The 57,671-nt window shown below is 59.5% G+C and carries 45 protein-coding genes and 1 pseudogene; 25 read left to right on the top strand and 21 right to left on the bottom strand.

What is annotated here, in order from left to right:
- Positions 1 to 243: 243 nt before the first annotated feature.
- Positions 244 to 516, top strand: coding sequence for a DUF1652 domain-containing protein (locus CAG25_RS07860; protein WP_085610669.1), 273 nt, complete (start codon positions 244 to 246; stop codon positions 514 to 516).
- Positions 517 to 573: 57 nt separating this feature from the next.
- On the opposite strand, the gene CAG25_RS07855 is transcribed toward CAG25_RS07860, so the two are convergent.
- Positions 574 to 3,048 (bottom strand): UvrD-helicase domain-containing protein, encoded by a 2,475-nt coding sequence (locus CAG25_RS07855; RefSeq protein WP_085610261.1) that lies wholly within the window; start codon positions 3,046 to 3,048, stop codon positions 574 to 576.
- Positions 3,049 to 3,326: 278 nt separating this feature from the next.
- Here CAG25_RS07855 and CAG25_RS07850 point away from each other — a divergent pair, with 278 nt between their 5' ends.
- A complete protein-coding gene (locus CAG25_RS07850; RefSeq protein WP_085610260.1) occupies positions 3,327 to 4,022 on the top strand; it encodes a pirin family protein in 696 nt (231 codons plus the stop codon).
- Between the two features lie 61 nt (positions 4,023 to 4,083).
- Here the strand turns inward: CAG25_RS07850 and pgm are convergent, their stop codons facing one another.
- From pgm to CAG25_RS07830, 4 genes are all read right to left on the bottom strand, one after another.
- Entirely contained in the window at positions 4,084 to 5,730 is a 1,647-nt protein-coding gene (gene pgm, locus CAG25_RS07845) for a phosphoglucomutase (alpha-D-glucose-1,6-bisphosphate-dependent) (RefSeq protein ID WP_085610259.1), read from the bottom strand.
- A 76-nt stretch (positions 5,731 to 5,806) separates the two neighbouring features.
- A complete protein-coding gene (locus CAG25_RS07840) occupies positions 5,807 to 7,237 on the bottom strand; it encodes a PLP-dependent aminotransferase family protein (RefSeq protein ID WP_085610258.1) in 1,431 nt (476 codons plus the stop codon).
- Between the two features lie 49 nt (positions 7,238 to 7,286).
- On the bottom strand, positions 7,287 to 8,741 hold the full coding sequence (locus tag CAG25_RS07835) for a hypothetical protein (RefSeq protein ID WP_085610668.1): 1,455 nt from the start codon (positions 8,739 to 8,741) through the stop codon (positions 7,287 to 7,289).
- 544 nt (positions 8,742 to 9,285) lie between these two features.
- The gene (locus CAG25_RS07830; RefSeq protein WP_085610257.1) at positions 9,286 to 10,308 is read right to left on the bottom strand and encodes a zinc-dependent alcohol dehydrogenase family protein; all 1,023 of its coding nucleotides are present in this window, start codon (positions 10,306 to 10,308) and stop codon (positions 9,286 to 9,288) included.
- Positions 10,309 to 10,578: 270 nt separating this feature from the next.
- On the opposite strand from CAG25_RS07830, the gene CAG25_RS07825 reads away from it, so the two are divergent.
- Positions 10,579 to 11,493 carry a LysR family transcriptional regulator gene (locus CAG25_RS07825; protein ID WP_039768298.1) on the top strand — a complete coding sequence of 305 codons (915 nt, stop codon included), beginning with the start codon at positions 10,579 to 10,581 and terminating at the stop codon, positions 11,491 to 11,493.
- Between the two features lie 134 nt (positions 11,494 to 11,627).
- On the opposite strand, the gene CAG25_RS07820 is transcribed toward CAG25_RS07825, so the two are convergent.
- A complete protein-coding gene (locus CAG25_RS07820) occupies positions 11,628 to 12,878 on the bottom strand; it encodes an MFS transporter (RefSeq protein WP_085610256.1) in 1,251 nt (416 codons plus the stop codon).
- A 102-nt stretch (positions 12,879 to 12,980) separates the two neighbouring features.
- On the opposite strand from CAG25_RS07820, the gene CAG25_RS07815 reads away from it, so the two are divergent.
- The gene (locus CAG25_RS07815) at positions 12,981 to 13,949 is read left to right on the top strand and encodes an AraC family transcriptional regulator (protein WP_085610255.1); all 969 of its coding nucleotides are present in this window, start codon (positions 12,981 to 12,983) and stop codon (positions 13,947 to 13,949) included.
- A gap of 37 nt (positions 13,950 to 13,986) precedes the next feature.
- Here CAG25_RS07815 and CAG25_RS07810 read toward each other — a convergent pair whose 3' ends face one another.
- From CAG25_RS07810 to CAG25_RS07785, 6 genes are all read right to left on the bottom strand, one after another.
- Positions 13,987 to 14,748 (bottom strand): SDR family oxidoreductase, encoded by a 762-nt coding sequence (locus tag CAG25_RS07810; RefSeq protein WP_085610254.1) that lies wholly within the window; start codon positions 14,746 to 14,748, stop codon positions 13,987 to 13,989.
- A gap of 29 nt (positions 14,749 to 14,777) precedes the next feature.
- Positions 14,778 to 15,605 carry an EamA family transporter gene (locus tag CAG25_RS07805; RefSeq protein ID WP_085610253.1) on the bottom strand — a complete coding sequence of 276 codons (828 nt, stop codon included), beginning with the start codon at positions 15,603 to 15,605 and terminating at the stop codon, positions 14,778 to 14,780.
- 75 nt (positions 15,606 to 15,680) lie between these two features.
- Positions 15,681 to 16,586, bottom strand: a complete 906-nt coding sequence (gcvA, locus tag CAG25_RS07800; RefSeq protein ID WP_085610252.1) for a transcriptional regulator GcvA — start codon at positions 16,584 to 16,586, stop codon at positions 15,681 to 15,683.
- A gap of 42 nt (positions 16,587 to 16,628) precedes the next feature.
- Positions 16,629 to 18,632, bottom strand: coding sequence for an FUSC family protein (locus CAG25_RS07795; RefSeq protein ID WP_085610251.1), 2,004 nt, complete (start codon positions 18,630 to 18,632; stop codon positions 16,629 to 16,631).
- Positions 18,632 to 19,540 (bottom strand): HlyD family secretion protein, encoded by a 909-nt coding sequence (locus CAG25_RS07790; protein ID WP_085610250.1) that lies wholly within the window; start codon positions 19,538 to 19,540, stop codon positions 18,632 to 18,634. The genes CAG25_RS07795 and CAG25_RS07790 overlap by 1 nt, the downstream gene beginning before the upstream one ends.
- 12 nt (positions 19,541 to 19,552) lie before the next feature.
- The gene (locus CAG25_RS07785; RefSeq protein WP_085610249.1) at positions 19,553 to 19,741 is read right to left on the bottom strand and encodes a DUF1656 domain-containing protein; all 189 of its coding nucleotides are present in this window, start codon (positions 19,739 to 19,741) and stop codon (positions 19,553 to 19,555) included.
- 139 nt (positions 19,742 to 19,880) lie between these two features.
- On the opposite strand from CAG25_RS07785, the gene CAG25_RS07780 reads away from it, so the two are divergent.
- The 4 genes from CAG25_RS07780 (at position 19,881) to CAG25_RS07765 (ending at position 26,841) form a co-directional block, all read left to right on the top strand.
- The gene (locus CAG25_RS07780) at positions 19,881 to 20,696 is read left to right on the top strand and encodes a helix-turn-helix domain-containing protein (protein ID WP_085610248.1); all 816 of its coding nucleotides are present in this window, start codon (positions 19,881 to 19,883) and stop codon (positions 20,694 to 20,696) included.
- A gap of 266 nt (positions 20,697 to 20,962) precedes the next feature.
- On the top strand, positions 20,963 to 22,216 hold the full coding sequence (gene mexE / locus CAG25_RS07775; protein WP_085610247.1) for a multidrug efflux RND transporter periplasmic adaptor subunit MexE: 1,254 nt from the start codon (positions 20,963 to 20,965) through the stop codon (positions 22,214 to 22,216).
- Between the two features lie 15 nt (positions 22,217 to 22,231).
- Positions 22,232 to 25,423 carry an efflux RND transporter permease subunit gene (locus tag CAG25_RS07770; RefSeq protein WP_064596472.1) on the top strand — a complete coding sequence of 1,064 codons (3,192 nt, stop codon included), beginning with the start codon at positions 22,232 to 22,234 and terminating at the stop codon, positions 25,421 to 25,423.
- A complete protein-coding gene (locus tag CAG25_RS07765) occupies positions 25,420 to 26,841 on the top strand; it encodes an efflux transporter outer membrane subunit (protein ID WP_039768284.1) in 1,422 nt (473 codons plus the stop codon). Before CAG25_RS07770 ends, CAG25_RS07765 begins: the two co-directional genes overlap by 4 nt.
- Before the next feature lie 60 nt (positions 26,842 to 26,901).
- On the opposite strand, the gene CAG25_RS07760 is transcribed toward CAG25_RS07765, so the two are convergent.
- From CAG25_RS07760 to CAG25_RS07750, 3 genes are read right to left on the bottom strand one after another with little or no spacing between them, the layout of a single operon-like run.
- Positions 26,902 to 27,882: an HlyD family secretion protein gene (locus CAG25_RS07760; protein ID WP_085610246.1), complete on the bottom strand. Its 981-nt coding sequence runs from the start codon at positions 27,880 to 27,882 to the stop codon at positions 26,902 to 26,904.
- A 4-nt stretch (positions 27,883 to 27,886) separates the two neighbouring features.
- Entirely contained in the window at positions 27,887 to 28,087 is a 201-nt protein-coding gene (locus CAG25_RS07755; RefSeq protein ID WP_039768281.1) for a DUF1656 domain-containing protein, read from the bottom strand.
- On the bottom strand, positions 28,077 to 30,212 hold the full coding sequence (locus tag CAG25_RS07750; protein WP_085610245.1) for an FUSC family protein: 2,136 nt from the start codon (positions 30,210 to 30,212) through the stop codon (positions 28,077 to 28,079). Before CAG25_RS07750 ends, CAG25_RS07755 begins: the two co-directional genes overlap by 11 nt.
- Before the next feature lie 192 nt (positions 30,213 to 30,404).
- Between CAG25_RS07750 and CAG25_RS07745 the strand changes: the two genes are divergently transcribed.
- From CAG25_RS07745 to CAG25_RS28795, 4 genes are all read left to right on the top strand, one after another.
- On the top strand, positions 30,405 to 31,460 hold the full coding sequence (locus CAG25_RS07745; RefSeq protein WP_085610244.1) for a tetratricopeptide repeat protein: 1,056 nt from the start codon (positions 30,405 to 30,407) through the stop codon (positions 31,458 to 31,460).
- Positions 31,461 to 31,588: 128 nt separating this feature from the next.
- Positions 31,589 to 33,091: an ATPase domain-containing protein gene (locus CAG25_RS07740; protein WP_085610243.1), complete on the top strand. Its 1,503-nt coding sequence runs from the start codon at positions 31,589 to 31,591 to the stop codon at positions 33,089 to 33,091.
- Entirely contained in the window at positions 33,088 to 34,758 is a 1,671-nt protein-coding gene (locus CAG25_RS07735) for an ATP-binding protein (protein WP_085610242.1), read from the top strand. The genes CAG25_RS07740 and CAG25_RS07735 overlap by 4 nt, the downstream gene beginning before the upstream one ends.
- A 553-nt stretch (positions 34,759 to 35,311) precedes the next feature.
- Positions 35,312 to 35,893: a hypothetical protein gene (locus CAG25_RS28795; RefSeq protein WP_256575321.1), complete on the top strand. Its 582-nt coding sequence runs from the start codon at positions 35,312 to 35,314 to the stop codon at positions 35,891 to 35,893.
- 38 nt (positions 35,894 to 35,931) lie between these two features.
- Here the strand turns inward: CAG25_RS28795 and CAG25_RS07725 are convergent, their stop codons facing one another.
- From CAG25_RS07725 to CAG25_RS07705, 5 genes are read right to left on the bottom strand one after another with little or no spacing between them, the layout of a single operon-like run.
- Positions 35,932 to 36,309, bottom strand: a complete 378-nt coding sequence (locus CAG25_RS07725) for a response regulator (RefSeq protein ID WP_007954537.1) — start codon at positions 36,307 to 36,309, stop codon at positions 35,932 to 35,934.
- 44 nt (positions 36,310 to 36,353) lie between these two features.
- On the bottom strand, positions 36,354 to 37,568 hold the full coding sequence (locus CAG25_RS07720) for a hybrid sensor histidine kinase/response regulator (RefSeq protein ID WP_085610240.1): 1,215 nt from the start codon (positions 37,566 to 37,568) through the stop codon (positions 36,354 to 36,356).
- The gene (locus CAG25_RS07715) at positions 37,562 to 38,155 is read right to left on the bottom strand and encodes a chemotaxis protein CheB (protein WP_064596456.1); all 594 of its coding nucleotides are present in this window, start codon (positions 38,153 to 38,155) and stop codon (positions 37,562 to 37,564) included. Before CAG25_RS07715 ends, CAG25_RS07720 begins: the two co-directional genes overlap by 7 nt.
- A complete protein-coding gene (locus CAG25_RS07710; protein WP_064596454.1) occupies positions 38,152 to 38,985 on the bottom strand; it encodes a protein-glutamate O-methyltransferase CheR in 834 nt (277 codons plus the stop codon). The genes CAG25_RS07715 and CAG25_RS07710 overlap by 4 nt, the downstream gene beginning before the upstream one ends.
- The gene (locus CAG25_RS07705) at positions 38,985 to 42,476 is read right to left on the bottom strand and encodes a response regulator (protein WP_085610239.1); all 3,492 of its coding nucleotides are present in this window, start codon (positions 42,474 to 42,476) and stop codon (positions 38,985 to 38,987) included. The genes CAG25_RS07710 and CAG25_RS07705 overlap by 1 nt, the downstream gene beginning before the upstream one ends.
- A gap of 264 nt (positions 42,477 to 42,740) precedes the next feature.
- Here CAG25_RS07705 and CAG25_RS07700 point away from each other — a divergent pair, with 264 nt between their 5' ends.
- From CAG25_RS07700 to CAG25_RS07645, 12 genes are all read left to right on the top strand, one after another.
- Positions 42,741 to 43,106, top strand: coding sequence for a response regulator (locus CAG25_RS07700; RefSeq protein WP_085610238.1), 366 nt, complete (start codon positions 42,741 to 42,743; stop codon positions 43,104 to 43,106).
- Positions 43,107 to 43,271: 165 nt separating this feature from the next.
- Positions 43,272 to 44,561 (top strand): glycosyltransferase, encoded by a 1,290-nt coding sequence (locus CAG25_RS07695; RefSeq protein ID WP_085610237.1) that lies wholly within the window; start codon positions 43,272 to 43,274, stop codon positions 44,559 to 44,561.
- A gap of 153 nt (positions 44,562 to 44,714) precedes the next feature.
- Positions 44,715 to 45,560: a phosphatidylinositol-specific phospholipase C domain-containing protein gene (locus tag CAG25_RS07690; protein ID WP_085610236.1), complete on the top strand. Its 846-nt coding sequence runs from the start codon at positions 44,715 to 44,717 to the stop codon at positions 45,558 to 45,560.
- Positions 45,561 to 45,635: 75 nt separating this feature from the next.
- Entirely contained in the window at positions 45,636 to 46,541 is a 906-nt protein-coding gene (locus tag CAG25_RS07685; RefSeq protein WP_085610235.1) for an AraC family transcriptional regulator, read from the top strand.
- Between the two features lie 226 nt (positions 46,542 to 46,767).
- Positions 46,768 to 48,078, top strand: a complete 1,311-nt coding sequence (locus tag CAG25_RS07680) for a sugar ABC transporter substrate-binding protein (protein WP_085610234.1) — start codon at positions 46,768 to 46,770, stop codon at positions 48,076 to 48,078.
- 169 nt (positions 48,079 to 48,247) lie between these two features.
- Positions 48,248 to 49,174: a carbohydrate ABC transporter permease gene (locus CAG25_RS07675; RefSeq protein ID WP_039768250.1), complete on the top strand. Its 927-nt coding sequence runs from the start codon at positions 48,248 to 48,250 to the stop codon at positions 49,172 to 49,174.
- 8 nt (positions 49,175 to 49,182) lie between these two features.
- Entirely contained in the window at positions 49,183 to 50,013 is an 831-nt protein-coding gene (locus CAG25_RS07670; protein ID WP_085610233.1) for a carbohydrate ABC transporter permease, read from the top strand.
- Positions 50,014 to 50,036: 23 nt separating this feature from the next.
- Positions 50,037 to 51,140, top strand: coding sequence for an ABC transporter ATP-binding protein (locus CAG25_RS07665; RefSeq protein WP_085610232.1), 1,104 nt, complete (start codon positions 50,037 to 50,039; stop codon positions 51,138 to 51,140).
- Between the two features lie 16 nt (positions 51,141 to 51,156).
- On the top strand, positions 51,157 to 52,629 hold the full coding sequence (locus CAG25_RS07660) for a mannitol dehydrogenase family protein (protein WP_085610231.1): 1,473 nt from the start codon (positions 51,157 to 51,159) through the stop codon (positions 52,627 to 52,629).
- Between the two features lie 69 nt (positions 52,630 to 52,698).
- On the top strand, positions 52,699 to 54,195 hold the full coding sequence (gene xylB / locus CAG25_RS07655) for a xylulokinase (RefSeq protein WP_085610230.1): 1,497 nt from the start codon (positions 52,699 to 52,701) through the stop codon (positions 54,193 to 54,195).
- 13 nt (positions 54,196 to 54,208) lie between these two features.
- Entirely contained in the window at positions 54,209 to 55,147 is a 939-nt protein-coding gene (locus CAG25_RS07650; protein WP_085610229.1) for a carbohydrate kinase, read from the top strand.
- 44 nt (positions 55,148 to 55,191) lie between these two features.
- Positions 55,192 to 55,812, top strand: coding sequence for a hypothetical protein (locus CAG25_RS07645; protein ID WP_085610228.1), 621 nt, complete (start codon positions 55,192 to 55,194; stop codon positions 55,810 to 55,812).
- 155 nt (positions 55,813 to 55,967) lie between these two features.
- Here the strand turns inward: CAG25_RS07645 and CAG25_RS07640 are convergent, their stop codons facing one another.
- Positions 55,968 to 57,269: an OprD family porin gene (locus tag CAG25_RS07640; protein ID WP_085610227.1), complete on the bottom strand. Its 1,302-nt coding sequence runs from the start codon at positions 57,267 to 57,269 to the stop codon at positions 55,968 to 55,970.
- A gap of 264 nt (positions 57,270 to 57,533) precedes the next feature.
- Here CAG25_RS07640 and CAG25_RS28790 point away from each other — a divergent pair.
- A pseudogene (locus CAG25_RS28790) lies at positions 57,534 to 57,671 on the top strand (type VI secretion system tip protein VgrG); the annotation flags it as partial.

Raw genomic sequence — 57,671 nt, 5'->3', positions numbered from 1 at the left:
ACCGAGCTTGCCCAACTTCCGGCGCTGCTTCAACAACCGGTGGTGATGGCATTTTGGCGACGATTGGGGTGGATCGTGACTTACATCAAAAGAATCCTCGCAATCGCTAAATGAACTGAAAATTCTCACAGGAATTTCACATTCAGATGCTACTTTTAAAGGCAGTCACCGGTTGAGCCAATGAAGGCTCTTCCCACCTACCATGAGCAAACGGAAGCGCTCGATGAAGAAGGCGGGCAACACATGATCAAAGGGTCAAGCAAAGTCACGTTCCCCAATGCCTGCCAGCTGATGCGCTGGCATTTTCATCCCATGGGTTTCGAGGCGACCATGGATGCGCCTGGCAGTCTGGTCGCTCGCCTGTTCGATCGGGCCAGCGGCGAAACCTTGATTGCCATCGCCGGCATCCCCTGTGCCACGGTGATGAACGCGGCGGATGTGGAGCGAATAATCGAAGCGGTCGAGGATGAGCTGGAGGCTTTCATTCCTCCGGAATCTCTCAAGAGTTATGCGTAACTGGCTGATTTAGAATAAAAAGCCCGCCTTGTGCGGGCTTTTTCATGGGCATTGGATTCAGGCCATTTTCTTTTCCGGACGATGATCGACGAAGAACGGTTTGCCTTTGGCGACCCGGTCCGAGGCCCGAGGCATGTTGACCGCCTGAGTGTCCTGCGGCTCGACATACCAGTAGCAATGGCTGACTGCACGGGTGATACCGACGTAGGCCAGACGCAGAATTTCGTCTTTCTGCGCGCTGTCGTACGGTTCGCTGTCGCCGGCCTTGCCCAGTCCGGCCATGCGGTACACCTGATTCTTGTACGGTGAGCTGGTCAGATGCTGGCAGTCACCCAGCAGGAAAACCGCGTCGGCCTGCAGACCTTTTGCGCTGTGATACGTCAGTTGTTTCAGGCGACGGGACTCGTACGGCAAGCTCGAATCAACATTAACTACTGACTGAATATGCTGTTCTATCAGTAACTTATCGCTGCTTTTTCGATAGAGCATCAGGATTGAATCGCCCTTTCGGTAGTGTTCCGCCAGGCGCTGGCCGAGTGCCTGATCGTCGCGTTCCAGCACGTTGACTGGCTGCAACGGCCTCTCCTCGCCGCTGGCCTTGGCCTTCTTGCCCGGGATCGCCGGCGCTGCCCGGACGATGTGTTCTGCCGCGTCGATGATGTGCTGATGGCTGCGATAGTTGTCGCTGAGCATCACCCGCGTCGTGCTCGGCGACGGGAATTCCTTGTTGAACTCCATGAAATAGCTCGGCGAACTGCCGCGCCAGCCATAGATCGATTGCCAGTCATCGCCCACGCAAAGCAGCGACGATCGCTGCGCACCTCGTCCGACGTGCATGGCCGGGCCACGACTGCGGATTTCCGAGAGGCTGGCACGAATCCACGAGACGATTTGCGGTGAGACATCCTGAAACTCATCGATCATCAGGTGCGACATTGGCCGCAGCAGTTCATCGCTGAGCAATTTGAAGTTTTCCGGTGAGTGCTCGCTGAACAGGGCAAACATCCGGTTGTAGGTCATGACCGGCGGCTTCTGATCCAGCAAGTGATCTTCCAGCGCTCGCCAGAACAGGCTTAAAGCTTCGAAGAAAAACCGGTCCGGATCGTCCTTGGCGAAATTCATGCGGCCAACGGCGTCCGGAACATCCAGGCCCAGGTTCTCGATGAAGCCTGCGGCAGCGACAAAACAATCGAGCAACGGCGCGGATGCCAGCTCGCCTTTGACCTTGTAATCGAAGCCCGGGCCGGCGCTGGCATCGCCCGCCAGCGTGGCCAATACACGTCTGGATGATTCGTAACTATCAAGCCATATCAACGGCTTACGGCAGAAAGCTTGAAACAGGGTGCGCTTGACTGCCCACTCTGCACGAACCGTCAGCTTGGCGTTGGGACGGCAAACCTGCGAGTTTTCCCGAGGATCGAAACCCAACACGACCCAGGCATCCAGGCTCGGAATGTAACCATGGCAATGGAACGATGCGCCGTTGATTTCGAATGTCTGGCGGCTCGGTTCGATGCCCTTGATCGGCCAGGCGCCCGCGCGCAGCCACATGTCTTCGATCATGTCGCACAGCTCTTCATCGCGACGGGCCGCCAGTTCTGTCACAGCGACGCGTTTTTGCACGTCCGGGTGATCGCGTTCCAGCTCTTTAAGCTGCAAGGCGTGCCGGGACAGCGGCTGGATCAGTTGCGCAAAGCGCGGATCTTCTTTGTAGAGACGGTGGTAACAGGCGTTGAGCTGCTGACGCTGCGCGTCGTTGATGCGCAGATCGAACGGATTGCTGTCGACGTCTTCATCTGCACCCGGCGCGCGGTGGCTGAGGTTTTCGAATGCCTGCAAGCGCTCGAATCCGGGCAGACTGCGAACCATCGGCAAGATCCGCGAGTGGAAAGTGCGCACCAGATCCTTCGCAGCTTTCTGACTGAGTGCCCGGTCCCATAACGCAAACAGTTCGATCAGTTTGCTGATGAAATCCTTGCGCGACTCGCGGGTGAAGGTCACCACGGTCATCGAATCGAGCTCGAAGCCCAGGTAGTGAGTCAGCAGCAGGATCCGCAACACCAGCGTGGTCGACTTGCCGGCTCCGGCCCCGGCAATCACTGATGTTGACGGCGTATCGCTGAAAATCATCTTCCATTGCGCAGCGCTCGGTTGCGCGTGGGCTGGCAATAGACGCGCGACGTCGGCTTTCATGCGCTTCTTCAGTTCTGCGCTGAGCGGCAGGCGCCAGTCGTCGAACAAGTGATTGTCGATGCCCGGCGGGCGATGCTCGGTATTGCGGCTGTCGCGGATCAACAAGACCTGGCGCCCCTCTTCCAGCCCGTCAGCCTTGCCTTCCTTGTACCCGTAATCCACGCCGGCGGTATGTCCGCTGCGAAAGCCGTCAGCCTGGCCGTGCAGCCACGAGGCACGGTGTTGGGCGCGTAGTTGCGTCAGACCGTGGCCAAGGAAACGCGCCGCCAGGCGTTTGAACCAGGGCATCTCGGCCAAGGGACGAAGTTCGGGAGGAAGATCGGGGGTGTGTTGCGCCACGCTGACGGACTCCGGATGTGAGGCTGTTGAGGGCTATGGTGTCTGCATTTGCTTTTTTGTTCTAGTGAAATGCTTACAGGTCATTGGTTTAGGCGATGAATTGAAGGTGAGATGAGACGGTTTCGAGCTTTTTAAATATCAATTGATTCGATTGGAATGCCGCAGTTTTTACGCTTTTTCTCGATGGTTGACTGATAGATGATGGCTGCCATCAATCACCGGTCTCGCTTCGTGGCTCAGGCATCACGCCCCATGACGAACCTTTTGAGGAGACGATCATGCTTGAACTCAGACCTTTCAGCTCGCTGGGCGGCGCCCATCACGGCTGGTTGGATGCCCATCACCATTTTTCGTTCGCCGAGTACTACGATCCGCAACGCATGAGCTGGGGCAACCTGCGTGTATGGAATGACGACATCATTGCCGCCGGCACGGGCTTCCCTACCCACCCGCACCGCGACATGGAAATCATCACTTATGTGCGTGAAGGTGCGATCAGCCACCAGGACAACCTGGGCAACAAGGGCCGCACCGAGGCTGGCGACGTGCAAGTGATGAGCGCCGGCACCGGGATCGCCCACAGCGAATACAACCTGGAAGCCACGGACACCAAGATTTTCCAGATCTGGATTCTGCCGACCGAAACCGGCGCACCACCGTCATGGGGCGCCAAACCGTTCCCGAAAGGCGACCGCGAAGGTTTCGTAACCCTCGCCAGCGGCAAGACTGGCGACGATCAGAGCCTGCGCATCCGCGCCGACGCACGCCTGGTGGCGGCCAATATCAAGGCCGGGGAAACTGCTGAATATCGCCTCGATGCAGGACGTCGCGCGTATCTGGTTCCGGCGACGGGCGTCATTGAAGTCAACGGCTTGCGCGCACAAGCTCGAGACGGTGTGGCGGTGGCTGATGAACAAGTGCTGACCGTCACGGCGCTGGAAGACAGCGAGATCGTGTTGGTGGATCTGGCCTGATAGGCGAATCGCGGGGCAAAAAAAGGGCGACCTCAGGGTCGCCCTTTTCCGTTGTCTGGATTTACTGGGTGCTGATCGCACCGTCTACCAGGGTTTGCGCTTCGGCCACCAGTTGCTTGAGGTGGTCGTCGCCGATGAAGCTTTCGGCGTAGATCTTGTAGATGTCTTCAGTACCCGACGGACGCGCAGCGAACCAGCCGTTTTCGGTCATCACTTTCAGACCGCCAATGGCCTGATCGTTACCCGGAGCCTTGCTGAGAATGCTCTGGATCTTCTCACCCGCCAGTTCGGTCGAGGTGACCTGCTCCGGCGACAGCTTGCTCAGCAGGGCCTTCTGCTCCGGGTTGGCCTTGGCATCGACTCGCACCGAGAACGGCTCGCCCAGCTCCTCGGTCAGTGCACGGTAGGCCTGGCTTGGGTCGCGGCCGGTGCGGGCAGTCATTTCAGCGGCCAGCAGGGCTGGAATCAGGCCGTCTTTGTCGGTGCTCCAGACACCGCCGTCCTTGCGCAGGAACGAGGCGCCAGCGCTTTCTTCGCCGCCAAACCCCAGCGAACCGTCGAACAGACCGTCAGCGAACCATTTGAAACCGACCGGCACTTCGTAGAGACGACGGCCCAGTCGCTTGGCCACGCGATCGATCAGACCGCTGCTGACCACGGTTTTACCCACGGCTGCATCGGCGCGCCATTGTGGACGGTTCTGGAACAGGTAGTCGATCGACACGGCCAGGTAGTTGTTCGGTGCCAGCAAACCGCCGGACGGTGTGACGATGCCATGGCGGTCATGATCCGGATCACAGGCGAAGGCCACGTCAAAGCGCTCTTTCAGACCGATCAGACCTTGCATGGCATGGCTGGACGATGGGTCCATGCGAATCTGCCCGTCCCAGTCGACGGTCATGAAACGGAACGTCGAATCGACTTCCTTGTTCACCACGTCCAGGTCCAGACGATAGTGCTCGGCAATCGCCGACCAGTAGCGCACCCCTGCTCCGCCCAGCGGATCGACGCCCAAGCGCAGTTTGGCGCCGCGAATGGCATCAAAGTCGATGACGTTGATCAGATCGGCCACGTAGGTGTTCACGTAGTCGTGGCGATGGGTGGTGCTGGCTTTGAGCGCCTGCTCGTAGCTGATGCGTTTGACGCCGGCCAGTTTATTGGCCAGCAGTTCGTTGGCCTTGGCTTCGATCCACTTGGTGATGTGGGTGTCGGCCGGGCCACCGTTGGTTGGGTTGTACTTGTAGCCACCGCTTTGAGGCGGGTTGTGCGACGGGGTGATGACGATGCCGTCGGCAAGACCCGTGGTGCGACCACGGTTGTAGCAAAGAATGGCGTGAGAAACCGCCGGGGTCGGCGTGTATTCATCACCTTCGGCGATCATCACGGTCACACCGTTGGCGGCCAGTACTTCCAGGGCGCTGGCCCCTGCCGGAGTCGACAGCGCGTGGGTATCGATGCCGACGAACAGCGGCCCGGTGATGCCCTGGGCTTCGCGATACAGGCAGATCGCCTGGCTGATGGCCAGAACGTGCCACTCGTTGAAACTCAAATCAAAGGAACTGCCCCGGTGCCCGGAGGTGCCGAACGCCACGCGCTGGGTGGAAACCGAGGCGTCGGGTTGACCGGTGTAATACGCCGTAACCAGTCGCGGGATGTCGACCAACAGTTCTGCCGGTGCCGGTTTGCCCGCAAAAGGACTGAGTGTCATGCAAAACCTCTGAAATAGAGTGGTTCAAGAAATTACAAGGGAGTTTACTGGCAGTTTGTCCGGAGTGCGATGGGGTCTATTGCACACAGGCCGGGTGTTTTCGAACATCCGCCCGCGGAGCCAGTCGTAATGCATCCCCAAGCAATCCGACAAGTCTTAACAACTCGAGTTCGGCGCTGCCGGTCACACTCAGACGCAGGTTCTGCGCGTGCAGCCCCTGGAGGCTGAACAGCTCTCCGGGTGCAATCAGCACGTGTTGTTTAAGTAACCGCTGAAACACGGCATCCATGGTGATCGGGCGCGCAGAATGCAGCCAGATCGTTGCACCGCCCCGGGGTTCGATGATCTGCACAACGTCGCCGAGACGTTCATGTATCAGCTCGATCCATCGCGTCCGACGCTCCCTGAGTATGCGCTTGAGCACCGGCAAGTGCTGGTCGACCCGCCCGCTTCCATAGAGTCGGGCGATGGCCTTTTGCCGGATCGGTGAAAGGCGAAACGAACGCAACAGGAAGTGACGTTGCAAATCGGCGCGCCATTGTCGCGACAGGACAAACCCATAGGGGGCTTCAACCCCGATGATTTTTTCGAACATGGAAAAGATCAACAGCCGGTCGGGATCCACCAGCTCGCGCAGTGGCTCACCGTCATCGTCGTCCAGCAACTCGCCATGACAATCGTTCTCCAAAACCCAGGTGCCATGATTCGCGAGAAGTTGTGCGACGGCCTGGCGACTGTCCGGAGGGTGACGGCTGCCGTGGGGCATGTTCAGTTTCGAGGACAACAGGATCAGCCGCACCCGCTCGGTTTCGAGCAGCCTCTGCAGTGTCTGCAGATCGAGCGCCCCGTCTGGCTGAATCGGGAGTTCAATGACCCGGACTTCGGCAGACTCAAGCAAGCGCAGGATCATCCAGTCACACGGCGACTCGACGACTACGGTTGAATGGCGCAGCCCGAGAACTGCGATCAGGATTTCCAGCACCCCTCTCAGATCGGCACCGATATAGACATCTTCGGCGTGCCAGCAATGTGTCGCCGACGAGGTGTAGCGGGCCGCCAGCAACGTGCGCAGCTCCAATTCACCGCAAGGCTGGGCGGGCGTCTGCAAGTGCTGGGGATACTGACGCAGCAGCTCTCGCTCGAGCGTCAGCAAGGGACGATCCAGGGGCTGAACCAACGCCGGCTCATCGGCACTCAGTACCTGCATGCCAGCGCATCTGGCATTGACGTAGACCGTTTCCAGCAAATCACTGCCGCGTCCTGGCGGCATGACCGTCGATGTCGCCTGTGCAAAGTATCCGGACTTGGCCACGGAGTAGACCCGGCCTTCTCTCTCCAGCAGCGCGTAGGCGTACTGAACGGTCGAGATCGATACGTTCAACCGTTCGGCCAATTGCCTCAACGATGGCAATCGAATGGCTCCCTGATTGCCCGGTTCGCTGATCAGTTGGGTCAGGTAGCGGTAGACCGCCTGATAGGCAAAATCGGAGGTTTGCGACTCATTCATGAGCCGGTGCCCGCAGATACTTCCCCGTGGCCGGGCAGCAAGATCACATTCAACCTTCCGCCGAACGATCACTCGCTGTGACCTCGTGCTCGGGCAATTCCTGCGTTTTGGCGAAAGGCTCACCCATACGGATTGCATCCATTGCATACAACCGACAGATCAGTAGCAGGGGTAAACCGCTGACATCGGTCATCCATTGCAAAACCTGCTCTGGCGCGTGCAGGCCCTGCATGGCACGGTGCAGATCGGGCATGGCGACCAGCATGCCCGGATGGCAAGTGCGCAAGAATCGTTCAAGGCCGGCGCCGGCATCGATAAAGGGCGCGAACAACAGACAAACCACCTGTGCCTCGTTGAGGCCGAAATTCTTTTGCAGCGCCGCCGCAGCCAGCGACCGCTGCCCGTCCAGATCGGACAGATTGCCGAACCGGGATATGAAGCGTTCGCAAACCTGTTCAGGCGTGTTCCGGCGGCGCATCATCGCCAGGCATTGCTGCAGATAGTCCGATACACCGGCCTCGTAACTGCGGCCTTCCGTGTAACTGGCTTGCAGCCCCTTCAGGTAGGCACCGAGCAAGGGGTCGTTACATTCACCGGCACGCGCTTCAAACATCAGTTCATCGGCTTGGAACCCAAGAAAATCGCTGAGCAAAGGCCAGCGCTCCTCCATCTTGCCGACCACCATATCGTCGATGCCGATATAGCTGGTGCGGCGACAGGCCTCGAACTCACCCAGCGGCCGCCATGGCACCCGGTCTTCCTCGGAATAGAGCTCGCGATAACAATCGCCACCGATGCTGTCGAGCAATCCGAACAGTTCATCGAACCCCACTCCCCTTCGCACCAGCTCGCCAATGCCGGCCTTGCGCACCGCCCGGTCGAGACCGTCGATAAACTGCTCCTGACGGCGCGCGTTGTCGCTGCTGATCAAGGCGTCGACACCGTTGTTCCAGCGGGCAACCTGGCCGTAGAACTCGGCAGTGGTCAGATACAGGTCGTCCCACAGTGTCAGCTCCTCATCCCGTCCACGACGATGACCCACCATCAGCAGATTGAGTCTGCCGGCCTCTCGCCCCTCATCGCTGACAGGCGCCAGATGGTTGAAAGGCAGGATCTCGCGATGATCCACCATCAGAAGCTCGACCCTTGGGTCGTCATGCAGGAACAGAGCACTGAAGCTGCGATGCATGTTGTGCAGTGCGGAATCCGGTACGCCATTGCAACGCAGGGTGGCGACCCGCAACTGAAATGTGGCGGGCGCACGGCCGGCGATGCTCAACTGGGCGGCGCGTAACAGGGCCAGGCTGTAACAGCAATCACGGGTACCGGATTGAGTCACCAATACCTTGAATTCACCGATGCGCTCCATCCCCCCCGCAGCAACCGCCAGGCGCTGGATCAACAGCTGCAATGCCGTGCGTTCGGCACGTGAAAAGAAACTCAGCAGGCGTTGCAATACTTGCTGGTAGACATAATTCATTGCCTGATCATGGATCGTGCTCATCAGTACTTCACCCGGTATCAAAGGTTTATATCGCGCGGCCACGAATGGCGAACGCACAATCATTCTTCATTAATTAATAGACGCTGAAATGCTAACACTTAAGTTTTCGTAGTTATTTGAAACAGTTGAGCGCGCGGCGTCTCGGATTTGCGAGCAGCATGACCGAAAGCCCCGTCGTAGCTGGGCTCTTCGAGAAAGTGAGTTTTCCTAGGAAACTTCTTACAAGCCCCTGCGCACGATGAGCACAAGAAAAAAAGAAGGGATTACATAGCGCCCCTACAAACATTAAACAAAAGTTTGAGGCGCGATGATAAACAGCTGATTGATATTGCACGGAGCAAATAGAATGCACAGACATAGCTCATTCCTTGAGATGAAAGTAGTCATTCAATTATCAGGGTCTTAAGGGCAATTAGAAGATACAGATCGAGAGCAAAAACCAGTTCAGTTGCTGAACAGCCCCAGGCGTCTGGCCCAGGGTTTCTCGATGTCTGAAGGAAAAAACGCACAAGAGTCCGTGGGGCCACGGACTCTAATTGGAAGGTCAGGCAGTTTCGATTTGCAGGGCAACCCGCTCGCGGCATGGGCACTCGTCCATGTAGCGGTGAGCTTCGACAAACTCGTTGAACGGAAACACCCGGGTCTTGAGCGGAAGCAGCACACGGTCGGCGGTGAGCTGGTTGATATCACGCAAGGCACGTTGCAAGGCGACGTGGTCCTGGATGATGCCCAGCTCTGGCTTGCCGGTGAAGTTGCCGATGCAGTGCACGAAGAACTGAATGTTCTTCTGGAACGCTGCGCAGGCCGGAAATGGCGTCTGGTTGCCGCCCTGCAAGCCGTACAGCACCAGGCTGCCACGGGGCGCCAGCACATCACCGAGCAGCGACATCTGTGGCCCGCCGAGCCCGTCGAACACCACGTCGACACCCCGGTTGTCGGTGATCTTGTTGATTCGCATCAACAGATCTTCTTCTTCCGTGACGATCACTTTCTCGGCACCGAGCGACAGCAGGTACTCGCGCTCTTCCGCCGTTTTGGTAGCGGCAATCACCCGCACACCCAGCGCCTTGCCCAACTGGACGAAGGACGGACCGGCACAGTGACTGGCGTCGGTCACCAGGGCGAACTGCCCGGGTTTGCCCCGTGCCAGATCGACGTAACCGAAATAGGCGATCAACAGCGGCGTGTAATGCACGCTGGCTTCAATCGGGCTGAGCACATCGGGGTAACGGGTCAGCGCGGTGCGCGGCAGAACGATCAGTTCGCCGTAGACCGGATAATCATTGGGGCTCTCGGCCGGGAAGCTGGCCACCTTGTCGCCCACGGCCAGATCTTCGACGCCGTCGCCGATGGCCGTGACCACGCCAGCCATTTCATGACCCAGGCCTGAAGGCAGACGCGCCTGGGACGACGCCAGATTCTGGCGCCACAGCGTGTCATACCAGCTGATGCCGATTGCCTCGACACGCACCTGCACTTCGCCAGGACCTGGCTGAGCAGCCGCATGCTCTTCGCATTTGAGCACCTCGGCCGGACCAAACTTGTGAAAACGGATCGTGCGGGACATCGCAAACCTCGTCAAAGTAACCTCTAATGCCCTGAACTCTATCTGGGCTTTCCAGCCAAGACTATCAGTGGCTATTAATAGTCGACATGCCTGTCATTGATTCCGCAGCATGGCCAGCATTGAAAAAATCCATGAAAAATCTGCTGCCGCCTTCTCAGTAAAGCTGAATTACCCGGTGCAGAGTACCAGCCTTTCCCCGTAAGATTCATGCCGGCCATTGTTCTCATATGGTCGCTCTCGTCAAGCTTGATGACTCTGCCAGGACTCCAGATGAATCGTAATGACCTGCGTCGTGTCGACCTCAACCTGTTGATCGTGTTCGAAACGCTGATGCATGAGCGCAGCGTGACCCGTGCGGCGGAAAAGCTGTTCCTCGGACAGCCGGCGATCAGCGCGGCGCTATCGCGCCTGCGCGGCCTGTTCGACGATCCTTTGTTCGTGCGCACCGGACGCAGCATGGAACCTTCCGCCCGTGCGGTGGAAATCTTCGCCCTGCTCTCCCCGGCCCTGGACTCGATTTCCACCGCCGTCAGCCGTGCAGCGGAATTCGACCCGGCTACCAGCACTTCGGTATTTCGCATAGGCCTGTCGGACGATGTCGAATTCGCGCTGCTGCCGATGCTGCTCAAGCGCCTGCGCGCCGAGGCGCCCGGCATCGTGCTGGTGGTGCGTCGCGTCAACTACATCCTGATGCCCGGCCTGCTCGCCTCCGGCGAAATCTCCATCGGCGTCAGCTACACCACCGACCTGCCAGCCAACGCCAAACGCAAGGTTCTGCGCCGCAGCGCTCCCAAGTTGCTGCGCGCCGATACCGTGCCGGGGCCGCTGAGCCTGGACGATTACTGCGCCCGCCCGCATGCGCTGGTGTCGTTTGCCGGCGACCTCAGTGGTTTCGTCGATGAAGAGCTGGAAAAACTCGGGCGTAAACGGCATGTGGTCCTGGCGGTGCCGCAGTTCAATGGACTGGGTACGCTGCTGGCGGGCACCGACATCGTCGCGACCGTCCCCGATTACACAGCGGAAGCACTGACGGCGGCTGGTGGTCTTCGCGCGGAAGATCCACCGTTGCCGACGCGCACGTTTGAACTGCACATGGCCTGGCGTGGGTCGCAGGACAACGATCCGGGTGAGCGTTGGTTACGGTCGCGGATTCAGATGTTTTTTGGCGACCCTGACAGTCTCTAGGTTTCGCCGGGCGGGCTGTTCATCTGATCATTTCTGGCTTTTTCATGGACCCTGGAAATCCAGTCATTTCCAGTGCACCTCGCGATTACAGCCCACCCGCTACCAGTACCCAAGGCTGTAGCGCGCAAACCGGATCAAAGGTGCAACGCGGGTTTGGCCTGGCGAACGTCATGGCCAGAAGGGACGCGGACCCGCAGCGCAATCAGCAACGCGGCCAGTAGCATCAGCGCGGCCGCTGCGACGAATACGCCTGCGCTGCCACCGAGGCTGAATACCGCACCGCCAGCGGCCGCGCCTGTTGCGATAGCGGACTGCACAGAGGCCACCACCATGCCTCCGGCGCTTTCCGCCTGATCAGGTACCGCATTGGCGACCCAGTTCGACCACGCCACCGGCACACCACCAAAGGCCAGCCCCCAGATCGCCAGCAATACCGCCTGCCCCGGCACCGACGTCGGCAACAGCACCAACGCCAGTGCTGCGACGCCGACCAGCGCGGGCATCAACACCAGAGTGGCCAGCGGGTGGCGCTCCAGCAGCCTCCCGGCTAACAATGTGCCGACGAAGTTCGCCACACCGAAGCCCAGCAGCATCAGCGACAACCCTTGCGGGCCGATGCCGGTAGTCCCTTCAAGGAATGGCCGAACATAAGTGAACATCGCAAAATGCCCGCTGTGCACCAGTACACAACCGAACATGCCCATGGCGATGCCCGGACGCTGCAATACCTCCAGAACGGTGCGCAGTCTTGCCGGCCGGCGCGGCGCGAGGCGCGGCAGAGTGAGCGACTGGAAAGCCAGGGTCACCATGCCTACCGCCGCCGCTGCCAGGAACGCGCTGCGCCAACCATATAACCCACCCAGATAACTGCCCAGCGGCACTGCCACGACCGTCCCTATGGCTATGCCGCTGAAAATGATCGACAACGCCCGAGGCAACAGAGCATTCGGCACCAGGCGCATCGCTACCGCTGCCGCCATGCTCCAGAACCCGCCAAGGGCAATACCCAGCAAGATGCGCATCAACAACAGCACCACGAAGCTGGAAGAAACGGCGACCAACAGATTCGAGGCGACCATCAACGTGGAAAAGCCCAGCAACACCCAACGTCGGTCGATGCTGCGGGTCAGACCTGGCACCAACAAGCCAGCGAACAGCGCCACCACGGCTGTTACCGTCACCGCCTGGCCAGCCAGCGCTTCGGACACTCCCAGTTCGGTAGCCATCAGCGTCAACAAACTCGCGGGAAGGTACTCAGCGGTGAGTAACCCGAACACACCCATTGCCAATGAGAAGACGGCCATCCACGCGGGCGTCGCAGGCTCTACATCCGCACCGGCGCCGCAATGGCGGTCGGATACGGCGTTACATACACAGTCATTCATTGCACGGATCTCCCAATGTTCATTGCGAGCCGAGTCTAGGCGCTGAAAACTGGATGATCTATGATCCAAAGTCTCTACTTTTTGATCAAAACCCCCTGAACGATGTCTGCAGACCAGTTTGCTCTTTCCTCGGACCTCATCAACGAGCTGTTGCGTGGCATGCGCCTGCGAGGCGTTGAATACCGGCGTATCCAGGCGGGTCCAACGTTCGGATTGAGCTTCGCGGAAAAACCTGGGCACGCCTGGTTCCACTTTATGGCCGTCGGCAATGCGGAATTGCGAATGGAGGACGGCAACAGGTACGCGCTGTCTGCCGGCAACGCCGTGTTCATCTCCCATGGCGCGGCTCATCAACTGTTTTCCCATCCGGACGCGCCTGTTCAAGACATCGACGGTCTAGACGGCGAAACCTTGGGTGACACCGTCAGCACGGTGGATACCGGAGCCGATGCCAGCCCAACGCCGAGCACTCTTTTGTTCAGTGGTTGCATGGAGTTCGAACTGGGCAGTATCCATGGCCTTGGCCGGCTGATGCCTGGCCTGATGCTGATTGATGCCGGTGGCCAGCGTTACCCCGGGCTGGTGCCGATCCTGACCACTATGGAACGGGAGGTCAGCGCCGCCCGTGTCGGCTTCGCCGGTATCCTCGCGCGGTTGGCCGACGTGGTGGCCGCCATGGTCGTTCGCGGCTGGGTGGAGTGCGCCTGCGGCAATGCTTCCGGGCTGATCGCCGCCTTACGCGATCCACGCTTGGCCGGTGCATTGCTTGCGCTCCACCAACAACCGGGCCGCGAATGGACCGTTGCGCAGTTGGCAGAGCATTGCAATACCTCGCGCTCTGTATTTGCGGAGCGCTTCCAGGTCACGATTGGCATGACTCCACTGCGCTACGTGACCGAACTGCGGATGCGGCTTGCAAGCCAGTGGCTGACGCTCGAAAGGCTGCCGATCGAAGAGGTGGCGCAGCGTTTGGGTTATACCTCCCAGGCTGCGTTCAGTCGTGCATTCAAGCGCATTACGGGCAGGACACCGGGCTTGAGTCGCAAGGCGAGGCAGCCCGCGATTACTTGAAGTCGAGCGCAAGGAGTCGACGATCCGTGCCTCTGACTCATTTACCACCCGTTACGTCGAGGAATGTACCGGTAACAAATGATGCCTCTGCACCAGCCAGCCACAAAATGGCCCGCGCCACTTCTTCCGGCTGCCCGCCACGCCCCATCGGGATCGAGTCCTTGACCCGATCGACCCGCCCCGGCTCGCCGCCGCTGGCGTGCATGTCGGTATAGATGTGCCCCGGTCGGATACAGTTGACGCGAATGCCCTCACGGGCCACCTCTTTGGCGAACCCGATGGTGAACGTTTCCAGCGCACCCTTAGATGCTGCGTAGTCGACATATTCATTCGGACTGCCCAGACGCGCCGAAGCCGACGATACATTGATCACCACGCCGCCCGCACCGCCGTGCCGCAGGGACATGCGCTTCACGGCCTGTTGGGCGCACAGTATCGGCCCGAGAGCATTGACCGCAAAGATGCGTTGCATGCGCGCGAAGCCCAGGTCTTCCAGGAGTGACTGTTGCGCCAGCACGCCAGCGTTATTGACCAGGACATCGATGCGCCCGAACGTGTGGTCGATCGCTGTGAAAAGCCCCGCGACCTGCTCGGGGTCGGCACTGTCGGCGCGAATCGCCAACGCCTTGCGCCCCATCGCTTCGATATCCGCCGCCACCGCCAGCGCGGCGGACTCATTGGCAACGTAACTGATCGCAACATCGTAGCCTTGGGCAGCAGCGAGTCGGGCGGTGGCGGCGCCTACTCCACGACTGCCACCGGTAATCAGAATCAGCGGAGCCTGCGAGACGTTAACCATGAAACTACTCCTTAGCAGATGATGCCGAGTCAGCCGATGATGATCGCGCCGCTGGCGATCACCACACAGGCCAGCATCCGGCGGACGGTAAGTGTTTCACCGAGGAACAGGTAGCCAAGCAACGCCGCGAACAGCACGCTGGTTTCACGCAGGGCTGACACCGCGCCCAGCGGGGCTTCGTTCATCGCGTAGATAACGATTGCGTAGGCAAGCAGAGAAACCAGCCCGCCCATTGCCGCAGCGAACATACCGGGCCGAATCGAAAACAGGCTGCGGGCATCGCGCAGAACGACGTAGACCACCGGCATCAGCACGCCCCACAAGGCACTCATACACACCGTGTAGGCCAGCGGCGCACCGGACAGCCGCGCGCCAATGCCGTCGACCACGCTATAAGCCGCGATAAAGCAACCGGTTCCCAATGCGTAAGGCAGGCTGGGCACTGACAGGCTGCGTCCCCGGAAAGCCAGCGAAATGATGCCGCCTGACACCAGCGCAATGCCGAGCATTTCGCCCGGGGTGATGGTTTCGCCGGCAAACAACGCGGCGCCGAGCGTAATCAACGCGGGTGATGAACCGCGCGAGATCGGATAAATCTGTCCCAGATCGCCGACCCGGTAACTGCGCACCAGAAACAGGTTGTAGCCAACGTGCAGCAATGCCGACAGCAGCGCATACCCCCAGCTCTGCGGCGCAGGCGCCACCATGAACATCGCGGCAACTGCACAGACTATGGCAATTGCAACGCACATCACCGTCATCGACCAGAGCCGATCGGCACCGCCGCGCAGCAATGCATTCCAGCCGGCGTGCAGCAGCGCGGCGAACAGGACAAGGAGGACGAGATGAGTAGGCATTGGCCATTTTAGGCAGCCCGAACGGACGGATTACAGAGAAGACTCCTCATTGCACCATGAGCGATTTTTCATGCCTCAACCCTGCCCGCCTTGCACTTTGAGCGCCTCACCGAGCAACCACTCGCGAAAACTCTCAATGTGCGGCTGCGTCTCAACGCCCTTGGGGCAAACGAAGTAATAGGCGAGCGGTGACTGAAACGGCACATCGAATAGCCGCACCAGCCGGCCATCGCCGATTTCCTTCTCGACATGCCCGCTGCGTACCAGGGCAATGCCATGGCCGAGCAAAGCCGCCTCCACCGTCATATTGGTATCGCCAAACCTGACGCTTTCCCGCAGCGGCAAAAACGCCAGCCCGACGGACTGGAACCACGCTTCCCATTTCGGTGCCAGTTCAGCGCCGTCACGTGCCAGCAGCGGCAACTGCAACAAATCGGCGGGACTGCTCGGCATTCCGACGCGTTGCAGCAGTTCGGGACTGGCCACCGGGAAAACCTGCTCACCGAACAAAAACTGTGAATACAGACCGGGATAGTTGCCCTTGCCCAAGCGGATCGCGACATCGGCCTCGTTGCTGGCGAAATGGATGACCTTGTCCGTGGTATCCAGCGACACCAACAGTTCCGGGTGCTGACGGGCCAGGCTCGGCAAGCGTGGCAGCAACCATTTCAACGCAAAGGAATAGGTCGTGCTGACGCTCAGCCGCACCCTGCCCTTTTGCTCACGCAGATCAGCCAGCGTTGCCTCAAGGCTCATGAAGAACTCGCGCACAATCGGCGCCAAGGTAGCGCCCGCAGGCGTAAGGCGTAACGTCTTGCCCCGTTCAAAAAGCTGCAGGCCCCAAAGTTCTTCCAGATGCCGCAGCTGATGGCTGACCGCGCTCTGGGTTACATGCAGTTCCTGCGCGGCGGCGGTGAACGTCGGGTGCCGGGTGGATACTTCGAAAGCGCGCAAGGTCGCGGTCGGGGGCAGATCTCTCATAAACAAAGGGTCCGGGATTGGCAAAACATCGAGGCATGAGTATCAGGTCATGTTAGAGCGAAAGTCCGCAGGTTGCCTCCTGCGTGTAACGGGACTCGCGATGATTGCGTATTGCTCCAGCAGCCAGGCGAGCTCTTTGTAAACAATCGCCAGATGTTCCGCACCGAGCCGGTTCATCGCTTTTGCTGTGCGCCTTGCCTGTACCGCATTGATCTCCGGTTCACCCGCGCATCGAGCCATCCGCCGAATGCCGGCCCGCGCACATTGAGCGACGGCAGAATCAGGGGCAATGTCGTTCGTGCTCTGTTGAATCCGGTTCAATTGCTTGCTCAATTGCAGCGACAGCCATCCAGCTCGGTCATCAAGCGTGGTGTCGGTGCCAAGCAGATTTTTCAATGTAACGACTCGATGCTGCTGTTTCGCTTGCCATTGCGGGTGATTGATAGTGCCTGCACGACGCAGCAGTGACCGGATGCCCCTGTGAATCGAGCGCTTGAGGGCTTGAATATCCCGTGCTCTGTCTCTCGGCATCAACTGAAACGCCAACAGGCAGACGGCCATGGCCACAAACCAGGCGAGCGACTGATTGGCAAAATCAGCGAAATCATAGACCGCCGTACCGCCAGTACTCACCAAGGTGTTGAAGCCGATCAGGTAAGCAACCCCTTGCAGCCCGTGGCGAGGCTGGCTCGTCGCATGAATCCCGAACGACCAGAATGCCGCCAGCATCAGCAGCAACAGAGGGAAATCGTTGATCTGCGGCAGCAGCAGAAACTTGCACAGCGCAGCTGCGACCACGGCGTAGAACGTACCCCGGATAAAACCGGCCATGCCTTGCTCAGGCGCGGGAGCGGTCGCCAGCAGTGTGCAGCATGGTCCAACGACCGCCAGCAGCGTGGGTCCCTGATCCCAACCGCTGAGATACCAGATGGCGCCGGCGGCCAGTAAGGCGAGCAATGCCCTGCAGCCGTTGCGCGCGGCATCGGCGTAGTTGCGGTGGAAACTCACGACCCTTACCGGTTGCCGGCGAGGGTGATCGAGGCTGGAAAAGTGCTGCAAGGCTTCGCTCAGGTCGGCCAATTGTTCGTCCAGTTGTTCGCAGAATGGTCGTACGCCGGGGGTTGCCTCCGCGCAAGCCTCCACCTGAACACGCAGCTGGCTCACGGTCTGGGCACAGGCGTGATAGTCGTCATCGTCGGTGCTTATCCGGTTACTCAGCGCGAGCAACGCTGCGCTTGTTTGGACGAGCAACGGCGGCTCGGTTTCCATACGGTAACGGTCGTAATGCATGTCGAGCACCACGGCGTGTAAATGCGCCAGCCCTGCCTGAATCGCCGATTGCCGCGCGCGAAGCAGCGCTGACTCACCGCGTCCGAGCCCCAACAGATCGTCCACTTTGCCGATATCGATGGCGAGCTCATGAGCCTGGGTAAACCGCTCGGCGCGCTGTTCGCCCGAGAGGCGCATCGCGAGCAGCCTGGCGCTGCGGGCACAGACCTCGGCGAGCGTGCGTCTGATTTTGTTCTCCATGGTCCTCGAGCTGAACAGCGTGACCACCAGACTCAGGCAAAGCACGCCGAGTGCCACCGCTGTGCCACGGGTCACGATGTGCTCGAAGGCCTTTTGCGGCGCGACGATGGCCGGACCCAACGCGAGGCAGACGGTATATCCGGCCACCACGGCGGCGGTGGCCTGGTAATGTCGCAACACGGTCATCGCCGCCACACACAAGCCCAGCCACAGGCCGATGCCGAGCAAGAACAGCAACATCTGTTGGGCGAACAGCCCGGTCAGGACGCAAGCCGCGAACAAACCTGCCAAAGTCCCCAGCATCCGGTAGAAGCCCTTGCCGCGAACCGCGCCTTGTACCGGCTGCACCAGCAACAACACCGTGGAAGCGCCCGAGAACGGCGAGTCCAGATGCAGCTCAAAGCCGAGCCACAGCGCCAATCCTGCCGCCAGGACGCTGCGCGATACGTAGGCGAAAGTGGCAGACGTCCAGGGTCGGGGGATTGCCGCGAACAGCCGTATTACCAGACTGGTCATCACATAAATGCCTGCAACCAATGGATGAGGCGCCAGCGCGGCACCTCGTCGGGCTGCGTGACTTCGACGCTGGCGGTCATGCCCGCTGCCAACTCCACGCCCTCCGGTACGTTGTCCAGTTCAATGCGCACCGGCACACGCTGGGCCAGGCGAATCCAGCTGAAGGTCGGGCTCACCTCGGGCAAACCGCTGTCGTTGCGCACCTCATTGGAGTCCGCAATTCCCCTGCCCATGCTTGCGACATGGCCTTCGAGCAACGGCGCGAAGCCCATCAGTTTGATCGACACCGGCGCACCGATACGCACACCCGGCAACTTGGTCTCCTCGAAATAACCGGTGATCCAGAAACTGTGACCGTCGACCACAAACAGGTTGGTATGCCCAGCCTCTGCGTAATCGCCCGGGTGCAGTCGCAGTTGCGTGACGTAGCCATCGACCGGCGAACGGATCGTCGTGCGCGCAAGGTCGAGTTGCGCCTGGGCAAGATGGCTGCGTGCCGCGTCCAGCCGCGATTGGGCCACCGCCAGGTCACGCGCGGCGTTATCGACCTCTTCACGAGCGATGGCCCCGGCCAGTTGTGCACGACGCTTGAATTGAGCGTTGCGTTGGTCGAACACACTGCGTGATTCGGCCAACTCCGCCATGCGCTGCTGCAGTGCCAGTCGATAAGAGCGCGCATCAATGCGATACAGCAAATCGCCCTTGGCCACCCATTGGTTATCGCTGACCACCAATTGATTGATTTGCCCGGACACCTCCGGTGCAATCCGCACAACCTGCGCACTCACGCGCCCGTCCCGCGTCCAGGGCGCCAGTACATAGGCGCGCCAGAGTTGCAGGCAGAACATCAGCGCCAATGAACCCAGAACGAGAGTAGCGGCAGGTTTGAGAATTTTGACGATAGACATGGTGACCCTCGCTCAGTAATGGACGACCAGCGCCGAGAGAACGATGAGCGAGACGAAGAAACGTGCCAGCGCGGGGTGCCACACGCTGTCCAGCCAATGACGGGTTACACGATCAATGACTCTGTAGGCCAGAAATGTCGCGCCGAGGTATATGAACAACGGAGGAAAGTAGAGGTTGGCAATAGAAACTTCATTAAGCATGGCAAGCACCCGAATCCAGATTTTCAGCGTTCGCCCGGCCGTGTCGGGCGTGTTGAAAATGCTAAGGAATCACCGCGCTTGCCGATATTGAGTAGACTGCCAAAAGATAATCAAATCCAGACAACCGGCGACCTCCCCCATGGCCGAAGCTCACCTCTTGCAAGTCGATCAATTCGAATACGACAACCTCGCGCAACCTGCCGTCGCCTTGATGCTCGCACCCCAGCGCAACGACAGTGAGTCCGCCGAACACAAGCACCGCAAAGGCCAGTTGGTCGTGGCGTATCGCGGCGGCATTGTCTGTACGGGAGAAGATGGTGTGTGGATGGTCCCGTCAGGGTTCGGCGTCTGGATTCCCGGTGGCATTTCGCACAGCAACCGCGTTACTGCCAATGGTCAGGTGTGTTTCCTGTTCATCGAACCCGGCGCCGCATCAATGCCCCATCACTGCTGCACTCTGGCGCTGTCGCCGCTGATTCTGCAGTTGATCCTGCACCTGAGCGATCAGGCGCAGGATTACCCTGCTGACTCACGCACCTGGCGGCTGGCCGGTGTGCTGCTTGAAGAGCTTGAACAGGCGCCGACCGAACAGCTTTACCTGCCGCTGCCCGCCTCAAAACCGCTGCGCGCGATCGCTCGGGCCTTGGCCCAGGACCCCGCCGACCGCGCCACCATGGCCAGTTGGGCACAGCAGGTGGCGATGAGCGAACGCTCGCTGGCCCGGCTTATAAAAGCCGAAACCGGGCTCACTTTTGGCCAGTGGCGCAAGCAATGGCAGATCATCGTCGCGCTGCAAAACCTGGCCGAGGGGCAATCAGTACAAAGGACGGCGGAAGCGCTGGGCTACGAATCCGTCAGTTCCTTCATCAGCATGTTTCGCAAAACCTTGGGTAGCTCACCCGCACGCTATCTGCGCAGCACGCAAACATCAGCGTGGGCTGAGCGTTCAGCGTGAGGGACGCCAAGGCCTGGTCACTTCGGCCGGGCATTTAATCGGCGCGTAATCCTCACCGCGCAATTTCATCGCGACAGTTGCCGATCGCGCAACACAGAATTGTCATCAAGCCAATTGATAGCCCCCTAACGAAAGGCGCATGCTAGGGGGCTTTCGCTCGGCTTATATCATTCCGAATGATAGTTACCTTCGTGTCATTCGATTCGTTTTGCTATCGACCCGCCGAGCATCATCCGCCCATCTTCAATACATTGGCGGATGCATCCATGGAACAATCACTCAAACATTTGCGCTTCCCGTTGGCTCTGTTGGCCATGCTGGTGATGAGCGCCTGCGGCAAAACTCCGGAAACCGCGGCGGCCATGCCTGCTGCCAAGGTCAGCGTGGCCAAGGTGCTGGAACAACCGGTCAACGAGTGGGACGAATTCACCGGACGCCTCGAAGCGCCGGAAACCGTTGAAATCCGTCCGCGGGTCTCCGGCCAGATCGACGAAGTCGCCTTCACCGAAGGTGCTCTGGTCAAGAAAGGCGACCTGCTGTTCCAGATCGACCCGCGTCCGTTCCAGGCCGAGGTCCGCCGCCTCGAAGCGCTGGTTGCCCAGGCCCGTGCCAACGCCACTCGCAGTGAAAACGAAGCCGGCCGTGGCGAACGCCTGCGTGCCAGCAACGCCATCTCCGCCGAACTGGCCGACTCGCGTACCAGCGCTGCACAAGAAGCCCGTGCGGCTGTTGGCGCGCTGCAAGCGCAACTGGACCTGGCCAAGCTGAACCTGAGCTTCACCCGCGTCACTGCGCCAATCAGTGGCCGCGTCAGCCGTGCCGAGATTACCGCCGGTAACCTGGTGACCGCCGACACCACCCCGCTGACCAGCGTTGTGTCCACCGACAAGGTCTACGCCTACTTCGACGCCGACGAGCGTGTGTTCCTCAAATACACCCAGCTCGCCCGTCAGGGTCAGCGCGGCGCCACTACCCCGGTGTACATGGGCCTGTCCAATGAAGACGGCAACCCGCACCTGGGCCAAATGAACTTCGTCGACAACCAGGTCAACCCGAAAACCGGCACCATCCGTGGTCGCGCCGTGTTCGACAACAGCGACGGCACTTATACCCCGGGCCTGTATGCACGTCTGAAACTGGTCGGCAGCGGCACTTACAACGCCATGTTGATCAACGATGAAGCGGTCGGTACCGACCTCGGCAAGAAGTTCGTGCTGGTGATGGATGGCGACAACAAGACCGTCTACCGCGCCGTTGAACTCGGTCCGAAGATCGAAGGCCTGCGTATCGTGCGCAGCGGCCTGAACAAGGACGACACGATCATCGTCAAGGGTCTGCAACGGGTTCGCCCTGGCTCCCCGGTTACGCCTGAAGTGATCCCGATGGCCAGCGAGCAAACCATTGCCGCTCTCGCTCAACAACGACAAGCGCTGGAAGCCAGCAACCTGCCCAAAGTCGCACCTGCCAAAGGCGCGCCGGGTTCGGTTGTGAAACTGGCTGCTGCGACCCCACGCGGTTAAGGGACGACAACTCCGATGAATTTTTCCCAATTCTTCATTTCACGGCCGATCTTCGCAGCGGTGCTGTCGCTGTTGATCCTGATCGCCGGTGCGATTTCGCTGTTCCAGTTGCCGATCAGCGAATACCCGGAAGTCGTGCCACCGACCGTGGTGGTGCGTGCCAACTTCCCGGGCGCCAACCCAAAAGTCATCGGTGAAACCGTGGCGGCTCCACTGGAGCAAGCCATCACCGGCGTCGAGAACATGCTGTACATGTCCTCGCAATCCACCGCTGACGGCAAGATCACCCTGACCATCACCTTCGCCCTGGGTACTGACCTGGACAACGCGCAGGTGCAGGTGCAGAACCGCGTGACCCGGACCGAGCCGAAGCTTCCGGAAGAAGTGACGCGCATCGGTATCACCGTCGACAAGGCTTCGCCCGACCTGACCATGGTTGTGCACTTGACCTCGCCGGACAAACGCTACGACATGCTGTACCTGTCCAACTACGCGATTCTCAACATCAAGGATGAGCTCGCTCGCCTCGGTGGTGTCGGTGACGTGCAGTTGTTCGGTATGGGCGACTACTCGCTGCGGGTATGGCTCGACCCGAACAAGACCGCTTCGCGCAATCTGACCGCGACTGATGTGGTGACCGCCATTCGCGAACAGAACCGTCAGGTGGCCGCCGGCCAGTTGGGCGCGCCCCCTGCCCCGACTGCGCAAAGCTTCCAGCTGTCGATCAACACTCAAGGCCGTCTGGTCTCCGAGGAAGAGTTCGAGAACATCGTCATTCGCGCCGGCGACAACGGTGAAATCACTCGCCTGAAGGACATCGCCCGCGTCGAACTGGGCTCCAGTCAGTACGCCCTGCGTTCGTTGCTGAACAACCAGCCAGCCGTAGCGATCCCGATCTTCCAGCGTCCGGGCTCCAACGCCATCGAAATCTCGAACGAAGTTCGCGGCAAGATGGAAGAGCTGAAGAAAAGCTTCCCGCAAGGCATGGACTACAGCATCGTCTATGACCCGACGATCTTTGTGCGCGGCTCCATCGAGGCGGTGGTTCACACCCTCTTCGAAGCACTGATTCTCGTGGTTCTGGTGGTGATCCTGTTCCTGCAGACCTGGCGCGCCTCGATCATTCCGCTGGTGGCGGTGCCGGTATCGTTGATCGGTACGTTTGCGGTGATGCACCTGTTCGGCTTCTCGCTCAACGCCCTGTCGCTGTTCGGCCTGGTACTGGCGATCGGTATCGTGGTGGACGACGCCATCGTGGTGGTGGAGAACGTCGAGCGGAACATTGAACTGGGGCTCAACCCCTTCGATGCGACCAAAAAGGCCATGGGTGAAGTGACCGGCCCGATCATTGCGACAGCGCTCGTGCTGTGTGCGGTGTTCGTACCCGCCGCGTTCATCTCGGGCCTGACCGGTCAGTTCTACAAGCAGTTTGCTTTGACCATCGCGATCTCTACGGTGATCTCGGCGTTCAACTCGCTGACCCTGTCACCAGCACTGGCCGCCGTGTTGCTCAAGGGCCACGACGCGCCGAAAGATCGGTTCTCGCGAGTGCTGGACAAGATCTTCGGTGGCTGGCTGTTCCGTCCGTTCAACCGTTTCTTCGACCGCGCCAGTCACGGTTACGTCGGTACCGTGCGCCGGGTCATCCGTGGCAGCGGCATCGCCCTCTTCCTGTACGCAGGCTTGATGGTGCTGACCTTCTTCGGTTTCTCCAGCACCCCGACCGGCTTCGTACCCGGCCAGGACAAGCAATACCTGGTGGCCTTCGCGCAACTGCCGGACGCCGCGAGCCTGGACCGCACCGAAGACGTCATCAAGCGCATGTCCGACCTGGCACTGAAACAGCCAGGCGTGGAAAGCGCCGTAGCGTTCCCGGGTCTGTCGATCAACGGCTTCACCAACAGCCCGAACGCCGGCATCGTGTTCGTGACCCTGAAACCGTTCGACGAGCGTAAAGACCCGAGCATGTCCGCCGGTGCGATTGCCGGTGCCTTGAACGGCCAGTACGCCGGGATTCAGGAAGCCTATATGGCGATCTTCCCGCCGCCGCCGGTACAGGGGCTGGGCACCATCGGTGGTTTCCGCCTGCAAATCGAAGACCGGGGCAACCTGGGCTACGAAGAGCTGTACAAGGAAACCATGAACATTATTGCCAAGAGCCATAACGTTCCGGAACTGGCCAACCTGTTCACCAGCTACACCGTGAACGTGCCGCAGGTCGATGCCGCCATCGACCGGGAAAAAGCCAAGACCCACGGCGTGGCCGTCAGCGACATCTTCGACACCCTGCAGATCTACCTGGGTTCGCTGTATGCCAACGACTTCAACCGCTTCGGTCGTACCTATCAGGTCAACGTTCAGGCAGAGCAACAGTTCCGCCTCGAATCCGACCAGATCGGCCAGCTGAAAGTACGCAACAACAAGGGCGAAATGATCCCGCTGGCGACCTTCATCAAGGTCAGCGACACCTCGGGCCCGGATCGTGTGATGCACTACAACGGCTTCATCACCGCTGAAATCAACGGTGCAGCAGCCCCGGGCTACAGCTCCGGCCAGGCAGAAAAAGCCATCGAGAAACTGCTCAAGGATGAACTTCCGAACGGCATGACCTACGAGTGGACCGACCTGACCTACCAGCAGATTCTGTCCGGTAACACAGCGCTGTTCGTGTTCCCGCTCTGCGTATTGCTGGCGTTCCTGGTGCTCGCGGCTCAATACGAAAGCTGGAGCCTGCCACTGGCGGTGATCCTGATCGTACCGATGACCCTGCTGTCGGCCATCACCGGTGTGATCATCTCTGGCGGCGACAACAACATCTTCACCCAGATCGGCCTGATCGTACTGGTGGGCCTGGCGTGCAAGAACGCGATTCTGATCGTCGAGTTCGCCAAGGATAAGCAGGAAGAAGGCCTCGATCCGCTGGCCGCCGTACTGGAAGCCTGCCGTCTGCGTCTGCGGCCGATCCTGATGACCTCGTTCGCGTTCATCATGGGTGTGGTGCCACTGGTGTTCTCCAGCGGTGCCGGTGCCGAGATGCGTCATGCCATGGGTGTGGCGGTGTTCTCCGGGATGCTCGGTGTGACCTTCTTCGGTCTGCTGCTGACCCCCGTGTTCTATGTGCTGATCCGCAACTTCGTGGAGCGCAGCGAAGCTCGCAAAGCGGCCAAGGCGCAAAATCTTCAAAAGCCACTGGAGGCGCACCAATGAGTCTGAAAGTCTTCCTGCCGAGCCTGCTGGTGCTGGCCCTGAGTGCCTGCGCCGTCGGCCCTGACTACAAGACCCCGACGACGGAGGCGGCGAACATTACGTCCGCCACCGACGGCGCCGCCGGCCAGAAGAACTTCGACCGTTCGAAATTCGAAGGCATCTGGTGGCAGCAGTTCGACGATCCGACCCTTAACCAGTTGGTGACTCAATCGCTGCAAGGCAACCGTGAACTGCGCGTGGCATTCGCCCGCTGGAAAGCCGCCCGGGCGATCCGCGACGACGCCAGCAACGATGCAATGCCGACCATCACCAGCCGCGCCAGCAGCGATCTGGCCAAAGGTCAGATCCCGGGCCAGACCACCAATCGGGTCAATAGTGAACGCTATGACCTGGGCCTGGACATGGCCTGGGAACTGGACCTGTTCGGACGTATCCAGCGCAATCTGGAAGCGAGCGACGCCGACCAGCAAGCGGCCGAAGCCGATCTGTACCAACTGCAAGTCACCATGATTGCCGAACTGGTGGACGCTTACGGTCAACTGCGCGGTGCTCAACTGCGGGAAAAGATCGCGCTGGCCAACCTGAACAACCAGCAGGAATCGCGCAAGATCACCATCAGCCTGCGTGACGCCGGCGTTGGCGATCAGCTCGATGTCGAACGTGCCGATGCACGTCTGGCATCGGTCGAAGCCAGCGTGCCGCAGCTGCAGGCAGAACAGGCCCGGCAGAAAAACCGCATCGCCACCCTGCTGGGCGAGCGTCCGGACAAGCTGACCGTCGACCTGAGTCCGAAAGACCTGCCGGCGATTGCCAAGGCCTTGCCGATCGGTGATCCGGGCGAACTGCTGCAGCGTCGTCCGGACATCCTCAGCGCCGAGCGCAGACTGGCTTCGGCCACGGCGCGTATCGGTGTGGCCAAGGCCGACCTGTTCCCACGGGTCAGCCTCAGCGGTTTCCTCGGCTGGACAGCCGGGCGTGGTTCGCAGATCGGTTCCTCGGCGGCCAACGCCTGGGCGCTGGGCCCGAGCATCACCTGGGCGGCGTTCGACCTTGGCAGCGTGCGGGCCCGTCTGCGCGGCGCCGATGCCGATGCGGAAGGCGCACTGGCGACCTACGAACAGCAAGTATTGCTGGCGCTGGAAGAGTCGGAAAACGCCTTCAGTGATTACGGCAAACGTCAGCAACGGTTGATCTCGCTGATCCGTCAGAGCGAATCGAGCCGCAAGGCTGCCGATCTGGCTGAAATCCGCTACCGCGAAGGCACCACCGATTTCCTGGTCCTGCTCGACGCCCAGCGTGAGCGTTTGAACGCTGAAGACAGCCAGGCCCAGGCCGAAGTGGATCTGTATCGCGGCATCGTCGCGATCTACAAGGCCCTCGGTGGCGGTTGGCAGCCAGAAACGGTCGCCAGCAAGTAATCGTTTTTTTAAAGAGCTCCTTTGGTTGGCCGCAACCAACCAAATTTTTTGCCCCGCGTATCATTCGGTCGCGGGGCTTTTTTGTCTCTGTCTTTCATGGTTTTCCAGCACCGTGACCGTCGCGGTGGTACCGGCTCTGAGTCGGTCCTTGCCCGCGTAATCGGGATCGATGCCGATCCGCACCGGCACCCGTTGCGCCAGTTTCACCCAGGTGTAGCTGGGGTTGATGTTGGCCAGCAATCGGCTGCCCGGCGCGTTCTCCCGATCAGCAATGGCGAAGGCGATGCTTTGCACGGTGCCGCCAAATTTTTCCCCGCTCATCAGTTCGATACGCACCCGGTCGCCCTCCTCGATCCGTGGCAGCTTGGTTTCCTCGAAATAGCCGCTGACGTAAAAGGAGTCGCTATCCACCAGCGCCAGCAAGGCACTGCCGGCTACCGCGTAATCCCCCTGCCGGGTCAGCAGATTGGTGACATAACCGCTGACCGGTGCTTCGACGCGGGTGCGTTGCAGATCCAGTTCAGCCTGGGTCAATGCAGCAATCGCCAGTTGCACGTTGGCTTCGGCGAGACCGAGATTGGCCTGATTGCGCAACAGATCGGCCTGGGCCACCGCCACATCGGTGCTGGACTTCTCCCACTCTTCCCCGGAAATCGCGAACCCTTGCTTGAGCGTACGTCGCCGGCGCTCTTCACTCTGGCGTTGTTTGAGCAATGCCTCGCTGGCGACAATGGCCGCTTGCGACTGCCCAAGCGTAGCCTTGGAGACCTCCACCGAGCGTTTCGCATGCTCGACGGCCAGACTGTAGCGAGCCGGATCGATTTCCAGCAGCAACTGGCCCTTGACGACATACTGGTTGTCCTGCACCGCCAGCGTGACGATGCGGCCCGAGACATCCGCCGAGAGTGTCACCACATCCGCCCTCACCCGCGCATCCCGAGTCCACGGGGCCCGGGTGTAATGTTCCCAGGCAAACCAGCCGAGCACGATGGCCAGCAGCACCACCGCCAATGTCGTCAATCGAGTGAGCAACGTCTTCAAGGTTTCAGGCTCCCATCAGCAGAATCAGTGCGGCGCACACACAGGCATAAAGGGCGCCTTCGAACAGCGCCTCATGCCAGACAAAACGCAGGACGCCGAGCCGGCGCAAACCCCAGTCGAGCAGCAGAAAAACCGGTATGGCCAGCAACAAGGCCTGAGCGATTGGCGGCAGGTAAACGCCGCCGATCTCGAAATCAATGGGCAAGAATGGGCTCTCCTTCAGAACGGTCGGGCTGCAAATGCTCGCCATGTCGTTCCAGAAACGACACCACGATCAACAGGGCCACGCGCATGCGAAATACCGACCACAAGTGCTCATGGGTGGCGACATGCAAGGCATCCAGCTCATCGCCGAGCGCATGCAGCGTAGCCAGTAAAGGTGTCAGGCGTACATCCGGTCGGCCGGCGACGAAACGGCCGGTCTGACGCAATGCCGTCGACAGCTGCCTATGCAAATCGTCCGTAAGCAGAGCATTGTTTTGCGCCTGTTGCCTGAGCTGGTGCATGGCCACGCCCAGCGCTACACAGGCGAGGCTGATTTCATACAGGCGCTGCATGTCCCGTTCGTTGGCGGCCGGCAACACGCCCAGCATCGAGGTCAGGCGATCAACCATGCGGCTTTCGAAGGCGAATTGCTGTTCATCGGTGGCCGGGCTCTTGGTCAGTTGGTAGACCTGCTCCCGCGCTTCGTTGTAAAAGCGCCGGATGCGCAGAGCCGGGCGGAACGGGAAAATCCAGGCATAAACAATCAGAGCCAGCATCGCCGCACTCACGTAGGCTCCGGCAAATTCGAACCATTGAATTGCGGTGTTCTGCCCGGTGCCGACGTTCTGCGGCCCGAGCATCAGGAAACTCGACAGCCCCAGGCCCATGCCGATACCGGTGGTGGCCGGGTTGGCCAGTCCGACCGCGATCACATACAGCAGAGGCGCGAGCAGCAAGGCCAGCATTTCGAAATCACTGATCGCCGGGACCAGCATGAATTGATAGAACGCTGAGACGACCAAGGCCAGTCCCAATCCTCGGGCGTAACTCTGTGCAGCGATCAAGGGACGCGGAAATGTCGCCATCAACGAACACAGAATCCCCACCAGAATCATGCCGCCGCGCGCGCCGTCCCAAGCGGTCTCGATCCAGATCAGCCCAGCCACCAGCAACGCACTGAAAGCGCGGATGGCATTCATCGTCGCGAGGGTGAAATCCAGGTGCAAGGGGCTGGACTGGCCACGAAACATGCAACTGGCTTCGCGTCCTTCCTGTATCGCGTCGCTCAGTTCGAGAATCTGCTCCAACTGCTGCAACAGCCGCGCCTGCTCCCAGCGCAGTGCCCACGCCAGCGAACGCAGGGTTGCACTCATGTCTTCGGTCAGTTGTTCGGCCCTGTAGGCGAGCCCTTCGAACTGCTGTTGCAGCGCGACGAACTGGTGCCGCGCCTCTGCCGGCAATGAGCGCCCTTGCAGTGCGAGCTGGTCGAGCAGTGCCAGTTCTTCTGCACGCAATTGCTGGATCTCCAGCGGCAGATCGCCCTCCCATCGCTCGGTGAGCAGCTCCCGCTGGTGACGCAGCGCGGTCAGGCGTGAGGTCAGCAGCATCAGTTGATTACCCAGCAACAGCACCAGATTGTTGGCACTGCGCAGACGCGGGGCGTCGAAATACAAATGCCGGCGCAGGCCTTCAAGGGCGCTGATTTCCCCCAACAACTGCATTTGCCGGCGCTGAAAGTCCGCTTCGCTTTCTTCGGTGCGAAGTACAGCGGCGGCATGGGTGGCAACCAGCCTGATCACCTGATCGACCTTTGCAAAATAGTTGCGCGACACCGCCTCGGGCCGCGCCGTCAACAGACTGACAACGCACACGCACGCTACCGCCAACAAGGTTTCGGTGACCCGGGTCACCGCCAGCAAAAAGGTGCCGTCCTGATCCGGAATCGCCAGCAGCGCCACTACCACAGCGGTATATCCGCTAAGCACGAACGCCTGGGAACTGGTGTAGCGCAGTAGCGTGCCGCCCGCCGTGCACAGCGCCAGCCATAAGGCCAGGGTCGTGATGAACGGCAACGGCGCCTGGGGAAAAATTGCCATCAGCACCACCGCCACCACCGCGCCAAGGGTCGTCCCGATGATTTGCCCGAAGCTGCGTGCCAGCGCCATCCCGGCCAGTGGCTGGCTGATGATAACGACGGCCATGATCGACCACTTCGGTTGATCCAGATCGAACAGAAACGCCAGGTACAAGGTCAGCAATCCGGCGACGATGGTGCGCAGACCAAACAGCAGCACTGCCTGACCGGGGTGGATCAGCGCCTTGAAATAAATGAGCAGGGACTGCATGGATAGCCTCGTCGAAACAACTTCTGCAAGCGTAGTCACTGTATTAAGGATTTGATGGTTTACGGGAGCCACAAAGCTCGTAGGGCGTTTCAGCACTTGTAGTAGGTCATATCAGGCACAGTGTTTGACTCACGGCGCGAGCTGACAGAAGCTTGCGACCTCCGCTGCAAAACGAAATTTTCGGAAATTCGCATGCCTCAGTCTCGCCGCTATTTGCTCATCAGCCTCGGCCTTGCGCTGGTCCTGATCGTCGCCTGGCTGTCTTTGCGCAGCACTGCGCCGGTTGTGCCGGAAGCGATCAAACACGGTTACAGCGAAGCGCTGGCCGCCGCGCGTGCTGGTCAACCGGGGGCTGCGCGGGTTTTATACCAACAGCTGGGGCGCCCGGATCTGTCGGTCAAACGGCGTGTCTGGCTGCACGCCGAGCTGCCCAACTACCCGAGCCCGCAGGCCTTGAAACTGGCGGACGCCGATCTGCAAAACGAATCGCCGGACGTTCGACTGGCCGCAATCAAAAGCGTGACGGGCCTGGTGCCTGGCGGTCAGCGCAGTTTGCTGTTGGGCCCGTTGCTCGATGATGAAGATCAAACCGTACGCTTTGCTGCAATCAACGCCCTGCTCGGTTTGTCTCCGGATCAACTGGGCCTGTATTTCGCGCCGTTGCAGCAAGGCATCGACATGTGGAAAGAGGCGCTCAAGAGCCAGCCGGAAAGCGCCGCCAACTATGCCCAACTGGCGCGCCTGTATCTGCACAATGCGGAGTTCAAGCAGGCGCAGCAAGCGTTGGAGCAGACCCTGCGCCTGGATCCCGGCAATCTGCCGGCGTTGGTGATGCAGATCGAAGTACTCGATCGCCAGGGCCAGAGCGACGCCGCGCGTCAGTTGCTCGCCCGACAATTGAAGGCCCAGCCCGATTCGGCTTATCTGCAACATGCCCTGGGCCTCTGGCTGCTGCATCACGATCAACGCGAGTACGCCCTGCTCGGTTTGTCCAAAGCCGTAGAACTCGAGCCCGACAACAAGGACTACCGCTACGACCTTGCTACCACCCTGCACAGCGCCGAAGAACTGGAGGCGGCGCAAAAGCAGTTGCAGGAAATCGTCCAGCGTCACCCCGCCGACCGCAAGGCGCGGGTGTTGCTGATCAACTACTGGAAAGAAAGCGGTCAGTTGCAGAACGTGCAGATTCTGCTGGCCCAACTCGAACAGATGAACCCTGACGATCCCTCGTTGCAGCAAGGCCTCTAGCGCCTTTCAAGACACATCCAGCAAGAAACTCGGAACCGCCGACTCGGCAAAAGGTCAAGTAATCAGGCAGTGCCAAACGGCGTCCGGCGCCCGCTGCCTCGTTTTCCCTAGTCATGAGAGGGCATTTTTTGTCTACATCGAACGCGTTGATCAGTGCAAAAGCCGCCACCGGCATCGAAGGGCTGGACGATATCCTCGCCGGTGGCCTGTCCCGCAGTCACGTTTTCTTGCTGGAGGGTGAGCCTGGAACCGGTAAAACCACGGTCGCGTTGCATTTTTTACTGGCCGGCGCCCGTGCCGGTGAGCGATCTTTGTACATTACGCTCTCCGAAACCGAGCATGAGCTGCGTCAGGGCGCGGCCTCCCACGGATGGGAGCTGGGCGAAAATATCGAAATTTTCGAGCTGACTCCCCCGGAAAACCTGCTCAACGCCGAGCATCAGCAGAGTCTCCTGTATTCTTCGGATCTGGAGCTGGGCGAGGCGACCAAACAGATTTTCGAGGTGGTCGAACGCTTCAAGCCGACCAGGGTGGTACTCGACAGCCTTTCAGAGATTCGCCTGCTCGCGCAAAGCTCCCTGCGCTACCGTCGACAGATTCTGGCAATCAAGCATTACTTCGTGCGCTATGACGCCACGGTGCTGCTACTGGATGACCTGACCACCGAATCCCTCGACAAGACCGTGCACAGTGTTGCCCACGGCGTGATCCGGCTCGAGGAATTAACGCCCAACTACGGCGCCGAACGCCGTCGCGTCAGGGTGGTCAAGTATCGCGGCCAAAAATACCGCGGCGGCTATCATGACTTCACCATCATGGGTGATGGCGTGCATGTTTTTCCCCGTCTGGTGGCGGCCGAGCATCGGGGCGATTACCCGCGTCTGCAGCTGTCCAGCGGAATAAAAGAAATGGACGCGCTCTTGGGCGGTGGCATCGAAACCGGCTCCAGCACATTGATCCTGGGCCCGGCAGGCACCGGCAAGTCGTTGATCTCGATGATCTTCGCGGCCGCAGCGGTGTCACGCGGGGAAAAAGCCGCCCTGTTCATCTTTGATGAAGAGCTGGAGCAGCTGTTCGAGCGCATGAAAAACATCGGCATCGACCTCAAGGCTCTGCGAGCGTCCGGCAACCTGCTGATCGAACAGGTCGACGCCGCCGAACTTTCCCCCGGCGAGTTCTCCCATCGTGTGCGGCGCTGCGTCGACGAAAGAGACATCAAGACCGTGGTGATCGACAGCATCAACGGTTATCAGGCCGCGATGCCGGAAGAAAACGCCTTGGTGCTGCACATGCACGAACTGTTGCTGTACTTGAACCGCAAGGGCGCCGCGACCTTCATGACCGTCGCCCAACACGGTCTGGTTGGCGACATGCAGGCGCCGGTGGACATCACCTATTTGGCCGACACCGTAATCCTGCTGCGCTACTTCGAAGCGATCGGCAAGGTGCGCCGAGCCATCTCGATCATCAAGAAACGTACCGGCAGCCATGAATCGACCATTCGCGAATACCGCATTTCCACGAAAGGCATGACCATCGGCGAACCACTGGAAGCCTTTCAGGGGGTGCTGCGCGGCGTACCGACCTACCTCGGCGCGAGCAATCCGCTGCTTAAGGACGATTTCTTGTGACAGTCACCGTACCACTGTCGGAACGGGCGTTGATCCTCGCCCCCCTCGGGCGCGACAGTCAGGTTGCGCTGATGATCCTCAACGAAGCGGGCTACGGTGGCCTGATCACTCCCGACCTCAGAACGCTTTGCACCGAACTCGAACCCGGTGCCGGGTTGCTGTTGATTGCTTCCGAAGCCTTGCTGGGCCCGGATCTGGAAACCCTGCTGGCGTATCTGGATCAACAGCCCGCCTGGTCGGATCTGCCGATTGTGTTGTTGACCCACCACGGAGGATCCCAACAGGGACCCTCGTCGCAGTTGAGCAAATTGCTGGGCAACGTGACGTTTCTTGAACGTCCTTTCCATCCGGTGACCCTGGTCAGCCTGATCTCCACCGCCCTTCGCGGTCGACGACGACAGTACGAAGCCCGCGACCGCCTGATCGATCTGAGCGAGAGTGAACGACGCCTGCAATCGACTCTGGAAACCCTCGAGCAACAAGTCGAAGAACGCACCGCCCAGCTGCGGCACAACGAGGAAGCGCTGCGCCAGTCGCAGAAAATGGAAGCGGTCGGGCAATTGACCGGCGGTATCGCCCATGACTTCAACAATATGCTGACCGGCATTATCGGCAGCCTCGAGTTGATCCGCCGTCGACTGGCGCGTGGCCGGACGGAGGATCTCGACAGCCTGATCGATCTCGGCGTGACCTCGGCCAACCGCGCCGCCGGCCTGACTCATCGCCTGCTGGCTTTCTCCCGACGCCAGTCCCTGGACTCCAAAGCCGTAAAAATGAACGATCTGGTGCAATCGATGGGCGAGTTGCTGCAACGCAGCCTCAACGAAAGCATTCATCTGGACATGCGCCTGCACCAGGAGCTATGGGTAGCCGAGGCCGACCCCAATCAACTGGAAAGCGCCCTGCTCAACCTGGTTATCAATGCCCGCGACGCTATGCCCGACGGCGGCAATCTGGTAGTCGAGACGAGCAATCAGGTGCTGGGAAGCGATTTCACCGCCGCTTACAGCAACCTGAAGCCCGGCGATTACGTCCTATTGAGCGTGACCGACAATGGTTGCGGCATGCCCGAGAGCGTGATCAATCGCGCATTCGACCCATTTTTCACCACCAAGCCGATCGGCCAGGGCACCGGCTTGGGTCTGTCGATGATCTACGGTTTCAGCAAGCAATCCGGTGGCCACGTCTCGATCGACAGCAAAATCGACGAGGGCACTACCGTCAGACTCTATCTGCCGCGCTTCCAGGGCGAATCGTTGCCTCACGCGCCAACGCACGCGGAGCAGGCGCCCGACGCCGTGGAAGGCGAAACCGTATTGATCGTCGAAGACGATCCGGCCGTGCGGGTGCTGGTCAGTGCAGTGTTGAGCGAACTGGGTTATGGATTTGTCGAGGCCAGCGATGCCGACAGTGCCGTGCCGATTCTGGATTCGGAGCAACGCATCGATCTGCTGATCAGCGACGTCGGCCTGCCGGGCATGAACGGCCGGCAACTGGCGGAAATCGGCCGGCAATACCGGCCCGACCTGAAGGTTCTGTTCATTACCGGTTACGCTGAACACGCCGCTGTGCGCGGCGGGTTCCTTGATTCCGGGATGCAGATGATCACCAAGCCGTTCACCTTCGATCTGCTGACGGCGAAGGTGCGGGAGATGATTCGCGGGTGACGCTTTGCTGCTTGTCCATCCTGACGGACGGTAAATTCTCATAAGCGGCCAACTGTGCAGCATAGGCCGCTTTTTCATGCTTGAAACCTGTCAACTTTGACAGCTGTTCAACTGCACTTGCCCCTGTTTGAATCACTCACCTAAATGCTTTTTGGTTCTCCCTTCGAGAGAGCTGTTCTCTCAAAAAACGCCCTATAGCATGAGAGGCAAAAAAATGAACAAGCACTGTTTACTGGCATTGGTGTTTGTATTGACTTTGGGGGGGTGTGAGAGCCGGGAACAAGCACAGGTAAAAGAACCTGAAAGCACAATGGGTGCTGTCAATACGATTTCCAGTTCTGCGCAAACAGGCAGACAGGTTGCGTCTGATCTGACCGCACGTTACAACGACCTCAGACGCAATTGTGGCTCCGAATCGATGCCCTCCTTTCTATGCACAGGGATTGTCCTGCGTTCGACCGTACCCTCGTTCACAAACGCATATTCCACCTGGAATCCTAGCCCCCACTCACAAACAAGTGGAGGCGTGTCGTTTACCTACCTGAGAAAAGACATGAAGTTCAAAAGCCTCGTTTTTGGACAAACCAGCGGGTTTATTTTCTACCCGGTTCTGTCCCGTCCGGTAGGCAGCCGACAAATTCAAATTTTGTGTGCCTACCCGCGGGATGGAGCAACGCAGTTGAGAGAAAAGCCTGGTTGTGGAGCACACCCTTATTCACCTGACAGGAGTCGTCGTTGCCAAACCATCGGCATCACCACCGCAGAGCAGTGGGTGGCCAATATCAACTCTGGAAAATGGAACATATGTCCATTCGATGTTCAAGACTCAATGAACAACCTGGCGGCCGATTCGTTTTATCAGACCATTCGCGCGCACAACCTGAAAAACTACTTCGCAGGTGCATACGACTACAGTGAATTGATTCTCGCCAACTGGCCACAAAATATCCCGGAAGAACTTCCCATTGAGGCGTTTTACTACCTGCCAGGTGGACTGGCGGGCGCTCAGCATGATCAAAAGGATTTCTTCAACAAGACGGGAGGGAAAGTCGTCCCGATCATAAAGCTGACGTTACCCGCTACGACTGATGCCGATGCTGCGTTCACCTACAGCGCTGCGGATCAGGTTCATTAGCAATACTGGCGTGCTGCGATCTTGCATCGCAGCACGCCTCAGGCCAACAGTTCCTGGATCTTCTCCTGCAACACATCCAGATCGAACGGTTTTTCCAGGATCGGCGCCCGGCGGGTGATGGGGCTGCCGGTCTCGCGGATTTCCTGCGGATAGCCGCTGATGAAAATCACCTTCAGATCAGGGCGCAATTTGACGGCGGGCTCGGCGATCTGCACGCCGGAGATTCCGCCAGGCAAGCGGAAATCAGTAATCAACATGTCCAGATGCGGCTTGCTCGCCAGAATCTCGAACGCCTGCTCGCCGTTCTCGGCCTGCAATACGCGATAGCCCTGCCCTGACAGATAGTCTGTCAGCACCATCAGGATCACCGGTTCGTCCTCGACGACGAGTACTACATCTTGTGCATCTACGCTCATGGGAAGCCTTTGTTCGGTCAATAGCTGCTGATACGACCGTGCGGTCACTCAGAGGTTGCGTTTGTTTCGCCGTTTTCCTGGAGCGGCAGACAAACGCGAAACAGGGCGCCCTCGTTGATCTTGCTTTCGACGACGATGAAGCCGCCATGGGCGGCGACGATCTGTTCGGAGATGAACAGACCCAGTCCGAGGCCGGCCACCACCGTCTTGGCGGAGACCCGTTCGAACTGTTGAAAAATGCGTTTCTGATTTTCCTCGCTGATGCCGATGCCGTGATCCTGAACCTCGACCCGTGCGTGGTTGCCCTGGCGATAGACGCGCACCTGAATCGGGCTTCTAGCGCCATAACGCAAGGCATTGGTCAGCAGGTTGGAAATCACCTGTTCGATGCGAAACTCGTCCCAGCAGCCTTCGACCGGACTCTCCGCTTCGAAGGAAACGGTGGTTTCCGCCGCCTCGATCTGTTGCGCAAAGTTTTGCAGCAAGTTGCTCACCAACTGCGCGAGATCGAAGCGACTCGGTCGAATCGACAGCTTGCCGGTGCGGATCCGCGAGACGTCGAGCATGTCCTCGATCAGCCGGATCAGGCTTTTGATCTGGCGTTCGTCGCGGTCAACCATCGCGTGCATTTTGTCGAGGGTGAACGCGGCGGCGTTGTCCCGGGCCAGATGCATCTTGCGCAACTGGGTTTCGAGGATAAGACCGTTAAGGGGCGTGCGCACTTCGTGGGCGACGATCGACATGAAATCGTCACGCATGCGTACCGCCTGCTCCAGTTCGCCCTGGGTTCTTTGCAGTTGCTGAAGCAGCGCCTCCTGTTCGCGACGACTCTGCTCCAGCGCTTCGACCTGTTGCTTCATCGCCTTGCTCTGGCGGTACAGATCGACAAACACGTTCACCTTGCTTTTTACCGCATGGATATCCAGCGGCTTGTGCAGGAAGTCCACTGCCCCGCTTTCGTAGCCTTTGAACGCGTAATTGAGTTCGCGGCCAGCGGCGCTGACGAAGATGATTGGAATGTTCTTGGTTTTCTCGGTACCGCGCATCAATTCGGCCAGTTCAAAGCCGTTCATGCCGGGCATTTGCACGTCAAGAATGGCCATGGCGAATTCGTGTTGCAGCAGCAGCGACAGTGCTTCGTCCGCCGACAATGCTTTGTAGACGGTGCGATCCTCACGTTTGATCAGCGCTTCGAGGGCCAGCAGGTTCTCGGGCAGATCGTCGACGATCAGCAGTTTTGCCTGGATATTACTCAGCATGCGATTCGTTCCAGCTCGACAAGCAGACGGCCGATGCCGTGTATGGGAAGTATGTAATCCGGTTGATGCGTTTTCAGTGCCGCGCGAGGCATGGTATCGACCTGTGCGTCATCCGGATCCTGCACGACGGTCAGGCCGCCCCGGCGTTTGACCTGGGCCAGGCCTCGCGCGCCATCATGGTTGGCGCCGGTCAGCAGCACGGCGGCCAGCGCCGGCCCGTAGGCATCAGCGGCGGATTCGAACAGGAAATCGATCGAAGGCCGCGAATGATGCAAACGGTCTTCAAGGCTCAGCGACAGGCTGCGATCCTGCTCCACCGACAGGTGATAACCCGGCGTGGCGAAATACACGGTGCCGGGCATGATGTCCTGTTTGTCGATGGCTTCAGCGACCGGCAGCGCCAGCCGCCGGGCGAATACCTCGACGAGCTGACTGCGACGCTCTTCCGGCAGATGCAGCACGATGATGATCGGCAGCCCGAACCCGGCCCGCAGCGAACCAAGCAAGGTCAGCAACGCCTCGACGCCACCGGCGGAAGCTCCGACCACAATCGCCTCGACCCGAGGCAAATCCGCGGCACTGTTCATGATTTGCGGTAAATCCGTTCTTGTTTAACCAGGGGTTCGAACTGGTTGGCATAGCCTGAGAAGTCGAGTGTTTCCTTGCTGCCCAGCACCAGGAATCCACGGTGACACAACGATTCATGGAACAACCCGAAAGCTCGATCCTGAAGTTTTTTATTGAAGTAAATCAATACATTACGACATGAAATTAATTGAGTTTCGGAGAATACGCTATCGGTCGCCAGGCTGTGATCGGCGAACGTAACGTTCTCACACAGGCTCTTGTCGAAAATCGCGTAGCCATAGGCCGCAGTGTAGTAGTCGGCGAACGAACGCTGGCCGCCTGCCTGCTGATAGTTGGCGGTGTAGGCACGCACGTTTTCCATCGAAAAGATCCCTTGCTTGGCCTTGTCCAGCGAGCGCGGGTTGATGTCGGTGGCGTAGATGATCGTACGATCAAGCAGGCCTTCTTCGCGCAGCAGGATCGCCATCGAGTAGACCTCCTCGCCGGTACTGCAACCGGCGATCCAGATCTTGATCGACGGATAAGTCTTGAGCAGCGGCACCACTTCCTGACGGATCGCCAGGAAGTGCGATGGATCGCGGAACATCTCGCTGACCGGGATCGTCAGCAATTGCAGCAACTGCATGAACGCCGTCGGGTCATGCAGGACTTTCTCCTGCAAGGCCGAGATGGTCGCGCACTCGAACTGGCTCAACGCATGTTGCACACGGCGCTTGATCGAGGCGCCGGAGTAATCGCGAAAATCGTAGCTGTACTTGAGATAAATCGCCTCGATCAGCAACCGCAGTTCGATTTCACTGTTCCGCTCAACGGAATTACTACGTTCCACTAAATGCGTTCCATCTTGGGTAACCACACGCGAATCAGCGAGAACAGGCGATCCAGGTCAATGGGCTTGGCCAGGTAATCATTGGCACCCGCCTGCAGGCAGCGCTCCTGATCGTCCTTCATGGCCTTGGCCGTCACCGCGATGATCGGCAGCTTGCGCCAGCGCGGATCCTTGCGGATTTCCATGGTGGCTTCAAAACCATCCATTTCCGGCATCATCACGTCCATCAGCACCAGGTCGATGTCCTCGACTTCATTCAGTTTTTCAATCGCTTCGCGACCGTTTCGGCCAATCACCACGACTGCACCCTTGGTTTCCAGCGCACTGGTCAGGGCGAAAATGTTACGTACATCGTCGTCCACCAGCAGCACCTTGCGTCCTTCGAAGACCTTATCGCGGCTGCGGGCGGTCTTGAGCATCTTCTGCCGTTCATGGGACAACTGCGATTCGACTTTGTGCAGAAAGAGTGTGACCTCGTCCAGCAGACGTTCCGGCGAGCGTGCGCCCTTGATGATGATCGAACGCGAGTACTTGCGCAGTTCGGCTTCTTCGTCGCGGGTCAGATTGCGCCCTGTGTAGACAATGACCGGCGGGAACGAGCAGATGTCCTCGGTGGACATGCGCTTGAGCAGATCGTTGCCAAGCATGTCCGGCAGCTTCAGATCGATGACCATGCAATCGAAGATCGTCGTGCGCAGCAGCTCCAGTGCGTCCTGCGCCAGGCCTACAGCGGTGATTTCGATGTCGTCATCGCCGATCAGGCGGGCAATGCTTTCCCGCTGCAGATCGTCGTCCTCCACCAGCAGCACACGTTTGACCTTCTGCGTGAGCTTGGCTTCGAGACGGGCAAACACGTCCTTGAGCTCTTCGCGAGTGGTCGGCTTGACCGCGTAACCGATGGCGCCCATGTGCATGGCCGCTTCGACGCGGTCTTCCACGGAAATTACGTGCACCGGGATGTGCCGGGTCTCGGCGTGTTCTTTCAGACGCTGCAGGACGGTCAGGCCCGAGTGATCCGGCAGGCGCATGTCCAGCAGGATCGCGTCCGGCACGAACTCTTTGGCCAGGTCATAACCTTCGTCGGCACCGTGGGCAACCAGGCATTGATAGCCCAGTTCATGGGCCAGGTCATAGAGGATGTGGGCGAAATTCGGCTCGTCTTCCACCACCAGAATGCAGCGGGTATCAAACGGCGCTTTATTGCGGTCATCGTTGAAACGTGGAATGTCGACAGAGGCCAGCGGCGAAACCGTCACGGCGGGTGCAGTGACCGGAGCGGCAGCGGGCGGGCTGAACGTCAGCGGCGCGACCGGCGCGTCGCCCGGCTCGCGGTATTGCTGCGGCAGCACCAGGGTGAAGACACTGCCCTGCCCCGGCGCACTGGTGACGCTGATCGAACCACCCAGCAGCGTCGCCAGATCCCTGGAAATCGACAGACCCAATCCGGTGCCGCCGTATTTGCGGTTGGTGGTGCCGTCAGCCTGACGGAAGGCCTCGAAAATGCTTTCCTGTTGATCCGCTGCGATCCCGATCCCCGAATCGCGCACGATAAAGGCAATGTGATCGTCCGGCTGGCCGGCGATGGTCAGGCTGACCGTGCCCTGTTCGGTGAATTTCACGGCGTTGGACAGCAGGTTCTTGATCACCTGCTCCAGACGCTGGCGGTCGGTAAACAAGGTGATGGGCGCATCGGGCTGCAACTCGACGGTGAACGTCAGTTTCTTGTCCGCGGCCAGCGGTTCGAACACGCTGCGCAGGCCGTCGGCCAGGCGCGCCACGCTGGTGTTTTCCGGCATCACCTCGAGTTTGCCGGCTTCCACCTTGGAGATGTCGAGAATGTCGTTGATCAGGTTGAGCAGATCGTTGCCGGCAGAGTAGATCGACTCGGCGAACTTGACCTGCTCGGCGCTGAGATTGTCCTGCGGGTTTTCTGCCAGCAGCTTGGCCAGAATCAGCGAACTGTTCAGCGGCGTGCGCAGCTCGTGGGACATGTTGGCGAGGAATTCAGACTTGTACTTGCTCGAGCGCTGCAACTCTTCGGCGCGCTCTTCGAGCTGCACCTGGGCCAGATTGAGCTCGGTGTTCTTCTGGTCCATGGCGTCGCGCTGCTCGGCCAGAGTCTGGGCCTGTTCGGCCAGTTGCTCGTTGGTCTGTTCCAGCTCGACTTGCTGGGTTTCCAGATGCGCCTGGGATTCCTTGAGAATCCGCGATTGCTCCTCCAACTCTTCGTTGGCGGTTTTCAGCTCTTCCTGCTGCACCTGCAACTCTTCATTGAGTTGCTGGGTTTCAGCCAGCATTTCCTGCAAACGCTGGCGATAACGCGCCGCTTCGATGGACGTGCCGATGTTGCCGGCGATCAGTTCCAGCAGCGCCACATCACGGTCGGTGAGCGGACGCAGGAACCCGAGTTCGATCACGCCGTTGACCCGCTCGTCATCACTGGTCGGCACCACCAGCACACTGTGCGGCAGGCCTTCGCCCAGACCGGAGCTGACCTTGAAGTAATCGGATGGCACCGAGTCGAGACGGATCAGCCGAGCCTGCTGGGCGACCTGCCCGACGAGGCCTTCATCGCTGTAGATCAACTGATTCTGCTGTTCCTGTTCGCGGGAGAATCCGTAAGTCGCCACGCGTTTGAGGCCGCCATGTTCCTCGCGCACATACAGCGCGGCCACGGCGGTGCCGAGGTACTGGGCGCAGAACTGCAGGATATTGCGCCCCAGCAGATTGACCGTCAGTTGCCCCAGCACTTGCTCGGCGAGCTGAGTCTGGCCGTTGCGCAACCAGGCTTGCTGTTCCAGACGCTTTGCACTGGCCTCTTGCGCCGCCAGGGTCGCGCCATAGCTTTGCGACAGGTTGAGCAGATCGCGCCGACCGACATAGGCCAACAGACCGCTGATGCCCGCCACGAACAGCAGATAAAGGCTGATGCTCCAGACCGTGGTGCGGCGCACATCCTCATTACGGGAGGCACGCAGCAACTGTTCGGTTTCAATCACATCTTCGAACTGTTTACGTATTTCGTCGGTCAGGCGCTTGCCCTTCCCCGCTTTGACCGCCGATTTGTAATCGCCACTGGCGCGTTGCAGATCGATCATCGACTGCGCATAGGTCGCCCACTCGATTTGCAGCGCCTGAAGTCGACGCAGGCGATCGGTCTGAGCCGGATTGTCCGCAGTCAGTTCGAGCAAGGTATTCAGAGCCACGGCGATGCGAGGCTTGGCCGTTTCGTACGGATCGAGGAAATGCTCGTCGCCGCTGAGCAGATACCCGCGCATTCCGGTTTCCAGATCCACGGTGAGTTTCACCGCTTCGTTGGCGTTATTGATCACCCGGTCGGTGTGCTCCACCCACTGGATCACAGACAACAAATAGGTGATCAATGAAATGAAGAACACGGCACTGATGACGCCGACGCCCAACGGCAAACTGACGTTGCGGCTCAGGAGTTTGCGAAACCGTTGCTCATCAACCGAAGACGGAGAGGACATGTGGCAGCCTTGTCGAACTGTTGAAAACCAGGGAGTTTGCCCCAAAACGGCACCATGGATCCATTTTTCTCACAGCTTTAATACTGTTTTCCTACATTTGCCTACGCCGAATCGGGGCCCAACAGTTATCCTTGCCCGCCCGTTTGCGCCTATCCTTTTTTTGTATGCAGTCGGGAACTTGTGGCTATGCGCCACTTACTCATGCAAGAGCCCGGCATTTTTGATCGACCGGCGCCCCGTCCCCCATTCTTGAGAGCCGCCATTATGTCCAACCCTGTGTCCACCATCCTTGTAGTAGAAGACGATGCCATCGTGCGCATGCTGATCGTCGATGTGCTGGAGGAGCTGGAGTTCAAGGTTCTGGAGGCAGATGGCAGCGAGCAGGCGCTGGAAATCCTCAAGGATACGAATCAGCACATCGACCTGATGATGACCGATGTCGGCTTGCCGATCATGGATGGCCGTCAACTGGCCACCGAAGCCCGCAATATTCGCCCCGCACTGCCGATTCTGTTTGCCAGCGGTTATGCCGAGACCATTGAAGTACCGGTGGACATGCATGTGATCGGCAAGCCATTTTCCATTGATCAACTGCGAGACAAGGTCAAAGCCGTTCTCGGGCAATCCTGAGCACGAGACTTCAATGTCTGAATGAAGCTTTCACGCGCCCTGTCGATCGCCTTCTCCCTCGGCCTCATCCGATGCAAACCCGATAAAAACGGATCACTCGATGCCTGGGTTATGGTCTAATCCGCGCGCCTTTTTTCCGTCACTTCGTTCCAGGAACCGTTTCTCATGAGTCAGCCCGCAACCAAAGTCCTCGTCATTGGTTACGTCTGGCCGGAACCTCGTTCCTCTGCGGCAAGCGGGCATGTGATGCAAATTCTCGAAACGTTCCTGCACCAGGGTTGGCAAATCACCTTTGCCAGCCCTGCCGGCGTTGGCGAACATCCGGCCGATTTGGGCGAACTTGGGATCCATACGGTCCCGATCGAACTGAACAACAGCAGTTTCGACACATTCATCAGCGAACTTGGCCCGGATATCGTGCTCTTCGATCAATTCATGATTGAAGAACAATTCGGCTGGCGGGTAGAAAAACACTGCCCCGACGCGTTGCGTGTTCTGGAAACCTCGGATTTGCAGAGCTTGCGCCATGCCAGGCATCAGCGTTTGAGGGACCGGTTGAAGGCCAGCGATGACGCGAACGACTTTAATGCGTTGTTCGCGCCTGCACTGCATGAAGAGTTCAGGCTGATGGCTGACACCGACCTGGCCAGGCGCGAGATTGCCGCGCTGTATCGCTGTGATCTGAATCTGATGATCTCGCCAGTGGAAATCGACCTGCTCGTACAGCAATTCAAGTTGCCACCCGAACTGTTGCACTGGTGCCCGTTGATGGTCGAACCGCCCAGCGCATCGCCAAAAAAGTTTGATGAACGCGTCGACTTCCTCAGTATCGGCAATTTCCGTCACGCGCCGAACTGGGATGCCGTGTTGTGGCTGAAATCGACAATCTGGCCGCTGATCCGCGAGCAACTGCCCAAGGCGCAGCTACGTATCTACGGGGCTTACACGCCCCCCAAGGCAGCAGCCCTGCACAATCCCTCACAGGGGTTCCATATCATGAACTGGGCGGAAGACGCCTTGCAGGTCATGTCTGATGCGCGTGTTTGTCTGGCCCCCCTGCGTTTCGGCGCGGGAATCAAGGGCAAATTGATCGATGCAATGCTTTGCGCAACGCCAAGTGTCACGACGCCGACAGGGGCTGAAGGCATGCATACCCACCAACCCTGGCCGGGGGCAATCTGCCGCACCGCGCAGGATTTCGCCAATGCCGCGGTCCAGCTTTATCGCGACGAAATACTCTGGCAAGCAACCCAATCCCGTGGACAAACGCTGCTCGAAGACATTTATCAGCGAGCCGTTCATGGGCCGGCACTGATCGACAAGTTGCTTGAATGCCGAAAAAACATTCAACAACGAAGACTCGACAACTTCACCGGCAGCATGTTGCGCCATCATTTACACAAGAGCACACAATACATGTCTCAGTGGATCGAGGCTAAAAACCGGAATAAATAGCACCATCGGAAAACTCTACAAACAATCGTCAATAAATTGCATCAACACTCACGTAGCCCGTCACTGATTTAAACTTTATAAACATCCTGCAAGTGGCTCTTTAAACAATCAGCATATCGCCACTCTTTTCGATCACTTATGCAGGACGCATTAATGGCAACTTACAACTGGATGAGCACGACCCCCGACATCGATTCGCTGAACATCTGCGAACTGACACTGCCCGGCACTCACAACGCGGGCAGTGACTGGCGCGCCACCTATCCGCTTTTTAGCCCTCCACGTCACTGGCTGGCGTGTCAGCACGATACTTTTCACGCGCAACTGAACCACGGCGCCCGTGCGCTCGACATTCGTCTGAAATATGAAGCCAATGGTAAAGGTGCGCGAAAGTTCGTCATGCACCACGGCGGCTATACAAACTCCCGAACACTGGAAGACCTGGCCAATGACATAAACAACTTCCTTGCAAAGAACCCGGATGAGTTCATCATCCTGGACTTTCACGAACTGAAGGGTAATGACTTCGATTTCGAATACTTCAACAACACGATCATCAACTTGCTGGGAGACCGCCTTGTACCCCGTATCAACCAGTCTCTCACTCTTCAAGAACTAAAACGCGTCAGCCCGAAACAGCGAGTTTTTGCGGCTGCAAGATCGCACTGGAAACTCGACTACAGAGTGTTTCACGATCAAATCAGTCATAAATGGTCGGAAAACGACATCACCAGTCCTGATGAATTGCGCCAATTCATTGAAAAAGTGATGAAAAACCCTCCAGGCACGTGGAATACCTGGTCGTTATCCGCCACCAGTTATACCTCCATTGGTGGTCCCGTCGACATTCATGACCAACTGAATGAGTGGTTCGACCTGGATAAAAGTGATTGGGCATTGAAGTGCAACATCATTAACGTCGACTTCATGGAAGAGTCCGACCTGATGGAGTTTTGCCGAGTCGCCAACGTGATTAAGGCCGAACAACGCTCGCTCTGAGCCGCAATGGAAACTGGCGCAACCGACGTGACAAGAGGCATGATCACCGGGCGATAACAATAAAAGCGCTCTGCCATGACCCGAACCGCCCGCGTCACCGACCCTTCTTATGAGCTGATGGATGACCACAACGGGTTGTCCATCATCTATCGCCAGCATGGCTTCCCCTGCCCGCTGGTGCGCTGGCATTTTCACAAGGAGTACGAGCTGCACCTGATCGTCGCCAGTTCGGGCAAGGTGTTCATCGGCGACTACATCGGCAACTTCTACCCGCAGACCCTGTTTCTCACCGGCCCCAATCTGCCGCACAACTGGATCAGCCAGGTGGCCGAAGACGAAGTGGTCGAGAAACGCGACATGCTGGTCAACTTCACCGATGAGTTGTTCGAAAGCGGTCATCAGGTGTTCGCCGAACTCAAGACCCTGGCGCCGCTGCTCGAGCGTGCGCAATACGGCATCGAATTCCGCTCCCCGCAGACAATCCGCCAGGCCATGACCCTGATGCAACGTATCGCCGATTCGAACGGCATCACCCGTCTCGGGCACTTTTTCATCCTGATGGAATTGCTGGCGGCCTGCGACGACTACCAGCTGCTGTCCGGCGCAACCACCCCGCAACTGGCCGACGAGCACAACATTGACCGCACCAACCGCGCAGTGGATTACATCTTCGCCCACTACGCCCGTGAGTTGCCGCTGGAGGAAGTCGCCGAGCACCTGGGCATGAAGCCGACCTATTTCAGCCGCGTGTTCAAGCAGGCCACCGGGCGCAACTTCATCGAATTCGTCAATCGCCTGCGCATCAGCAAATCCTGCGAACTGCTGGCGGACGGCGACAAACCGGTCACCGAAGTGTGTTTCGAGTCGGGCTTCAACAATATTTCCAATTTCAACCGGCGTTTTCAGCAGCTCAAAGGCATGACGCCTTCGCATTATCGGCGACTGGTGGTACAGCGCCTGACCGAGCAAAACCACGGCTGACGCCGGAAATCCTGTACGGATTAATGCAGGCCGTCCTTCTGAAACGCCCTTCCCTGCGTTTGCCGCATCAATCCCGAGTGCAAAAAAGTATCGACTCAAGTGCTAGGGATGATTTGTCAGCCCTGCGTCAGAAGGCTGTAATCAGTGCACATTCTTCCCCCGCCGGAAGAACACAAAAACAATAACTGTCCTTCTGCCCCCGCCGGGTGCAGAAAAGGAGTGCACGATGCAACCCACTGCAAAAGCTCTGCTGGCCCTCACCTGCATGACCCTCAGCAGCGTCAGCCTTGGCGCCCAGACCCTGACCATCGCCACCGTCAATAACAGCGACATGATCCGCATGCAAAAGCTCTCGAAAACCTTCGAGACCGAGCATCCGGACATCAAGCTCAATTGGGTGGTGCTGGAAGAAAACGTCCTGCGTCAGCGCCTGACCACCGACATCGCCACTCAGGGCGGACAGTTCGACGTATTGACCATCGGTATGTACGAAGCTGCACTCTGGGGCGCCAAGGGTTGGCTTGAACCGATGAAGGATCTGCCGGCCAGCTACGCCCTCGACGATGTGTTCCCATCGGTGCGCGAAGGCCTGTCAGTCAAAGGTTCGCTGTACGCCCTGCCGTTCTACGCCGAAAGCTCGATCACCTACTACCGCACCGACCTGTTCAAGGACGCCGGCCTGACCATGCCCGAACGTCCGACCTGGGAACAGATCGCTGGCTTCGCCGAAAAACTCACCCACAAGGACAAGGAACAGTACGGCATCTGCCTGCGCGGCAAGGCCGGCTGGGGTGAAAACATCGCGTTGATCACCACCATCGCCAACGCCTACGGCGCACGCTGGTTCGATGAGCAGTGGAAACCCGAATTCAGCGGTCCAGAGTGGAAAAACGCGCTGAACTTTTACGTCGACACCATGAAGAAGTCCGGCCCACCGGGCGCCTCCAGCAATGGTTTCAACGAAAACCTCGCACTGTTCAACAGCGGCAAGTGCGCAATGTGGGTCGATGCCAGCGTCGCCGGCTCGTTCGTCACCGACAAGACCCAAAGCAAGGTCGCCGATCACGTCGGTTTCACCTACGCGCCGCATCAGGTCACCGACAAAGGCTCGGCGTGGCTGTACTCGTGGGCGCTGGCGATCCCTACCAGCTCCAAGGCCAAGGATGCCGCCAAGGAATTCAGCGCCTGGGCCACCTCAAAAGAGTACGGCGCACTGGTCGCCAAGACCGACGGCATCGCCAACGTACCGCCGGGCACTCGCGCCTCGACCTACAGTGACGCTTACATGAGCGCCGCGCCGTTTGCCAAGGTCACGCTGGAATCGCTGAAAGCGGCTGATCCGAGCAAACCGACCCTCAAACCTGTGCCGTACATCGGCATCCAGCTGGTGACCATTCCTGAATTCCAGGGTGTAGGCACCCAGGTCGGCAAGCTGTTCTCGGCGGCGCTGATCGGCCAGACCACGGTCGACCAGGCACTGACCGCCGCGCAGCAAACCACCGAACGCGAGATGAAGCGCGCGGGTTATCCGAAGTAATCCTGCGAAAGCCTCTCCTGCCTTCTGTGGGAGCGGGCTTGCTCGCGAAAGCGGTGTATCAGTGAAACATTTGTTGTCTGACACCACGCCTTCGCGAGCAAGTCGAATCGTCGCACCGTCGCTCCCACATGGGATCTCCATAGGTCTGTATGACTCGGTTGTAAACGCCATGAATACTTCAACTGCCAAAGCCCACATCGACCTGTCGCAGCCCCGGCGCAAAAGCCGCGTGGCCAATCCCGGCTGGTTTCTGGTCAGCCCTTCGGTGGCCCTGTTGCTGCTGTGGATGATCGTGCCGCTGGGCATGACCGTCTATTTCTCGATGATCCGCTACAACCTGCTCGATCCGGGCACCAACGAATTCGTCGGGCTGGAAAACTTCACCTACTTCCTGACCGACTCCGGCTTCATGCCTGGCGCCACCAACACGTTGCTGCTGGTAGGCAGCGTGCTGCTGATCAGCGTGGTGTTCGGCGTGTTGATCAGTGCGCTGCTGGAGGCCAGCGAATTCTTCGGTCGCGGCATCGTGCGAGTGATGCTGATTTCGCCGTTCTTCATCATGCCCACCGTCGGTGCGCTGATTTGGAAGAACCTGATTTTCCATCCGGTGTCCGGGATCCTCGCCTACATCTGGAAGTTGTTCGGCGCGCAACCGGTGGACTGGCTCGCCCACTACCCGCTGCTGTCGATCATCATCATTGTGTCGTGGCAATGGCTGCCCTTCGCGATCCTGATCCTGATGACCGCCATGCAGTCCCTCGACCAGGAACAGAAGGAAGCCGCCCGCCTCGACGGCGCCGGCCCGATCGCGATTTTCTGGCACCTGACCCTGCCACATCTGGCGCGGCCAATTGCGGTAGTCGTGATGATTGAAACCATCTTTCTGCTGTCAGTGTTCGCCGAAATCTTCACCACCACCAACGGCGGCCCCGGCTACGCGTCGACCAACCTCGCCTACCTGATCTACAACCAGGCGCTGGTGCAGTTCGACGTCGGCATGGCCTCGGCCGGCGGCCTGATCGCCGTGGTCATCGCCAACATCGCCGCGATCATTCTGGTGCGGATGATCGGCAAAAACCTGACTGACAAAGCCTGAGGCCTGCCATGACTCTTCAACAATCCCGCCGGCTGCAAAGCCTGCTGCTCGGCACGCTGGCCTGGGCCATCGCGATCATCATTTTCTCCCCGATCTTCTGGATGGTGCTGACCAGTTTCAAGACCGAAATCGACGCTTTCGCCACGCCGCCGCAGTTCATCTTCACGCCGACGCTGGAGAACTACCTGCACATCAACGAGCGCAGCGATTACTTCAGTTTTGCCTGGAACTCGGTGGTGATTTCCTTCAGCGCCACGGCTCTTTGCCTGCTGATCGCGGTGCCGGCGGCCTACTCGATGGCGTTCTACGAAACCCAGCGCACCAAGGGCACGCTGCTGTGGATGCTCTCCACCAAGATGCTGCCGCCGGTGGGCGTGCTGATGCCGATCTACCTGCTGGCCAAGAGTTTCGGCCTGCTCGACACGCGCATCGCGCTGATCGTGATCTACACGCTGATCAACCTGCCGATCGTGGTCTGGATGGTTTACACCTACTTCAAGGACATCCCCAAAGACATCCTCGAAGCCGCCCGCCTCGACGGTGCCACCCTGGCTCAGGAAATGCTCCGCGTGCTGCTGCCGATCGCCAAGGGCGGCCTCGCGTCGACCGTGCTGCTGTCGCTGATCCTGTGCTGGAACGAGGCGTTCTGGTCGTTGAACCTGACTTCGTCCAAAGCCGCGCCACTGACCGCGCTGATCGCCTCCTACTCAAGCCCTGAAGGATTGTTCTGGGCCAAGTTGTCGGCCGTCTCGACCCTGGCCTGCGCGCCGATCCTGATCTTCGGTTGGATCAGCCAGAAACAACTGGTGCGCGGCCTGTCGTTCGGCGCCGTCAAATAAGAATTCGCAAAAGGAGCGCCACCATGGCCAACCTGAAAATCAAGAATCTGCAAAAAGGCTTCGAAGGTTTTTCCATCATCAAGGGCATCGACCTTGAGGTGAACGACAAGGAATTCGTGGTGTTCGTCGGCCCGTCGGGCTGCGGCAAATCCACCCTGCTGCGCCTGATCGCCGGCCTTGAAGAAGTCAGTGGCGGCACCATCGAACTGGATGGGCGCGACATCACCGAAGTCAGCCCGGCCAAGCGCGATCTGGCGATGGTGTTTCAGACCTACGCGCTGTACCCGCACATGACCGTGAAGAAAAACATGTCGTTCGCCCTCGACTTGGCCGGCGTACCGAAAGCCGAAGTCGAGAAGAAAGTCGGCGAAGCGGCGCGCATTCTGGAACTGGGCCCGATGCTGGAACGCAAGCCGAAACAACTGTCCGGCGGCCAGCGTCAGCGCGTGGCCATCGGCCGGGCGATCGTGCGCAACCCGAAAATCTTCCTGTTCGACGAGCCGCTGTCCAACCTCGACGCCGCCCTGCGGGTGCAGATGCGCCTGGAACTGTTGCGCCTGCACAAGGACCTCAAAGCCACGATGATCTACGTGACCCACGATCAGGTCGAAGCCATGACCATGGCCGACAAGGTCGTGGTGCTCAATGGCGGCAAGATCGAGCAGGTCGGCTCGCCGCTGGAGCTGTATCACAACCCCGCCAACCTGTTCGTCGCCGGTTTTCTCGGCACGCCGAAAATGGGCTTTCTCAAAGGGCAGATCGCGCGCATCGACGGCGCGAGTTGCGAAGTCTCGCTGGATGCCGGCACCCGCATCACCCTGCCCTTCAACGCGGCGAACCTGAGTGTCGGCAGCGCCGTGACCCTGGGCATTCGCCCGGAACATCTGGAGCTGGCACAAGCGGGCGACTGCACCCTGCAAGTCATCGCCGACGTCAGCGAGCGGCTGGGCAGCGACACCTTCTGCCACGTCAAGACCAACGCCGGCGAAGCCCTGACCATGCGTGTGCGCGGTGATCTGGCGAGCCGTTACGGCGAACAACTGAACCTGCACCTGGACGCTTCCCACTGCCATCTGTTCGATGCCGACGGCGTGGCGCTGACCCGCCCGTTGCGCGCGGCCGCCTGATTTCGAGACTGACCCGATGAAACTGAACAAGCAAAACCTCAACCGCCTGGCCACCGAAGTGAAACTGCCGGCCTACAGCCTCAGCGACACCCGCCAAGGCATCGCCCACATTGGCGTCGGCGGTTTCCATCGCGCGCATCAGGCGTATTACACCGACGCGCTGATGAACACCGGCGAAGCGCTGGACTGGGCGATCTGCGGCGTCGGCCTGCGCGGCGAAGACCGCCGCGCCCGCGACGATCTCAAGGAGCAGGACTACCTGTTCACCCTGTTCGAACTGGGCGACAGCGACGACACCGAAGTCCGCGTCATCGGCGCAATCCGCGACATGCTGCTGGCCGAGGACAGCGCCCAGGTGCTGATCGACAAACTCGCCGATCCGCAGATCCGCATCGTCTCGCTGACCATCACCGAGGGCGGTTATTGCATCGACGACAGCAACGGCGAATTCATGGCGCACCTGCCGCAGATTCAGCACGATCTGACGAACCCGCAACAGCCGAAAACCGTGTTCGGTTTCCTCTGTGCGGCGTTGGCCAAGCGGCGTGCGGCGGGCACTCCGGCGTTCACGGTGATGTCGTGCGATAACCTGCCGCACAACGGCGCGGTGACCCGCAAGGCGCTGCTGGCGTTCGCCGCGCTGCTCGATCCGGACCTGCGTGGCTGGATCGACGCCAACGTCAGTTTCCCCAACGCCATGGTCGACCGCATCACGCCGATGACCAGCACCGCGCATCGCCTGCAACTGGCGGACAAACACGCCGTCGACGACGCCTGGCCGGTGGTCTGCGAACCCTTCGTGCAATGGGTGCTGGAGGACAAGTTCGTCAACGGCCGCCCGGCGTGGGAAAAGGTCGGCGTGCAGTTCACCGACGATGTTTCCCCCTACGAAGAGATGAAGATCAAACTGCTCAACGGTAGCCATCTGGCGCTGACTTACCTGGGCTTTTTGAAGGGCTACCGCTTCGTTCACGAAACCATGAACGACCCGTTGTTCGTGCGCTACATGCGCGCCTACATGGACCTGGACGTGACCCCGCAACTGGCACCGGTGCCGGGCATCGACCTGACCGAGTACAAGGACACGCTGGTGGCGCGGTTTTCCAATCAGGCGATTGCCGATCAGTTGGAGCGGGTTTGCTCCGATGGCTCATCGAAGTTTCCCAAGTTCACCATTCCGACGATCAATCGGTTGATTGCCGATGGGCAGGAGACCAAGCGTGCGGCGTTGGTGGTGGCGGCCTGGGCGCTCTACTTGAAGGGCGTGGACGAGAATGGCGACACTTACTCGATTCCGGATCCTCGGGCGGCGTTCTGTCAGGGGTTGGTGGCGGAGGATGCTTTGATCACTGAGCGGTTGTTGGGGGTTGAAGAAATCTTCGGTACGGCGATACCGCGTTCGAAGGAGTTTGTGGCAGCGTTTGAGTGGTGTCTGAACAGCTTGCGAGAAGAAGGCGTGACTCGCACCCTCGAACACCTGTTGACCTGATCGTTCCCACGCTCTGCGTGGGAATGCAGCACGGGACGCTCCGCGTCCCTCGATCTGTGTGGAGCGCACATGACAACACAGCAACTGTTCCTCGGCATCGACTGCGGCACCCAAGGCACCAAAGCCATTATCCTCGACGCTGTCAGCGGTCAGGTTCTCGGCCAGGGCGCCGCCGCCCACACGATGATCAGCGGCGCCAACGGCCGTCGCGAGCAAGACAACGCGCAATGGCTGGAAGCCTTCGCCCTCGCCACCCGCCGCGCTTTATTGGCGGCAAATGTCGACGGTCAGTCAATCCAGGGCATCGGCGTTTCCGGCCAGCAACACGGCCTGGTGTTGCTCGACGATCAAGGCCAGGTCCTGCGCCCGGCCAAGCTCTGGTGCGACACCGAAACCACGCCTGAAAACGATCGCCTGCTGACTCATCTGGGCGGTGAACAAGGTTCGCTGGAACGCCTCGGCGTGGTCATCGCGCCGGGTTACACCGTCTCCAAATTGTTGTGGACCAAGGAGCAACATCCGGATGTGTTTTCCCGCATCGCACGGATCCTGCTGCCCCACGACTACCTGAATTTCTGGCTCACCGGCCGTGCGTGCAGCGAATACGGCGATGCATCCGGCACCGGCTATTTCAATGTGCGCACCCGCCAATGGGATTTGCAGCTGCTGCGCGACATCGACGCCAGCGGTCGTCTGCAATCCGCGCTGCCGGAACTGATCGACGCCCATCAAGCGGTCGGCACGATCCTTCCCGCCATTGCCGAACAGCTGGGCATCAACCCCAACGCGGTGGTGTCCAGCGGTGGCGGCGACAACATGATGGGCGCCATCGGCACCGGCAATATTCAGCCGGGGGCGATCACCATGAGCCTCGGTTCTTCCGGCACGGTATACGCCTACGCCGAGGCACCGAAAGTCAGCCCGGATGCGTCGGTCGCGACCTTCTGTTCCTCGAGCGGCGGCTGGCTGCCATTGATCTGCACCATGAACCTGACCAACGCCACCGGTGCGATCCGCGAACTGTTCAACCTCGATCTCGACGCCTTCAACGCCTTGGTGGCCCAGGCCCCGATCGGCGCCGAGGGTGTGAGCATGTTGCCGTTCCTCAACGGCGAACGCGTGCCGCCCCTGCCCCACGCCACCGGCAGCCTGCATGGCCTGACCATCGATAACCTGACCCAGGCCAATCTGTGCCGCGCCGCCGTGGAAGGCACCACCTTCGGCCTGCGTTATGGACTGGATCTGTTGCGCCAGAATGGTTTACAAAGCCGCAGCATTTGCCTGATCGGCGGCGGCTCGAAAAGCGCGGTGTGGCGGCAGATCGTCGCCGACATCATGAACACCCCGGTGATCTGCACCGAGCAGAGCGAAGCCGCAGCCCTGGGCGCGGCGATTCAGGCGGCGTGGTGCAAATCGTGGTCGAACGGCCACGAAGACACCCTGGCCGACCTGTGTCAGCGCTGCGTGAAGCTCGACCTGAACAGTGAAACCCTGCCGGTTGCCGCGAATGTCGCGGCGTTCCAGCAGGCCTATGAACGCTATCGACTGCATGTCGCAACCTTATAAAGAGCAAACAACTATGTACCTGGTGTGTGGCGAAGCACTGTTCGACTTCTTCAGCGAAGACGATGCCGGCGGACAGGCATCGAAAGTCAATTTCAAGGCGATTGCCGGTGGCTCGCCGTTCAACGTGGCGGTGGGTTTGCGCCGTCTGGGCGTGGATTCGGCGCTGTTTGGCGGGTTGTCCAGCGACTACCTCGGCAGACGCTTGCATCAAGTGCTGCGGGATGAAGGCGTGCGCCCGGACTATCTGGTGGATTTCGCTGCGCCGACCACCCTGGCGATGGTCGCGGTGGGTGCCAACGGCTCGCCGCATTACAGCTTCCGGGGTGAAGGCTGCGCCGACCGTCAGCTGAGCCTGACCCATCTGCCATCGCTGGGCCCGGAAGTGCGCGGCTTGCACTTCGGTTCGTTCTCGCTGGTGGTGCAACCGGTTGCCGATACGTTGCTTGCGCTGGTGCAACGCGAAAGCGGTAAACGCCTGATCAGCCTCGACCCGAACGTGCGCCTCAACCCCGAGCCGAACATCGACCTGTGGCGCGAGCGGATCGCCACGCTGGTGCCGTTGGTGGACCTGATCAAAGTCAGCGACGAGGATTTGAACCTGCTGTACCCCGAGCAGGATCCGGCGCGGGTTATCGAAGGTTGGCTGCAGCATCGCTGCCAAGTGGTGTTTCTGACCCGTGGCGGTGAAGGTGCAACAGTCTTCAGTCGCGCTCACGGCTCATGGTCGGTGCCGGCCTCTTCGGTGAAGATCGCTGACACCGTCGGTGCCGGCGATACCTTCCAGGCCGCTTTGATCACCTGGCTGACCGAACATGAACTGGACTCGGTGGAAGGTGTTCAGCACCTTAACCGCGAGCAGATCGACGGCATGCTCAGGTTTGCCGTACAGGCCGCCGCCCTTACATGCAGCAAAACAGGTCCGGATTTGCCTTATCGCCACCAGTTGACCTGACCGCGTAGACTGGCGCCCTTTTTTGCACGACGGGATGACGGCTTTTGAATTCGCGGCGCACGGTTGGACTGTTGGTATTGGCGGCACTGTTGACCGGTTGCGGGACATCGCCGCCGCGTTCGCCGGAAAACCTCTGCGAGATTTTCCGCGAAAAAAGTGATTGGTACGACGCGGCGCAAGTCACGCAAAAGCGCTGGGGCGTGCCGATCCAGGTGCCGTTCGCCATCATGTATCAGGAGTCCGGCTACCGCTATGACGCCAAGACGCCGCGCAAATACCTGTTGTGGGTGATCCCGTGGGGCCGGGTTTCGACGGCCTCCGGCTATGCACAGGCCAAGGATGAAGTCTGGTCCGACTACCAGAAAAGCACCGGCCGGTACGGCGCCGACCGCGAAGACTTCGACGACGCCATCGACTTCGTCGGCTGGTACATGGACAAGACCACCTCGATCAACGGCGTGTACAAATACGACGCCTACAACCAGTACCTCAACTACCACGAAGGCTGGGGCGGTTTTCGCCAGAAGACCTACGCCAGCAAGGCGTGGCTGATGCCGGTGGCGCGCAAGGTGCAGAACCGCTCGGACATGTACGGTCAGCAATACGCAGCGTGCAAGGATGATCTGAATCGCGGATTCTGGAGCCGGTTCTGGCATTGGCTATAGCGGAGCTCGCAATGACGCCTTCGCGAGCAGGCTCGCTCCCACAGGTTCTACGTCATTCACTAAATTTGTGGTTACCGTAGATCCCTGTGGGAGCGGCGGTGCGACGATTCGACTTGCCCGCGAAGGCGTCAGTTCAGACACCGCCAACCTATGGGTTACAACACCGAAAAGTTGTAGCTCACGATCAACCGGGTCTCATCCACATCCCGGGCAAACTTCTCGTAGTTCGTCCGGTAAGTCGCATTACGCAAGCGCAGGCTGACGTCCTTGAACGTCCCGCTCTGAATCACGTATTTCAACTCGCTGTCGCGTTCCCACTCTTTGCCTTCCTGATCGCTGCCCGGGACCTTGATGTGATCGCCGTTCACGTAGCGGGTCAGGAAACTCAAACCGTTGATGCCGATCGCCTTGAAGTCATAGTCGTAACGCAGCTGCCAGGAGCGTTCCTGAGCGGCGGCGAAGTCGTTGACCTGCACGTAGTTCACCAGATACGGGTTGCTGCCATCCAGATACGGCATTGAATTGTCGCCGTTCATGCGCTGCCACCCGGCGCTGAAGGTGTGGCCGCTGATGCCGTAGGACAGCATTCCGCTCAAGGCGCGGTTGTCGATGGAGCCGGCTTTCGCATCACCGCTGTCGGCGCTTTTCAGCAAACGCAGATCGGCTTTCAGCACGCCGTCACCCAGCGGCTGATTGGCCAACAAACCCACGAAGTGCTGGCGATAGATGTCTTCCAGCTCGGCGTAGTGGTACTGCGCGGTCAGGCGATCGTTGATCTTGTAGTCGAAGCCGTACATGTCGAAATGATCGGCGGTGGTGTTGCAGGCATAGCGCTTGTTCTTGCAGTGCACGCGGATGTCTTGCGAATCGCTCGAATCCCGGGCGGTGTACTTGTCCAGCCTCGCGGCCATGAAGGTCAGGTCCTTCACCTCTTTGGAGGTCAGCATCGCACCGTTGAACATGGTTGGCAGCAGACGGCCGTCGTTGTACTTGAGCAGCGGCAGATCCGGCAGCAACGCGCCGTATTTCAGCACCGTATCCGAGACTTTGACCTTGGCGGTCAGGCCCATTTTTGCGTACTGACCTTTCGAACCGCGCGGGTTCTCGCCACTGGACGGCAACAGGCCGCTGTTGCTGCGATCCGGGCTGGAGTCGAGTTGAAACCCGAGCATGCCCAGCGCATCGATCCCGAAACCGACAGTGCCTTCGGTGTAGCCCGATTGCAGATTGAGAATAAAGCCCTGCGCCGACTCTTCGCGCTTGGACGCGCCCTGATCACTGGAGGTGTGCCCGTCACGGAAATCGCGGTTGAAGTACACTGTGCGCGACTCGATCTTCGCCGTGGTGTCTTCGAAAAAACCGCTGGCCTGGACCTGCGCGGTAAAACCGGCGCACAGCACAAAGGCTCCGAAGCCAAGCGACTGGCGCGGGGTGATGAGGGGAAATGGGGGACGCATTGAAAACTCCAACAGAACAACGATTGCGCTGGGCGCAAACAAACAAAAACAGCTCCCGTCCCGGAACAGTGAAGAACCGTGAGGAAGTGAATACGCGGGGGTGAACGGCAATGATGGCAGATGGCTTTGACGTGCTACAGGCGACTTTAGTCTGAAACTGACTGGTTGTTCCGCTGACATCCGTGCGCAGGATTTTCCGATTGTGCGAAATGCGTGAATCCCGCTACATTTGTTTCTTGCTTATTCAAGGATGGAATTCAAAGCATGCTGGACGCCAATGCCACTCACATCAGGTTTGCCATTGAAGGCGCTTCGGCCGACCTGCAAGTCCTCAGCTTCACCGGTCGCGAAGCCCTCAACGAGCCGTTCCGTTTCGACCTCGAACTGGTCAGCGCCCGTCCC

The sequence above is a fragment of the Pseudomonas sp. B16(2017) genome, from assembly GCF_002113205.1.
Taxonomy (GTDB): domain Bacteria; phylum Pseudomonadota; class Gammaproteobacteria; order Pseudomonadales; family Pseudomonadaceae; genus Aquipseudomonas; species Aquipseudomonas pharyngis.
Note: the sequence above shows the minus strand (reverse complement) of the source record. Positions and strands in the feature narration are given on the sequence as shown.

Bases quoted from the DNA above. Each gene is read 5' to 3' on its own strand.
- CAG25_RS07860 (WP_085610669.1), top strand. From the start codon at position 244: ATGATCAAAGGGTCAAGCAAAGTCACGTTCCCCAATGCCTGCCAGCTG.
- CAG25_RS07850 (WP_085610260.1), top strand. From the start codon at position 3,327: ATGCTTGAACTCAGACCTTTCAGCTCGCTGGGCGGCGCCCATCACGGC.
- pgm (WP_085610259.1), bottom strand. From the start codon at position 5,730: ATGACACTCAGTCCTTTTGCGGGCAAACCGGCACCGGCAGAACTGTTG.
- CAG25_RS07840 (WP_085610258.1), bottom strand. From the start codon at position 7,237: ATGAATGAGTCGCAAACCTCCGATTTTGCCTATCAGGCGGTCTACCGC.
- CAG25_RS07835 (WP_085610668.1), bottom strand. From the start codon at position 8,741: ATGAGCACGATCCATGATCAGGCAATGAATTATGTCTACCAGCAAGTA.
- CAG25_RS07830 (WP_085610257.1), bottom strand. From the start codon at position 10,308: ATGTCCCGCACGATCCGTTTTCACAAGTTTGGTCCGGCCGAGGTGCTC.
- CAG25_RS07825 (WP_039768298.1), top strand. From the start codon at position 10,579: ATGAATCGTAATGACCTGCGTCGTGTCGACCTCAACCTGTTGATCGTG.
- CAG25_RS07820 (WP_085610256.1), bottom strand. From the start codon at position 12,878: ATGAATGACTGTGTATGTAACGCCGTATCCGACCGCCATTGCGGCGCC.
- CAG25_RS07815 (WP_085610255.1), top strand. From the start codon at position 12,981: ATGTCTGCAGACCAGTTTGCTCTTTCCTCGGACCTCATCAACGAGCTG.
- CAG25_RS07810 (WP_085610254.1), bottom strand. From the start codon at position 14,748: ATGGTTAACGTCTCGCAGGCTCCGCTGATTCTGATTACCGGTGGCAGT.
- CAG25_RS07805 (WP_085610253.1), bottom strand. From the start codon at position 15,605: ATGCCTACTCATCTCGTCCTCCTTGTCCTGTTCGCCGCGCTGCTGCAC.
- gcvA (WP_085610252.1), bottom strand. From the start codon at position 16,586: ATGAGAGATCTGCCCCCGACCGCGACCTTGCGCGCTTTCGAAGTATCC.
- CAG25_RS07795 (WP_085610251.1), bottom strand. From the start codon at position 18,632: ATGACCAGTCTGGTAATACGGCTGTTCGCGGCAATCCCCCGACCCTGG.
- CAG25_RS07790 (WP_085610250.1), bottom strand. From the start codon at position 19,540: ATGTCTATCGTCAAAATTCTCAAACCTGCCGCTACTCTCGTTCTGGGT.
- CAG25_RS07785 (WP_085610249.1), bottom strand. From the start codon at position 19,741: ATGCTTAATGAAGTTTCTATTGCCAACCTCTACTTTCCTCCGTTGTTC.
- CAG25_RS07780 (WP_085610248.1), top strand. From the start codon at position 19,881: ATGGCCGAAGCTCACCTCTTGCAAGTCGATCAATTCGAATACGACAAC.
- mexE (WP_085610247.1), top strand. From the start codon at position 20,963: ATGGAACAATCACTCAAACATTTGCGCTTCCCGTTGGCTCTGTTGGCC.
- CAG25_RS07770 (WP_064596472.1), top strand. From the start codon at position 22,232: ATGAATTTTTCCCAATTCTTCATTTCACGGCCGATCTTCGCAGCGGTG.
- CAG25_RS07765 (WP_039768284.1), top strand. From the start codon at position 25,420: ATGAGTCTGAAAGTCTTCCTGCCGAGCCTGCTGGTGCTGGCCCTGAGT.
- CAG25_RS07750 (WP_085610245.1), bottom strand. From the start codon at position 30,212: ATGCAGTCCCTGCTCATTTATTTCAAGGCGCTGATCCACCCCGGTCAG.
- CAG25_RS07745 (WP_085610244.1), top strand. From the start codon at position 30,405: ATGCCTCAGTCTCGCCGCTATTTGCTCATCAGCCTCGGCCTTGCGCTG.
- CAG25_RS28795 (WP_256575321.1), top strand. From the start codon at position 35,312: ATGAAGTTCAAAAGCCTCGTTTTTGGACAAACCAGCGGGTTTATTTTC.
- CAG25_RS07725 (WP_007954537.1), bottom strand. From the start codon at position 36,309: ATGAGCGTAGATGCACAAGATGTAGTACTCGTCGTCGAGGACGAACCG.
- CAG25_RS07720 (WP_085610240.1), bottom strand. From the start codon at position 37,568: ATGCTGAGTAATATCCAGGCAAAACTGCTGATCGTCGACGATCTGCCC.
- CAG25_RS07715 (WP_064596456.1), bottom strand. From the start codon at position 38,155: ATGAACAGTGCCGCGGATTTGCCTCGGGTCGAGGCGATTGTGGTCGGA.
- CAG25_RS07705 (WP_085610239.1), bottom strand. From the start codon at position 42,476: ATGTCCTCTCCGTCTTCGGTTGATGAGCAACGGTTTCGCAAACTCCTG.
- CAG25_RS07700 (WP_085610238.1), top strand. From the start codon at position 42,741: ATGTCCAACCCTGTGTCCACCATCCTTGTAGTAGAAGACGATGCCATC.
- CAG25_RS07695 (WP_085610237.1), top strand. From the start codon at position 43,272: ATGAGTCAGCCCGCAACCAAAGTCCTCGTCATTGGTTACGTCTGGCCG.
- CAG25_RS07690 (WP_085610236.1), top strand. From the start codon at position 44,715: ATGGCAACTTACAACTGGATGAGCACGACCCCCGACATCGATTCGCTG.
- CAG25_RS07685 (WP_085610235.1), top strand. From the start codon at position 45,636: ATGACCCGAACCGCCCGCGTCACCGACCCTTCTTATGAGCTGATGGAT.
- CAG25_RS07680 (WP_085610234.1), top strand. From the start codon at position 46,768: ATGCAACCCACTGCAAAAGCTCTGCTGGCCCTCACCTGCATGACCCTC.
- CAG25_RS07675 (WP_039768250.1), top strand. From the start codon at position 48,248: ATGAATACTTCAACTGCCAAAGCCCACATCGACCTGTCGCAGCCCCGG.
- CAG25_RS07670 (WP_085610233.1), top strand. From the start codon at position 49,183: ATGACTCTTCAACAATCCCGCCGGCTGCAAAGCCTGCTGCTCGGCACG.
- CAG25_RS07665 (WP_085610232.1), top strand. From the start codon at position 50,037: ATGGCCAACCTGAAAATCAAGAATCTGCAAAAAGGCTTCGAAGGTTTT.
- CAG25_RS07660 (WP_085610231.1), top strand. From the start codon at position 51,157: ATGAAACTGAACAAGCAAAACCTCAACCGCCTGGCCACCGAAGTGAAA.
- xylB (WP_085610230.1), top strand. From the start codon at position 52,699: ATGACAACACAGCAACTGTTCCTCGGCATCGACTGCGGCACCCAAGGC.
- CAG25_RS07650 (WP_085610229.1), top strand. From the start codon at position 54,209: ATGTACCTGGTGTGTGGCGAAGCACTGTTCGACTTCTTCAGCGAAGAC.
- CAG25_RS07640 (WP_085610227.1), bottom strand. From the start codon at position 57,269: ATGCGTCCCCCATTTCCCCTCATCACCCCGCGCCAGTCGCTTGGCTTC.